The organism is Lacibacter cauensis, from assembly GCF_007830055.1.
In the GTDB taxonomy this organism is placed as follows: domain Bacteria; phylum Bacteroidota; class Bacteroidia; order Chitinophagales; family Chitinophagaceae; genus Lacibacter; species Lacibacter cauensis.
Genome location: NZ_VLLE01000005.1, coordinates 57,672 through 115,342 on the forward strand (window position 1 = coordinate 57,672; position 57,671 = coordinate 115,342).

The following is a 57,671-nucleotide window of genomic DNA, read 5'->3' on the forward strand; positions in this document are numbered from 1 at the left end:
AACTGCAAATTGTTTTTTGCCACCACACTCCAGGAAATATTTCGATAAACAAATAGCAAACACTTTTAACCACTTTAAAACAGGTAGTATGAAATTAAGATCAGTAGTTCTGTTGGCAGCAATGCTTATGGCCGGCAGTACAGGTTTTACACAAACAACCATCATCGAAGATTTTAAACCATCTCCATTTAATCAACCGTTTCAGGCATATCCGCAGGTAAACTCACAAGGTTATGCAAGATTCAGAATTTATGCACCTAATGCAGACAGTGTAAGAGTGAGTCTTGGCCTTGGTGGACAAGGAGGAACGAAATTACTAAAAGCAGATAGCGGTTATTTCATCGGCACTACTGCGGGCCCAATGGATGAAGGATTTCATTACTACCGGGTAAATGTGGACGGTGCTACATTTAATGATCCCGGTACCGGATTTTTTTATGGATCGCAACGTTGGGAAAGCGGCATTGAAATTCCTTCGAAAGATCAGGATATGTATGCATTGAAAGATGTACCACATGGCAATATGCAGCACATCATCTTCCCTTCGAAAAGTACCAACACACAAAGAGCTGCCATTGTATACACTCCTCCGGGCTATGAAAAAGGTAATACAAAATACCCGGTGCTGTACCTGCAACATGGCTGGGGCGAAAATGAAACTTCATGGGCTGTGCAGGGAAAAACTAATCTTATCATGGATAATATGATTGCATCAGGAAGAATCAAACCCTTCATTGTAGTTATGACATATGGTATGACGAATACAGGCGCACCAATTGGTCGCAGACCAGCGCCACCACCTCCAGCAGCAGGTACAAGTGCTACACCTCCGCCAGCACCACCAGCAGGTGGTGGAATGGGTGCACCAGGTGTTGTAGCTACAGGAATTACAGCAGGTGAAATTACAGGTGTAGGTGCATTTCAAACAGTATTACTCGATGAATTGATTCCTTATATCGATGCACACTTCCGTACAAAAGCCGACAGAGATAACAGAGCGATGGCTGGTTTATCGATGGGTGGGTTTGAAACACATACCATCACATTAGCAAAACCGGAAGTATTTGGTTATTGGGGATTGTTGAGCGGCGGTAATTACACACCTGCACAACTGGAAGGTAAAATGAAACCCAAATTTATTTTCATTTCATACGGAAGTAAAGAAACACGTGGTGCTGAAGGATTACCTAAAGTAGAAGCAGATTTAAAAGCTGCAGGTTATAAAGTGGCTACTTATGTTTCTCCGGGTACAGCACATGAATTTCAAAGCTGGCGCAGAAGTTTATATGAAATGGCGCCATCTCTTTTTAAATAAGATAATAAGCTTTCGGTAAATGAAGATGAATCATAGATCAAACCAATACCAACGATTCCTGCTGCTGTTATTGATAACGGCATTGGTATGCTCGTATCCACATGCAAATGCGCAGTCGAAAAAGAGTAAACAAAAAACGACAGCACCTGCGTATAAAAATGTTTTTAAAGAAGCCGGATATAAGCAGGCAGATATCGATGCGAAGATTGAAAAAGCATACCATGATCTTTTTGAAAGTCCACAGGGAATTTATTTCAATGTGGGTGATACGATGGGATATGTATCTGATTTAAAAAATCATGATGCAAGAAGTGAAGGACTTTCGTATGGCATGATGGTAGCTGTGCAGATGAACAAGAAAGATGTGTTCGACAGGATCTGGCGCTGGACCAAAAAATACACGCAGCACCAGGAAGGTCCAAGGGAAGCTTATTTTGCATGGAGCATCAATCCGCAAACTCTCAAGCGTAATTCGCAAGGCTCTGCATCGGATGGAGAATTGTATTTTGTAACAAGCCTTCTATTTGCAGCAAACAAATGGGGCAACAATACCGGTATTAATTATTATGGTGAAGCACGCCGCATATTAGATGCCATGTGGAAGAAAGATGGCACCGGAAATATTTTTCATGTCATCAACAAAGAGCACAAACAGATCAGTTTTGTTCCCGAAGGCAATGGCTATACATGGACGGATCCTTCCTATCATCTTCCTGCATTTATGGAAGTGTGGTCACTCTATGCCAAAGATGGTCACGAGGATTTTTATAAAGAATGTGCAGATACATCCAGAGCATATTTGCGCAGGGCCTGTCATCCAGTTACCGGTTTAAATCCTGATTACAGCGAGTTTAGTGGCGCACCGCATAACACCAGATGGATTCCCGTAGCATTCCGTTACGATTCGTGGCGTGTACCGATGAATATTGCCATGGATTACGTATGGTATAAGAAAGATGCAGCGTGGCAATTGGATTATGCAAAACGGATTCAAACATTCTTTCGCTCCAAAGGCATCAACAGGTTTGAAGATCAGTTCAACATGGATGGCACAAGACCCGACTCCATTTTACAGGCGGGTGGTTTTAAAAAACTGCGCCATTCACTCGGACTTGTGTCCACATTGGCAACTACAGAAATGATCTATTCAGAAAATAACCGTTACGATTTTGTACATGCATTGTGGAATGCAAAACTGGAGCTGTATGAAGATGGTTATTTCGATCCTTATTACGATGGCTTATTGTATTTATTCAGCTTGCTGCATTTGAGCGGCAAATACCAAATTATAAAACCGGTTTAATTAAAGCAGATAAATTTCGATCATGATAAAAAAAATAGTTAGTGCAGTTGTTCTCCTTTTTTCGTTATTGCAGGTGCAGTCCCAGGAAATACTGAAACAAATGCCCAAGGGGTTTGAGGAAGTGCGTACTGAAAGTGCAAAAGGAAAGATTGACACAATCACCTACAATTCAAAAACAGTAGGCGCAAACAGACGGGCACTGGTATATACTCCACCCGGCTTTTCAAAAAAGAAGAAATATCCCGTACTGTATTTATTGCATGGTATTGGTGGCGATGAAAAAGAATGGTTGAACGGAGGTAAACCACAGGTGATTCTTGATAACCTGTATGCAGAAGGCAAACTGCAACCAATGATTGTTGTAATGCCCAACGGCAGAGCCATGAAAGATGATCGTGCAACAGGCAACATCATGGCGCAAGATAAAGTGCAGGCCTTTGCAACATTTGAACAAGACTTATTGAATGATCTGATTCCATTTATTGAAAAGAAATTTCCTGTTTACAAGGATCGTGAAAACAGAGCGATTGCCGGTTTATCAATGGGCGGCGGACAATCACTGAATTTTGGATTGGGCAATCTTGACAAGTTTGCATGGGTAGGTGGTTTTTCTTCAGCACCAAATACAAAATTGCCGAATGAATTAGTGCCCGATCCTGCAAAAGCAAAACAGCAATTGAAATTGCTTTGGATCTCTTGTGGTGATGCAGATGGTTTGCTTTCGTTCAGCAAACGTACACATGATTACCTGCGTCAAAACGATGTACCGCATATTTATTATTTGGAACCAGGCGGACATGATTTTAAAGTTTGGAAGAATGGCTTGTATATGTTTTCACAATTCCTGTTCAAACCGGTTGATGCTTCACAGTTTTCGAAGTACACGGTGTTGGGCACTGCAGCTGCAACCAATATCCGTTCTGCAAAATATCCGCAGATCTTACCCGACAGTCGGGTGTTGTTTCGTATCAAAGCACCCGATGCACAAAAAGTGCAGATCGATTTAGGTAGGAAATATGATATGCAGAAAGATACCGGTGGCTACTGGATTGTTACCACCGATTCCATTAGTGAGGGTTTTCATTATTATTCACTGTTGATTGATGGTGTTGCAGTAGCTGATCCAGCCAGCGAAACATTTTATGGTATGGGACGCATGGCAAGCGGTATTGAAATTCCGTTTAAAGGCGACGGTTATTATGAACTGAAAGATGTGCCGCATGGTGATATCCGCATCAAGAAATATTTTTCTCCTGTCACACGTTCGTGGCGTCAATGTTATATCTACACACCGCCGGGTTATGATGCGAATACCACAACAAAGTATCCTGTATTGTATTTATTACATGGTGGCGGCGAAGATGAACGTGGCTGGGCGATGCAAGGCAAAACAGATATCATCCTTGACAATTTAATTACTGAGCAAAAAGCAAAACCCATGATCATTGTGATGATGGATGGCAATGTTTCAGCAGGTGGGCCCGGTGGTTTTGGCGAACAGGCCTTGCGTGCTTTTGAAAATGAATTAAAGCAAACACTCATTCCTTTCATTGAAAAAAATTACCGTGTAGCAACCGATGCCAACAGCCGGGCATTGGCCGGTTTATCAATGGGCGGATTGCAAACCTTGCATGCAGGTGTACGCAATACAAACCTGTTTGCATATCTCGGTGTGTTTAGTTCTGGTTGGTGGAGTAATCAACCGGCTCTTTCCAATCCACAGTACGAATACATGAAAGCAAATGCAAGTGCCATCAACAGTAACCTGAAACAATTCTGGATTGCCATGGGTGGTAAAGAAGATATTGCTTACAACAATTGCAAGATCATGCTTGCAAAGTTTGATGAGCTCAACATCAACTATAAGTACAGCGAATATCCCGGCGGACATACATGGCCGGTGTGGCGTAACAACCTGTACAACTTTGCACAATTGCTTTTTAAATAATCACAACATCAGAATCGTAATGAAAAAAATAATCGTAGCTGCCTTTATTCTGTTTTCTATTTCTACAACCGTTGTTGCGCAGGATCCCAACTTTTATATTTTCCTCAGCTTTGGTCAATCCAATATGGAAGGCTATGCAAAAATTGAAGCACAGGATACGGTGAATGTTGATCCTCGTTTTAAAGTTTTGGAAGCGGTCGATTGCCCTGCTATCGGCAGAGAAAAAGGGAAATGGTATACAGCTGTACCTCCTTTATGCCGTTGCAGAACGGGTTTAACACCTGTTGATTATTTCGGAAGAACATTGCTGGCAAACCTGCCTGCCAATGTAAAAATCGGTGTCATCAATGTATCGGTTGGCGGTTGTAAAATTGAATTGTTTGATAAAAGCAATTACCAAACTTATATAGCAGCAGCTCCCAACTGGATGCTCGGTATGTTAAAAGAATATGATGGCAACCCTTATGGCCGATTAGTTGAAATGGCCAAGCTGGCACAAAAAGACGGAGTAATTAAAGGAATTTTATTACATCAGGGCGAATCTAATACAGGTGATACAACATGGCCTGCGAAAGTGAGTATGGTGTATAAAAATCTGCTGGGCGATCTGCAGTTGAATGCGCAAAATGTTCCCTTGCTTGCGGGCGAAGTGGTGCATGCAGAGCAAGGCGGTGTATGTGCAGGTATGAATACAATCATTAATCAGTTGCCTGCTGTCATTCCAACTGCACATGTTATTTCATCGAAAGGTTGTACCGATTCACCGGATAATCTTCACTTCAATGCTGAGGGCTACCGTGAGTTTGGAAAACGATATGCTGAAACTATGTTGACGCTTCTCGGCTATAAACTCAGCAAATAAATACTCCCTTCAGGCTAAATCAAACAATTGAATTAAACGTAAATCGACAATGAAAAAGCTACTTACACTTGCAATAGCAGCAATGGCATCAATGACAGCCTATGCACAAAATCCCATCATCAAACATATTTTCACAGCCGATCCTTCGCCGATCGTATATAAAGACACGTTGTTTTTGTATACAGGTCATGATACGGCTTCTGTAACCGCTACCAATTATAAAATGCCCGACTGGCATGTGTTCTCCACAACTGATATGAAGAACTGGAAAGATCACGGCACCTTACTTTCGCCACATACTTTTTCTTGGGCCACAGGCGATGCGTATGCAGCACAGTGTATTGAACGCAATGGAAAGTTTTACTGGTTTGTTTCTACGTTTCATAAAAAAGACAGTATAAGTAATGGTGGTGCGGCTATTGGTGTGGCGGTATCCGACCGGCCAACAGGTCCGTTTAAAGATGCCATTGGCAAAGCACTCATCATAAATGAAATGACGACGGATAAAAAACATAGTTGGGATGATATTGATCCTACTGTAATGATTGATGATGATGGACAGGCCTACATGTACTGGGGTAATTTAAGCTGCAGGTGGGTGAAGCTTAAAAGCAATATGATTGAACTCGATGGCCCGATTAATTATATTTCGCCCAAAAATTTTATTGAAGGGCCTTGGGTTTATAAACGCAAAGGCTGGTATTACCTCGTGTATGCAAGTGCTGGTACTAAACCCGAAATGATTGAGTACTGCATGTCGAAGAGTCCAACCGGTCCATGGGAGTACAAAGGCATTATTCAGGAAAATGTGCCGAACAGTTTTACCACGCATCCCGGCATCATTGATTACAAAGGCAAGTCGTATTTCTTTTATCACAATGGTTCGCTGCCTACGGGTGGCAGTTACCGTCGTTCAGTTTGTGTAGACTACATGTATTACAACGAAGACGGAACGATTCAAAAAATTATTCAAACGACAGAAGGTGTTCAACCTGTGAAGTGATAAAAAATGCAAAATAACTTGTTATAAAAATTCGATTGAAATGATGAAGAACTATTTTGTCGCCCTTGGAATAATTGCTTGCCTAAACGTTCATGTAACTGCACAAACCAAACAGGCAATCAATCCTGTTATTTATGCTGATGTACCCGATCTGTCAATGATACGGGTTGGCAACAACTATTACATGAGCAGCACTACCATGCACATGAGTCCGGGAGTGCCGATTATGAAATCAACCGATCTCATCAACTGGAAACTTATTTGCTATGCATACGATACATTGGTGAACAATGATGAAATGAATCTTGTAAACGGAAAATCTACTTATGGCCGTGGTTCATGGGCCAGCAGTTTGCGTTATCACAAGGGCACCTATTATGTTTCAACATTTGCTGCAACAAGCGGCAATACACATATCTACAGTACAAAGAATATTGAGAAAGGTCCATGGAAAGAAATTACGTTCCGTCCCGATCTGCACGATCATTCCTTGTATTTTGATGATGACGGTAAAGTGTACATGATTTATGGCAACAAAAAATTAACGCTGGTTGAATTAAAAGACGATCTGTCGGGTATAAAAGAAAACGGCATCAAACAGGTGATCATTGAAGATGCAACACAACCCAGCCAAACAGTTGGACAAAGTGGTTTGGGCGAAGGTTCGCAACTCTTCAAAGCAAATGGCATGTACTATCTGTTCAATATCACTTGGCCGAGAGGTGGTATGCGCACAGTAGTTATTCATCGTGCAAAAAATCTTACCGGTCCATGGGAGGGTAGAGTTGCATTACAGGATCTGGGTGTTGCACAAGGCGGATTAATTGATATGCCCGATGGCAGATGGTTTTCTTACCTGTTTCGTGATAACGGAGCAGTAGGTCGCATTCCCTATCTCGTTCCCGTGAAATGGGAAGATGGCTGGCCGGTGTTAGGTGAAAATGGTAAAGTACCATTAACACTCAACTTACCTCCAAGCAAGGGATTGATTCCGGGTATTGTGGTTTCAGATGAATTCACTCGTAAAAAAGGCGATGCTGCTTTACCACTTGCATGGCAATGGAATCACAATCCTGATAATCGTTTTTGGTCGGTGACTGCACGCAAAGGTTTTCTTCGTCTTACAACCGGCAGGGTTGATACAAGTTTTCTCACTGCAAGAAATTCGTTGACACAACGCACCATTGGTCCTGTTTGTACAGGCATTACAGCGTTGGATGTATCGAACATGAAAGATGGTGATGTTGCAGGCTTTGCGTTGTTGCAGAAAAATTATGGATTGGTTGCAGTGCGTGTAACAGGTAACAGCAAAGAGCTTGTGATGATCAATGCAAGTTCCGGCAAAGCAGAAGAAGCACAACGTATTCCGCTTACGCAGTCGATGGTGTATTTCAAAGCAGAATGCAATTTTACCAACCGGAAAGATGTGGCTGATTTCTTTTACAGTGTGGATGGAACAAACTGGATAAAGTTTGGTACAACGTTAAAGATGGCCTACACGCTTCCGCACTTTATGGGTTACCGTTTTACATTGTTCAACTATGCAACAAAAGAACCAGGAGGATTTGTTGATTTTGATTATTTCAGAATCAGTGATACAATTTCAACAAAAGAATAATCGTAAGAAAATCATCATTGTCTACAATAATTAAACTGAAATGAATAAAATAATTATTGCTTGTCTGGGTTTAGTTAGTTGTGCAACCAGCTTGTTTGCACAGAACCCTTTTATAAGAGACCAGTTTACAGCAGATCCATCTGCAAGGGTTTTTGGCAACAAAGTATATGTTTTTCCTTCGCATGATATACTTGCAACAGAAGGTAAAGGTCGTGTTGGTTGGTTTTGCATGGAAGATTATCATGTGTTCTCTTCTGAAAATTTAACCGACTGGACCGATCACGGTGTGATTGTAACACAGAATAACGTACCGTGGGTTCGTCCGGACAGTTACAGCATGTGGGCACCCGATTGTATTGAACGCAACGGTAAATATTATTTCTATTTTCCAACAGCAGCAAAAGATACGGTTACGTATGGTCGTGGCTTTACCATTGGTGTTGCTGTAGCCGATAAACCTGAAGGCCCGTATACTCCTGAAGCAACACCCATAAAAGGAGTGCGTGGTATTGATCCCAACGTGTTTATTGATAAAGACGGGCAGGCGTATCTCTACTGGTCGGCGGGAAATATTTATGGAGCAAAGCTGAAAGCAAATATGCTGGAGCTGGATTCGGAAGTATTTACACTCGGCGAATTACCAACAAAAGGATTGAAAGAAGGTCCTTATGTGTTTGAACGCAATGGTATTTACTACATGACTTATCCGCATGTTGAAAATAAAACCGAACGATTGGAATATGCAATCGGTACAAGCCCGCTTGGACCATTCAAAATTGTGGGTGCAATTATGGATGAATCGGCAAGTGGTTGCTGGACCAATCATCACTCCATTGTTCAGTTTAAAAATCAGTGGTATCTGTTTTATCATGATAAAGATTATTCACCAAAGTTTGATAAAGCACGTTCGATAAGAATCGATAGTTTATCGTTTAATGCAGATGGTACCATTAAAAAAGTAATACCAACTTTAAGAGGAGTAGGTGTTACAGCTGCAACAAAGCAAATACAGATCGACCGTTATACACAGTTGAGTGAGCAAGGTGTATCGATTGCTTTTCTGGATACGCTCAATACATTCAAAGGATGGAAAACAATTTTTAATCAACAGGGTGCATGGGCGCAATACAACAGTGTAGATTTTGGAAGTAAGCAGTTAAAGACCGTCAGCATTCATGTACGGGCTGCAGATGGTGCTGTCTTGCAGATTCGCACAGATAATGTTGATGGGCCGGTGATTGCCGAAATTACAATTCCGAAAAATGCTGAATGGAAAACGATTGATGCAGCTGTACTGAAGGCCATAAAGGGTGTAAAAAATATTGTTGTTCTGGCAAAGGATACCAAAACATGTGAAGTTGATTGGGTAAGTTTCCGGTAATAGAATTGTCTTTTTAGTAATCGGGACAATGTGGGAGTTTCGCCAGGAGACGTTTGTATGAAAGCTTGCTAGTTGATTGATTTTTAGTTATTTAGCTTGTGTTCAAGTGGAGTCGTTTAATCCGCAAAAGTCCTCTCTTATTTTTGAGAGGACTTATTGTTTTAGTACAGTTCTTCTTTCTTTCAGGTCAGCTCGGCTTTTGCATTGTATATTTGAAACTCAATTTTTTTTATGGATCAACAACAGCAAAATCCCAATCAGCTTAATATTGAAATTACCGAAGAAGTGGCCGAAGGTGAATATGCCAACCTGGTAATCATCACACACAGCCACGCAGAATTTGTGGTAGACTTTGTAAATGTAATGCCCGGCACTCCAAAGAGCAAAGTAAAATCGAGAATCATCCTTACGCCGCAACATGCCAAGCGTTTTATGAACGCCCTTACCGAAAACATACAACGTTTTGAAGCTGCGAACGGCGCTATCAGAGACCTGGAAGAAATACAGATACCCATGAACTTTGGTGGCCCTACAGCACAGGCGTAAAAGAAGTGGTGAGCGAGTGTATTAACAATGAACCCTGAACTATGAACGGTGATCAACAGGCTGAGCAAGTGTTTTCTTATCAGCATTTATTTTCTTTTACAAAAAACGTTTTCCTGGCAATGGGTTGCAGCGATGAGCATGCAACCACAGCAACAACAACCTTATTGTCGGCCGATGTGCGTGGCATCGACAGCCATGGTGTGGCAAGGCTCAGCGGTTATGTGCGCCTGTGGGAAGCAAAACGCATCAACGCAAAGCCCGATATCAAAATCATTCACGAATCGCCTTCAACAGCAGTTGTGGATGGCGATAGTGGACTAGGATTAGTAGTTGCGCCATTTGCTATGCAGGTGGCTATCAACAAAGCAAAACAGGCTGGCACCGGTTGGGTAAGTGTGCAAAACAGTAACCACTTTGGTATTGCAGGTTATCATGCCATGATGGCTTTGCAGCACGATATGATTGGCATGGCGCTGACCAATGCTTCGGCACTGGTGGCACCAACTTTTTCAACCGAACGCATGCTTGGTACCAACCCCATTGCAGTTGCAGTTCCTGCTGGTTCTGAACCGCCTTTTGTAGCCGATATGGCAACTACCACGGCTGCCAATGGTAAGCTGGAAATATTACAGCGCAAAAACCTGGAAGCACCGGTTGGCTGGATACAGGATGCAGCGGGCAATTCAACTACTGATGCACATGCGTTAAAAAATAAAGGAGCCCTTCTTCCTTTGGGCAGCGATAAAGAACATGGCAGTCATAAAGGATATGCGTTAGGTTCTATCGTCGATATTTTTTCTGCTGTCTTAAGCGGAGCTAATTATGGTCCATGGGTGCCGCCATTTCCGGCTTATGTGCCCATGCCCGAAAATCAGCCGGGTAAAGGATTGGGACATTTTCTGGGAGCTATGCGTATTGATGCCTTCCGTACTGCCGATGCCTTTAAGAAAGATATGGATAACTGGATCCAACGCTTTCGCAGTGCCAAAACAATCGATGGATATGAAAAGGTGTTGATACCGGGCGATCCCGAACGTTTGTTTGAAGAACAACGTATGAAAGAGGGAATTCCGTTACTGGGAACGGTTGCGGAAGATTTGGCGAAAGTTGGGCAGAAATTCAATCTCTCTCTTTAATTTCGCATCCGCTTTAAGCACAGGTTAAGCAACTTCACTTCAGCTGTAAACGTATTGTTCAACTCTACCAACACGGAAGAAGGAAAGGATGAAGCAATTCATCTGCTGTTGCCTGCCAATGCATAATTGCAAACAGCAAACATCGATTCAAACCATACAATTCAAAACAAGAACAATGAAAGTGATGAAGTTTGGCGGTACCTCTGTAGGTAAGCCGGAAAGAATGCATGACGTAGCAACGTTGATTACCCGTGATGCGGAAGAAAAAATTGTGGTATTAAGTGCGTTGAGTGGCACTACCAATTCTCTCGTGGAAATTGGTAACGCTATGGCCAATGGCGATCGTGAAGCAGCGAAGCAGGTTATTGATAAGCTGGATGCGCATTACCAAACCTTCATCAGCAATCTGTTGGTAACAGAAGCTGCACAGCAGAAATGCCGTGCCATCATTGCAGAACATTTCGAGTTCCTGAATATCATTTTAAAAATATCGTTCAACGATGCGTTGAATAAAGATATTCTTGCACAGGGTGAGTTGATGAGTACCAAAATGTTCAGCTGTTATCTCGAGGAGAAAGGCATTGATCATATGCTGTTGCCTGCACTCGATTTTATGAGCATTGATGCCTACGATGAACCGCAGGTGGGAGCTATCAAAGCAAAACTCAGCAATATTCTTGCACAAAACAGCGATAAGAAATTATTCATCACACAAGGTTATATCTGCCGCAATGCAAAAGGCGAAGTAGATAACCTGAAACGTGGTGGTAGTGATTATTCTGCTTCATTAATTGCAGCAGCTATCCAGGCAAGTGTTTGCGAAATCTGGACAGATATTGATGGTATGCACAATAACGATCCTCGTATTGTAAAGAAAACCGTTGCTATTGAGCAGTTGAGTTTCGATGAAGCAGCCGAGCTGGCTTATTTCGGTGCAAAAATTCTGCACCCGGCTTCTATCTGGCCTGCACAACATTACAATGTACCGGTGAAGTTATTGAACACCATGGAACCCGATGCAAAAGGAACACTCATTGTTGAAAATGCAGGAAGTGTTGGTGTAAAAGCAGTGGCGGCAAAGGATGGCATTACCGCTATTAAAATCAAGAGCAGCCGCATGTTACTGGCGTATGGTTTCTTACGCAAGGTGTTTGAAGTGTTTGAAAAGTACCGTACTTCTATTGATATGATCACCACTTCCGAAGTAGCTGTATCGCTCACTATCGATAACAATACTTATCTCGATGATATCATCCGTGAGCTGGAACCATTCGGTACAGTTGAGTTAGATAAAGACCAGGCAATTGTAAGTATTGTGGGCAACGAAATTGGTAAAACAGAACATATCCTTTCGAAACTGTTCGACAGTATTGCAGATATTCCTGTACGTATGGTAAGCTACGGTGGTAGCCCGCACAACGTAACATTGCTGGTACCGGGTTCGTTTAAAACACAAACGCTCCAGGTGCTGAACAAAGGAATCTTTGGATTGGATTAACAAAATAATTTCTACTTCCATCTTTCTTATTAAGTCCGTAATTGTATCTTGAGCAAGATGCAATTACGGATTTTCTTTTTTTACTGCTTATTGTTTTTATCTGCTGCTGCGCAGGCGCAAACTGCTCTTGGCGTTTGGGAAGGCAGTTTTAATATCAGAGGCAGTAAGAAAAATAAAATGAATGTGCGGTTAGAGTTGATGCAAACCGAAGGCCAGATAGTCGGCATCATTACTACTCGTGGTTTTGATAAGAACACTGTTTACGGTTGCGATTATTTGGTTGCAGGTACTGTACAAAATAAAAAATTACGTCTTGCCCGCATAAGTGTGCGCAGGGGTGTGGCCATGAGTAAAACCGATTGTAGTTTTTTCCGGTATTTAGATTTGCAGCTCAATAAACCTGATACTGCAAAAACAATTAGTGCGGTATGGACCTGGGGTGATGAAGATAAAGATGCATTTACAGCAGTGAAAACAGAAACTGCTATTTCAGCAACGGCACAAGAGGAAATTAATGCATACGTGGAAGATTTATTTAATTCGTACGAAGAGGCGAACATCTACCTTGCACCTGCCGAACGGCTTAACCAGAAAGTAACAGAACTTACTGCCGACAGTACAGAGATATTGCTGGAGTTTTATTCGGCTGGAAAAAGCATCAACGATTCGATTTCTGTATTCCTCAACGGCCACCCGATTTCGTCGAATTGTCATCTCTTTGAAAAACCTTTGCGCATACGATTGCAGCAAATTGATACCGGTATGAACGAAATTGTAATTGTAAGCGAATCTGTCGGGAAACCCACGCTGCAACTGCGTTTCGTGATCAGACAGGGAACACAAACGAAAGAATTCAAAATAACGCCGGGCTTTATTCGAAATGCGATCGTCTTCATCAATCGAAAACAAGACTAACAACCGGTCATTTTCTGTTATCTTTGCTGCCTCAAATAGTTGACGGCATGCAGAATAATTCCAAAGTATCTTTCGAGAACACCGCAAATGCGTTTGAATACAAAAACAACGATCAGCTAAAAAAAGCACATTTCCTTTTTTCATCCATGGGTTATCAATGGCTCGTAAACATTGGTACACGCATTACTCCGTGGGCTATTAAAGCCGGTTTGCCGGTGAAAGGTCTCATCCGCTCTACTTTGTTTGAACAGTTTGTGGGTGGTGAAACACTGGAGCAAACAGCAAAAGTGGCCGATAAACTGGAAGAGTTTCATGTACAGGTGATTCTTGATTATGGTGTAGAAGGCGGCGATTATGGTGAGGAAGAGAAAGATCATTCCTGCGATCAGTTTATCAAGGTAATCAACTATGCTGCTACACAGGCCAACATACCATTTATGAGTGTGAAGGTGACGGGTATTGCCCGGTTTGCCTTGCTGGAGAAAATGGATGGTTTAATGCAGCAAGCAACCGGCACATTGGTGCGTCGTTATGAAGCAGCTCTGGAGCAGTTACGTGCTGATGAAAAAGCTGAGTGGCAACGGGTGTGTAACCGCATGGAAAAAATATGTTCTGCTGCTGCTGCAAAAAAAGTAGGTGTGTTGATTGATGCGGAAGAAACCTGGATTCAGGATCCTGTTGATGCATTAACCATGCTCATGATGGATCAATACAATAAAACTACCGCTGTATTATACAACACGGCTCAGCTTTACCGCCACGATCGTTACCAGTTTTTGTGCGATTGTTACGAAGCTGCCGAGCAACGTAACTTCATCCTCGGTATAAAAATCGTACGTGGTGCGTATATGGAAAAAGAACGCAAGCGTGCAGCCGACATGAATTATCCTTCACCTATACAACCCGATAAAGAAGCTTGCGACCGTGATTACAACCGTGCTGTTGAGTTTTGCATTGCACATGTTGACCGTATTGCTGTTATTGTAGCATCACATAACGAATACAGCAATCAGCTTGCAGCCGAACTGCTGCACAGCAAAGGCTTGCCGCATAATCATCCGCATGTGCATTTCAGCCAGCTGTATGGCATGAGCGATCATATTACGTTCAACCTTGCCAAAGAAGGCTATTCGGTAAGCAAGTACCTGCCGTTCGGTCCTATTGAAGATGTAGTACCTTATCTCATGCGCCGTGCACAGGAAAACAGTTCCGTTAGCGGACAAACAGGAAGAGAACTGCTGCTGATTAAAAAGGAACTGGCCAGAAGAGGAGTAAAGTAATTCCCTTCGATATTGTCTGTACACAATCAATCCACAGGGCACTTTGCCTGTGCCTTGTAACTTGTGCCTTTTAGTTACCTTGCAGCCATGCAACAATACCACGCTTTACTGCAGCATATATTGGATAATGGTACAGAAAAAACCGATCGTACCGGTACGGGTACAAAAAGTGTATTCGGTTACCAGATGCGTTTCAACCTCAGCGAAGGTTTTCCGTTGGTAACAACGAAAAAAGTACACCTGCGCAGCATCATTCACGAATTATTATGGTTTCTTAAAGGTGAAACCAACATTGCTTACCTGAAAGAAAACGGTGTAAGTATTTGGGATGAGTGGGCTGATGAAAATGGTGAGCTTGGTCCGGTGTATGGCAAACAGTGGCGCAGCTGGGAAGGAGCGAACGGTGTGGTGATTGACCAGGTGACAGATTTAATTGAACAGATTAAAAAGAATCCCGACAGTCGCCGTCTCATCATCAGTGCATGGAATGTAGCCGATCTGCCAAAGATGGCGTTAATGCCTTGTCATACCATTTTTCAATTTTATGTGGCCGATGGCAAACTCAGTTGCCAGTTATACCAACGCAGTGCCGATGTGTTTTTGGGTGTGCCGTTCAATATTGCATCGTATGCATTGTTAACACTAATGATTGCACAGGTATGCGATCTGCAGCCCGGCGATTTTGTGCATACGTTTGGTGATGTACATATTTACAGCAATCACATGGAGCAGGTGAAGCTGCAGTTAAGCCGCACACCGTTTCCATTGCCAACCATGAAACTGAATCCTACAGTAAAAGATATTTTTCAATTCAAGTTCGAAGATTTTACGCTGGAGAATTACCAGAGTCATCCGGCGATTAAAGCACCGGTAGCGGTGTAGTAAATGAAGAATGAAAAATGAAGATTGAGAAATGAAGAAGTAAAGCGAACTGTGAATTCAATGCTCAACCAAAAACACCGCATATGGAAAATAGTAACAAATTCGATCTGGAAGATCGCCTTGTAGATTTTGCATGTATGTGTCTGGATGTTTGCGAACTTCTTCCTGCTACCAAAGCAGGACAAAATCTCGAATATCAGTTGTCGAAAAGCGGAACAGCTCCTGCTTTAATTTATGGGGAAGCACAAGCGGCAGAATCAAGAGCCGATTTTTTGCATAAGATGAAATTGTGTTTGAAGGAAATCAAGGAGTCAAGAATCAATCTTAAAATCATCAGGCGCAAACCTGTTGTTATAGATGAGAAAGTAGAAAAAGCATTTACTGAAAGTAATGAGTTGATGGCAATCTTTCTGAAGAGTATTGAAACAGCTCAAAGAAATGACGAACGAAGAAAGAAGCAGTAAGTTGGGTGTTTTTTATTTCTCATTATTCATTTTTTATTTTTCATTCATGATCATAAGTTTAATCGTAGCTGCATCATCCAACAACGCCATTGGCAGAGATAATCAATTGTTGTGGCATCTGCCAACCGATCTGAAGTTTTTCAAAAATACCACATGGGCATTGCCCGTTATTATGGGACGAAAAACCTTTGATTCCGTTGGCGGCAAGCCATTGCAGGGAAGAACCAATATTATTATCTCCCGTCAGCAGGGGTTACAGTCCACTTATGATAATGTGTGGTTTGCATCTTCGTTGGAAGATGCAATAGCGCAGGCGAAGAAACTGGAGACGAATGAAATTTTTATTGCAGGCGGCTCGCAGATATACGAGCAGGCATTACCAATTGCCAACCGCATTTATCTTACTCGTGTGCATGCAAACATTGAAGCAGCTGATGCATTTTTTCCTGCGTTTGATGTAACCGATTGGAACCTGAGCAAGAACAGCGATTTTACTGCAGATGAAAAACATGCCTATTCATTTTCTATACAACAGTGGGACAGGGACGAAAGTAAAAAATGAAGAATGAAAAATGTATAATGAAGAAGTTAGTTGCCTTCACTTTTTAATTCCTCATTTGTAATTTTTAATTTTTCATTTCTAGATGTATTCCGTTTTTCAACTTGGTAAAAAATATTTACGCTATTACTTTACGGCAGCCAATGGCAAAGGGCATGGCGTGCATTCGCCGTTTGTGTTTAGTCTTATTACCAAGGTGCTGAACGATGCAACAAAGTATCCTGCTTACAAAGAAATAGAAACGCAACGCAACCTGTTGCTAGGTAATGAAACGATTATTACAGTAGAAGATTTTGGTGCAGGTTCAACCAAAGGATTAACCAAACAGCGTGTGGTGCAACAAATCGCTGCTACATCGTTAAAGCCAAAAAAATATGCACAATTGTTATATCGGTTGGTGAATTATTTTCAACCCAAACAAATACTGGAGTTAGGAACATCCTTAGGCATAACAACCGCATATCTGGCAAAAGCAAATCCTTCTGCAGCTGTTACAACAATGGAAGGCTCTACAGCTGTTGCAACAATAGCGCAGCAACAGTTCGATGCATTGCAGTTGAAAAACATTGCCGTTGTTACAGGGAACTTCGATGAAACCTTACAGCCGCTGATTGATAAAGCAGGACAGGCATTTGACTTTGTGTTTATCGATGGCAACCATCGCAAAGAACCGACCTTGCGTTATTTCGAACAATTGCTTGCCAAAGCAAATAATGATACAGTGTTTGTATTTGATGATATCCACTGGAGTGCAGAAATGGAAGAAGCATGGGAGCAGCTGAAACAACATCCGCAGGTAACATTAACGGTTGATTTGTTTTTTATCGGTCTTGTGTTTTTAAGAAAAGAACAGAAGGAAAGAGAGCATTTCATTATCAGATATTAAAATGGAAGTCGATGAGCTATAACATATCAGGACAATGGAAGGGTTACTTTTGGTATGGGAAAGAATACGGCGAACTGGAAGGTGAGTCTGTTGAGTTTATGATGTTTTTAGAAGAAAATGATGGAGCGGTTCGTGGAAAGTGTTTTGAAATGGGTGGGGTTGGTGTTGCCGAAGGAGCTGATTTGGCAGAGATTAATGGTTTTGTGAAGGGCACTCAAATCAGTTTTATTAAAAAATATGCAAACGCAACTTTCCTGGATGAAGATGGAAATGCATATGCCGATCCTTCTAAAGCATCGCAGGAGATACATTACGAAGGAGAGTTTGATAGAAGTAAGATGCAATTTGAAGGCAAATGGGAGATTATTGAAAAAGTTGAAGATTACGGTGATACGCTAATCGAATATATAGCTACAGGTACCTGGATGATGAAAAAAGAAAATGATTAATAATATGCATCTACCGGCTTCCTTGATGACTTCGCTCAGTAAGATCAATAGTTTTGATCGGGATGCTTTTGTGCAGGTGCATGAAAGTGGTGAACAGGTTGTGTCGGTGCGGATGAATCCATTGAAGAGGTCAATGGTGAATGGTGAATGGTCAATCGGTAACGATCAATCAGCCAAACTAAATAATCAGGAACTCATTCACCATTCACCATTCACCTTTCACGCTCCCGTTCCCTGGTCCTCCAATGGTTATTATCTCAGCGAACGTCCTTTGTTTACACTCGATCCGCTGTTGCATGCCGGTGCTTATTATGTGCAGGAAGCCAGCAGTATGTTTGTGGAAGAAGCCATAAAGCAAACCGTTGATTTGTCGCAACCATTGCTGGTACTTGATCTCTGTGCAGCACCGGGTGGCAAATCAACGTTACTGCAATCGGTGATCAGCAAGGAAAGTTTATTAGTGAGTAATGAAGTAATTCAATCACGGGTAAACATTCTCAAAGAAAACATTACCAAATGGGGAGCCGATAATGTGGTTGTAACGAACAATGATCCTTCTGCATTTTCAAAACTCAGCGGACTGTTTGATGTACTGGTGATTGATGCACCCTGCAGCGGCAGTGGTTTGTTTCGTCGAGATCCGGAAGCCATCAACGAATGGAGTGAAGCAAATGTGGAACTCTGCAGTCAGCGGCAGCAACGTATACTTGCTGATGCATGGCCTTGTTTAAAAGAAGACGGTGTGTTGATCTATAGCACCTGTTCGTATTCTGCTGAAGAAGATGAAGAGATACTTGATTGGCTTGAGGAAAGGTTTGAAGTGGAAGGTTTAAGGTTAAGGGTTAATGATGAATGGAAGATTGATGAAGTACAATCTGCTTCAGGTGCATACGGTTATCGTTTCTGGCCCAATAAGGTAAAAGGCGAAGGTTTTTTTATTGTGGCCTTTCGTAAGAAAGAAACACCGTCACCGTTGCGCATCAAAATAAAAAAGAACCAGGAGCCTGCGAAGAAAGATGCAGCGATTGCTGCGCAGTGGATGCAAATTGCCGATGCGTATAGTTTTGTAATGCAGGGACAAATCATTGCAGCTGTACCAACTGCATGGCACGATATGATTCAATTTTTAATGCAGGAATTAAAAGTGCGGTATGCAGGTATTGAGTTGGGCAGTATTGCCAAGAATGATCTGTTGCCCGAACATGCATTGGCGCTGAGTACAAATGTGAACAGCAAGGTTGTGCGTGTTGAATTAACCAAAGAACAGGCATTGGACTATTTGCGCAAGAACGATCTGCAGCTCGATCATCCGCACAAAGGCTGGGCATTGGCAACTTACAATGGACTGGGCTTAGGCTGGATGAAGTTATTGGGCAACCGCATGAATAATTATTATCCGAAAGAATGGCGGATATTGATGCGATGAGTAAACCTTATAGCTGCTCACTGCGGGTAAGGATTTCGTTAAGAAGAAAATAGCCGCTCAACTGACGTCACTTCTTGGAACGAAGCAGTCTTCTGATACGAAGTAATAAAGTAATAAGATTGCTTCGTTCCTCGCAACGACGGTTCAATTATTTAAACTTTGTATTAAACAGCAACTTGAAGCCTGTCCAAACAAGTATAGCGGCACACGAATAGAATAAAATTTTGATACCCTCACTGTTGGGTTGATAGATCATGAGCAAGGTTGCACAAATCATCAACAAGCCAAGAATAAACACATATGCAAGGCGATTGAAATTTTGCCGTAGCGCTTTATTGGTAAAACTATCTTCCCGGAAATTAATTTCGTGTTTTAATACACCTGTACGCAGATTGTTTACGATCTCTTTAATATCGGTTGGCAAGCGATCGACGATGTACAGATAATCTTCTGCAGAGTTGATGACCTTGTTGATAATGGCATCGAAGCTGAATTTTTCTTTGATCTTTTCTTTTGCATACGGCTCAATCATATTGATGATAGAAATGTCAGCTTCCAGTGCCTCTGCAAATTTTTGAATCGTACCTAACGCTTTCAACAACATGTACAAATTGGTGGGCACTTTTAAACCGTGACGGAGGATGACTTTAAACGTATCAGCCATCAGGCTCGAAATATCTACTTTATCGTATGGAATATAACTGTACTTCTGGATAAGTTCGCCAATTTCAAATTCAAGATCGGCCTGTTCTTTATAAAAATTTACATTCAGTAATGCAAGCAAAGCTTTGGTAATTCGGTGTGTATCCTGTCGTGCAAAGCCCAGCATAAAGTTGATGAGCGCCTGTATCTGTGCAGGTTTTAAACTGGCTGTCATGCCATGATCGAGCAATACCACCTGGTTGTTTTCACGAATAAGTAAATTACCTGCATGCGGGTCAGCATGGAAAAAGCCATGCTGCAGAATCATTTTTAAAATAATGTTGGTGCCGTTTACAGCTATTTGTTTTACATCGTATCCATTCGCTATCAATTCATTTTTTGCATCCGGTTCGATACCCGTAACAAATTCCATCACCAGTATTTTCTGCGTGGTGTAGTTGCTGTACACTTTTGGTATGTAACAGTAATCATCGTGTTTAAAAATTTCAGCAAAGCGCATCATGTTCGAAGCTTCATTGGTGAAATCAAGTTCTTTCTTCATGATCACACCAAAGTCTTCTACAAATTCTATCACGTTAAAGCTGGCAAGCTCAGGATAAGATTTTACCACCTGCTCTGCCAATATTTTTATCAAAACAAGATCGATGGAGATTTTTTGTTTGATATGCGGACGCTGCACTTTTACAGCAACAGTTTCGCCGTTGCGTAAAACAGCTTTGTATACCTGAGCAATGGATGCTGATGCAATGGGTGTATGATCGAGTTGTTCAAATACCTCATGTAGAGGATCGCCCAGCTCTTCTTCTATGATGCGGTAAGCGATGGCATTATCGAAAGGACGTGCAGAAGATTGCAGCTTCTTCAATTCGTTGCGCAATTGTTCCGACACCAGATCCGGACGGTCGGCAATGATCTGCCCGAACTTAATAAAGGTTGGTCCCAAGTCTTCGATCATAAAACGGATACGCTCCGATCGGGAAGTAAGATTTTTTCTTTTCGGATCGATGATGCGTCGCAGAAAACGATTACTGTAAACGCTGTTCTTCAGCAAATGCTTGGTAATGATAAACAGAATGCTGATTAAACGAAAACTGTTACGGAACAGGCGGTTTACCCGGAATATCCACATACGATAGCTGTTTACAGTGATGAATTGATTGGGCGTTTAGTTACAAACAAAAGGCTGCTCCATTGTTGTACACACAAAGTAATCATTCTGCGTTATCAACAAAAGGGTTGATTGCAAACAGTTCACTGCTCCTTTTTACTTTGTACAAACAAGACAGGAGGCAGCCTTTGTTTAGTGCGATTACATCAGGAAAGTACCTGTGCTTTCAGGTTGTTACCTGTTATTCTTGTAGATTCAAGAATTTCCAGTACACGTTTGCGGGTATCTTCTTTTAAACCGGCGATTTCCGATTTAAATACTTCTTTCAACTCTTCAATTTCCGAACTGCTGTTCTTCACTTTATACCAGCGTTCCTTAACATCTTCCAGTTTTTCACTGATTTTATTACGCATCGATGCACCTGCTTCAGGTGCTAACAGCAAACCTGCAACAGCGCCTGCTGCGGCACATGCCAACATTAATCGTAAACTCATACTGCTGTGTTTTTAAAAGGTGAATAATGTTGAAATTTTCAAGAACCTTGCCAAAAAAAAGTACGAAGCAGGAAGTACGAGGTAAGAAGTAAGAAAATCAAACGCAAATACGAAGTAGAAAAGTAGGAGATATGAACTGAAAAAGACACAAGCGGTACAAGAAAGAAGAAAATCCAAAAACCAAACGAAAGGCACAAGGAAAACAATCACATGTAACTTGTTACTGGTAACCTGCAACCAGTAACATCAAACCATAAACTATAAACTTGAACCTATTTCCTTCCAAAGTCAGCAGGATTTTCGCCCCATGCTTCGGTTTCCCATTTCAATACTTTGTTACGATAGCTGTTTTCCTGCAACCATTTTTCTGCACGATAAATAAGATCAAAGATGTGTTTTGTTTTAGCGGATTGTTCCAGATTTGTTTTACACTTTTTTGCTTTTACCCAGCCAATAGCATTGCGACTGTCGCTGTAAATGGGCATGGTAGGCAGATTGTGTTTTTTACAATAACCCAATGCATGTACAATGGCTAAAAATTCACCAATATTGTTGGTGCCGTTTGCCAATGGTCCCATATGAAAAATGCGAGTGTTGGTTTTGTAGAGAATGCCCTGGTATTCCATATCTTTTCCTACACTGTTCCAGGCTGCATCAACAATAATACTGTCGTGAATAGGTGTGCCTACTGCAGAAAGATCTTTCGGCGTACTGTCTTTCTCTTTTTTGTAAATGTGTTTGGCAAAGTTTTCTTTGTACGCCTGTTCTGCTTCCGTTTTTGAGGTAAACGATTTGTAGGCAGCACCGGTAAAACCCTCTACCTGTGCTTTACAATCGTTCCAGTTGGTATAAATGCCGGGTTCTTTTCCTTTCCAGACAACGTAGTATTTCTGCGTTACTTTGCTCATGAGGCTGCAATGTTAGCAAAAGAAACGTTAAGCTTTTCTTTGGCACAATACTTTCACGGAATTCTGCATCTTTGCAAGGAAAATAATGATCATCCCATGAAGAGAGCCTTCTCGTTTATTATGTTGCTGTTTGCTGTGGTTACTGTAATGGCCCAAACAACACCGTTACAGGTACAGTTGGATAACCAGGGTAAACCTTACCTCGTGCATAACATTGGTCCCAAGGAAAACTTTTACAGTATTGGCCGTATTTACAATATCAGTCCACGTGTGTTTGCACCATACAACGGACTGGAGTTAACTTCTCCGTTAAGTATCGGACAGCAGATACGTATTCCGTTGAACGAAGTCAACTTTTGGCAAACCGGTACACGAAAAGAAAATGAAACGGTTGTTCCTGTTTACCATACGGCGAAAGCAGGTGAAAACGTAACTAAACTCAGTCAGTTGTTTGGTACCGATAATGCTTCTATTCAATCGTGGAATAATCTTTCGGGCAATAACGTCAGCGCAGGCAGCAAAGTCATTGTTGGATTTTTGAAGATTGATAAAACCTTGTCGCCTTTGGCGTCACAAGGCATGAATGTACGCAGTGAGCCAACAGTGGTAAAGCAACAGCCCAAGCCCGAGGTAAAACAGGAAGAACCGAAGAAACAGGAAGTGGTGGTGAAGAAAGAGGAACCAAAACCAGAGCCGAAAGTAGAAACACCCAAACCTGAACCAAAGAAAGAAGAGCCGAAAGTAGCAGCCGATCCGGTAAGCTATGCCGGTAATGGATTTTTTAAAGATGAATTTAACCGCCAAACCAATAATGGTCGTCGTACCGATAGTAACAGCGGTGCCGGTTCTGTATTCAAAAGCACCAGTGGCTGGAGCGATGGGAAATATTATGTGCTGATGGATAATATTGAAAAAGGCACGATTGTGATGGTGAAAAATCCATCGAACGGAAAAGCGGTGTATGCAAAAGTGCTGGGCAGTGTGGAAGAAACAAGCCCCGGCAGTGGTTTGATGTTCCGTTTAAGCAATGCAGCAGCCGCACAACTGGGCATCAGTGCAGAAAAGTTTAATGCTGAGTTGGTGTGGGGGAAGTAAGCTAAGAGTAAAGAAGAAAAAGAGATAACAAAAGAGCGGCAACATGTAATAATGTTGCCGCTCTCTTTTTTATATTTCTTTTTTTACTCTTTTCCCTCTTTCAAACTCTTAGCTTCTGTATCCCCTTAAAAAATCTTCAATCAACATTCTTTTCTTTCCTTCCAGTTGTAATTCCAGCACATGAACAAAACCATTGCTGCAGGCAAATTTGAAATAGGTTTTGCCATCGGTAACAGGTTCTCCAATGGTCTGGTTGCTTGGAGCGGCCTGCCCTGTAACGATCTCTTTCTTTGATCGATAAATCTTCATCAGCTTTCCGTTAAACGTTGTAAACGCACCGGGGAACGGAGAGAGCCCACGAATTAAATTATGTACTTCGTCGACTGTTTTTGTAAAATCGATCTTGCAGGTTTCGGTGAAAATTTTGGGAGCGTGTTTTAATGGTGAATGGTGAGTGGTGAGTGGTGAATGAGCTGTTGATACTTCAGCGTCTCCTATTGACAATTCACTATTCACCATTGACGACTGCGGTTTCTCCTCCAGCGTTCCGTTCACCAATCCTTCCACCGTTTTTACCAGCAGTTGTGCACCAATCTCTTTCATGCGGTCGTGTACTTCGCCTGCGGTTTCATCTTCACCAACCGGAAACGATTCCTGCAACAGTATATCGCCGGTATCAATTTCATGTTTCAGTTTAAACGTGGTAACACCGGTTTCTTTTTCACCATTAATCACAGCCCAGTTAATCGGTGCAGCACCACGGTATTGCGGTAACAAACTGCCATGCACATTCACCGTACCCAGCTTCGGCATATTCCATACCACTTCAGGCAACATGCGAAACGCCACCACGATCTGCAGATCGGCACGCAGTGCAATTAACTCATTCAGAAAATCAGGATTCTTCAGTTTCTCCGGTTGCAATACATGCAAACCATTTTGCACAGCGTATTTTTTTACCGCACTTTCGGTGAGCTTCATACCTCGTCCTGCAGGCTTATCCGGCGCAGTAATGACGCCTACCACATTATAACCTGCCTGCACCAATGCATCGAGCGATGCTACTGCAAACTCAGGTGTACCCATAAACACAATGCGGGGAAATTCTCTTGTAACCATGCGGCAAATGTAAAGAGAAAGCAGATTTGTGCCACGAAGGCGCTAAGACAGAAAGATGCACGAAGAAAAAATAAAGCATCACAAAGCAATACGCTTAGCAGAAAGGTGATACTTTGTGAAGCTTTGCCTATTAGTGTCTTTATGGCAAAGATTAAGATGGTAACTCTTCCTCTTCATCCACCTCAATAATCTTGTCTTCCTGTTTAATTTTTGTGAGGTTGTTGCGTTGCAGAATTTCTTTGGCGAGGTTGAGATAGTTTACGGCGCCTTTACTTTCGCTGTCGTATAAAATAACCGGCTTACCAAAGCTCGGCGCTTCACTTAAACGAGTGTTACGGTGAATGATGCTGTCGAAGACGATGCCTTCAAAATGTCTTCTTACTTCACTCACCACCTGGTTACACAAACGCAAGCGGCCATCGTACATCGTCATCAAAATACCTTCAATCACCAATTGCGGATTTAAACGGCTCTGTACAATTTTAATGGTGTTGAGTAATTTACCCAAACCTTCCAATGCAAAGAATTCGGTTTGTACAGGAACAACTACAGCATCGGCAGCGGTTAATGCGTTCACCGTAATTAAACCAAGCGATGGAGAGCAATCAATAATGATGAAGTCGTATTCGTTTTTGAGCGGCTCCAGTAACTGCTTCAGCACCGATTCACGGTTGGGCTGATTGATCATTTCAATTTCAGCACCTACTAAATCGATATGTGAAGGAATCAAATCGAGGTTCGGAATTTCACTCTTCAACACCACATCTTTGGCATTGGCACCGTTTACAAAACAATCGTATAAACTCTGCTGAATATTGTGCAGGTCGAAACCTACACCTGTTGTACTGTTTGCCTGCGGATCGGCATCGATCAGCAATGTTTTGTATTCGAGCACGGCAAAACTTGCAGCCAGGTTAATGGCTGTTGTGGTTTTACCAACACCACCTTTTTGATTCGCTATTCCTATAATTCGACCCATAATATTCAGCTATGATAGTTTATGTTCAAAGGGTAATTGTTTCGCCAATGGCAGGTAGTTGCAGATCGAGTCCGTTGCGTTCGAAATGAGCTTTTACCTGCGCTTCGTCAATTACAATGTACGGAAAGGTATTGTAATGCACGCCGATTACTGTATGGCAGTTCATCATGTGTGCTGCTCTCGCTGCATCTTCGTAACCCATGGTAAAGTTGTCGCCAATGGGTAAAATGGAAAACGACAGCGGAGCACCTTGCGGTACCAGTTGCATCTCCAGCGTAAGCGCTGTATCGCCACTGTAATAAAAATTCTTATCGGCACAAATCACAAAACCCATCGGGTTGCCGCCGTAAGTACCGTCAGGCAACGAAGAGGAGTGTTGTGCTGTAACACATTTTACTGTTCCAAACTCAAAGGCTTTTTTACCACCCGTATTCATGGGATGAATATTTTCCACGCCCTGTTTTTGCAGCCATACATAAATTTCCCAGTTGCAGATCACCAAGGCACCGGAACGTTTGGCAATGGAAACCAGGTCGGCCACATGATCTTCATGCCCATGACTTACCAGGATATAATCGGCTTCAACCGTATCGGCACTGATATCTTTCGCCAGTTCATTCGGCGAAATAAACGGATCGAAAAGTAATTTCTTTCCTTTTACGTCTATGCTGAAACAGGAATGGCCGTAGTAAGTAAATTTCATCTTCGATTGGAACTTTGATCAAACTGATAAACAGAAGCTTGTGAGCTGTAACTCTGCCAATGCCATCCTGACAAAAATAAGGTTTCGGCCTAATATTCGGGAACAATACTTATCCCCGTGTGTTATACCCAAACAGGAAATTTTAACAACGGAATAGTGCAGTTATTCCTCAATTTTGACAACTTATGCGACGTTTAGCCGGTTCATGGATTTTTTTGATCGTTCTTCTGGTAATTGATATTTATGTATTCCAGGCATTAAAGGCCGTGGCCGATACCTGGGCTCCCCGAACCAGGTTGATTGTGTTTGCAGTTTACTGGGGTGTTAGTGTGCTTTCGTTTGCGTTGATGCTGAGCATTACGTTTACCAACTACGAAAGCTGGCACCGGCTGTTACGCACCTATGCCTTTGCAATTGTAATTGGTTTGTTCCTGGCAAAACTGCTGGCCAGTATGTTCTTTTTGGTGGATGATGTGCGCCGTGTGTTTCAATGGGCAGGCAGTTTTATTTTCCCGAGCTGGAATCCCAAAAACACAGCCGAAGCAACAGGTACAGGCATTAGCCGTTCCATGTTTTTAAGCTGGGCCGGTTTGGCTGTAGGTGGTGGTTTGTTTACTTCGCTGCTGTATGGGTTTGGCAATAAGTACAAATACAATCTGCAACGAATAGCACTCAGCTTTGCGCATTTACCCGAAGCGTTCAAAGGGTTTAAAATTATTCATGTAAGCGATATCCACAGTGGCAGCTTTACCGATAAAGAAGCGGTGATGAAGGGTATTGAAAAGATCAATGCACAAAATGCAGATGTGGTGTTGTTTACCGGCGATCTGGTAAACTATCATGCCGATGAAATGAAAGAGTACATGGATGTGTTTTCGCAGCTGAAAGCAAAACATGGCGTGTATGCAACACTGGGTAATCACGATTACGGATTTCCTACCGGTGCAACCAAAGAAGAAGTACGGGCAAAACAACTGGCCAATGCAGCAGGTGTGGTTGAAGTGCATCGCAAGCTCGGTTGGAAAACGCTGAGCAACGAACACGTGGAAATAGAACGCAACGGTGAAAAGATTGCTATCCTGGGTGTAGATAATACCAGTGGTAAAATGAATTTTCCTTCATTTGGCCGCCTGCCCGATGCACATGCAGCAGCAGCACATATTCCCTTTAAAATTTTAATGAGTCATGATCCTTCGCATTGGAATCATGAAATCACTTCGCAGTTTAAGGATATTGCTTTAACGCTGTCGGGCCATACACACGGTATGCAGTTTGGCGTAGAACTTCCGGGTTTCCGCTGGAGTCCTGTAAAGTATGTGTACAAGCAATGGGCCGGTTTGTACGAAGAAGCACAGCAGAAATTGTATGTGAATCGTGGCTTTGGTTTCATTGGTTACCCTGGCAGGGTAGGCATATTACCAGAGATTACATTGATTGAGCTCACATAATTTTTTTCGGCGCATTAAACTATCTTGTGGTGGCAATGTCTTATCCGATAACCTTCTGCCACGTATGTTGAAACCGCTTATTCTGTTTGCTCTTGTTATTTGTGTACACTTGTGCGCTTCTGCACAGGAAACAACGAAAGATTCTATTCCCGTTGCCGATACCATTCCTGTTAATACCGATTCTATTGAAAAAGAAATTAACCAGTTCCTCGCCTATTACGATTCGTTGAAAGCTCCCCGCAGCTACTGGCTTATTTCAATTGGTGGTGGTAACACACAGTTTAGTGTAAAGAACCTGGCGTTAAATGCGCAGCAGTCAACGGCCAACTTAAGTCTTACACCAACCATTGGTTATTATGCCAAGTCGGGTTTTGGTATTACGTACAATAACTTTCTGTTAACCGAGCAAGGCAAAACACAATTACTCCAACATGCACTTACACTGTCGTACGATCAGTTGCAGTTAGAAAAAATCAGCTACGGATTTTCGTACACACGCTTTTTTGGAAAGAAGGAATTTGTTAACCAGGTATCGCCTTATGATAACGATTTTCTGGCGTATATACAGTTTGGTAAAAAGAAGTTTACACCTGGTGTTATGCTTGGTTTTTCGAGTGGACGTTACCGTGAAACCATTGCTTATCTCGATTCGGCACAAACACGCATACCGTTAACCAATCAGCTTGTAACCTATTATTATTTTGTAAACGATACTTCTGATATTCGTCTGCGGGATGTTTCACTTATTCCTTACCTGCGTTACCAATGGCAGTTCGATGGTTTTGGTAAGAAGGATTATTTTACCCTGCAGCCTTCATTCCTCGCATTGGGTTCGGCCAGCAGTGTAAAGATTGATTCGAAAGGCGCATACAAACAAACAGGCCGTTTAAGCCGCAGCCGTTCTTACGAAGAAACTTATTCGCAAAAAACAAACTTCCAGTTTCAATCGCTGGGCTTTCAGTTGGATGCCAGCTGGTACATTGGAAAATTCTTCTTTAATCCGCAAGTGTACATCGATTACTATTTGCTCAGCAGTAAGTATAAATGGTCTTCTTTATTCAGCGTGCAAACAGGGTTTATGTTTTAAATCGTTGCAATACATTTCTTCTTAACATATTTTTACAGCGTAAAAAAAATGATTGGCACTTAATTAGCCGTTAAACATCTAACTAAAATCAAATCGAATGAAAAAGTTTCTTGTTATCCTCCTTGTTGCTGTTACAGCCTCATCAACTTCATTTGCACAGTTTCGTATCGGACCTAAATTAGGAGCCAACATCGGCAAGATCGATGGCAAAGGTTTCGACGAACAATACAAACTCGGTTACCATTTAGGTGTGTTTGCCGAAATTCCGTTAGGAAAGAAATTCGGTTTGCAACCGGAGATATTATGGAACCAGATTAATTCTGATACAGCTACTGGGTTTAGAGCAATCTATGATAACTTAGATGAGAATGTAAAAGACCCACAATTGAATTATCTGAGTATCCCGCTTTTGCTTTCTTACAAGCCATCAAAATTTTTATCGCTTCAGGCTGGTCCACAATACGGTATACTCCTCAATAAGAATAAAACATTCATCGATAACGGAAAAGAAGCATTCAAAAACGGAGACTTCTCTTTGCTCTTAGGTGCACAACTCAATATTTTAAGTGTGCGGGTGTATGGTCGTTATGCAATTGGCTTAAACAATATCAATGATTTGCCAAATCAAGACCAATGGAAAACAACCGGCTTCCAGTTGGGTGTTGGTATAGGACTATAAAAATTTACTTCATAATACACAGAGCCTTCCGGTACGGAGGGCTTTTTTATGCCTTTTATCAACTTTAGAATCGCTTTGAGAGAGGAGTTGCAGTTCCCTCACTATATTTAGGCTCTAAACATGCATCTATGAACCGAATACGTTTAAACCTTTCATTCATTGTTTTTTTCCTTGTTACAGTTGTTACCACATTTGCACAACAGCTGTCGGACAAGATTCCCTTCGACCCCAAAGTGAAAACGGGCAAACTCGAAAATGGTCTTACCTATTTCATCCGCCCCAATCAAAAGCCGGAGAAAAGAGTAGAGCTGCGGTTGGTGGTTAACGCAGGAGCCATTAATGAAGACGATGATCAGTTAGGGCTAGCACACATGACCGAGCACATGGCCTTTAACGGTACCAAGAATTTCAAGAAGAACGATATCGTATCGTACCTGCAGGAAATTGGTGTAGGCTTTGGTAACGATTTAAATGCTTATACCAGTTTCGATGAAACGGTATACATCTTGCCCATACCAACCGACAAAGCCGGTAATCTTGAAAAAGGTTTTCAGATAATCGAAGACTGGGCGCACAACATTTCGAATCTCGATGAAGATATCGATGGCGAACGTGCCGTTATTTTAGAAGAAAGCCGTTTGGGCAAAGGAGCCGATGAACGCATGTTCCGTAAAATATTACCGGGCTTGTTTGCGGGTTCGTTGTATGCCGATCGCTTGCCGATTGGTAAAGACAGTATCATCAAGAATTTCAAATACGATGCGATCCGTCGTTTTTATAAAGACTGGTACCGTCCCGATCTGATGGCGGTAATTGTAGTGGGCGATATTACGGTTGAACAGGCCGAAACATTGATCCGTAAACATTTTGCAGGTATTAAAAATCCCGCTGCTCCACGTGAGCGGAAATATGCAACAGTAGCACCGTATGCTGCAAACGAAGTAATGGTGCTTACCGATAAAGAAGCTTCATCTGCAGAAGTATCCATCAACTATCCTGCATTTAAAAGCGAAGCAACCACAACGGTTGCTGAGTATCGCAACAGTATCATTCGCTCATTATTTGTGCGTATGCTGAACCAGCGTTTGCAGGAGTTAACACAAAAAGAAAATCCACCGTTCAATTTTGCATCGGGTGGTTTTGGTTCGTATGCAAGAGGATACGATGCATTTTCGATTTATGCCGGTGCAGGTACAAGCGATGTAAAGAAAACATTACAGGCATTGCTGGAAGAAATTGAACGGGTAAAACGTTTTGGCTTTACTGCATCCGAACTGGAACGCAGTAAAAAAACAACCGAGAGTTATTACGAGCGAGCTTATAATAACCGTGATAAAAATGAGAGTGCCAATTTTGTGGATGAATACGTGAACTACTTCTTAAAGAACGAACCATCGCCGGGTATTGAATACGAATTTGCAAAAGTAAAAGAGCTGTTGCCCGGTATTACTATTGAAGAAGTAAACGCATTGGTGAACAAATACGTAAAAGCTGTTGACAACCGCTTCACCTACATAACACAGCCCGAACCAAAAGCAGGAGAGAAGTTGCCGGAAGTAAAAGAATTGCTTACTTATTTTACAGTTGTGGAAAAAGCAGATATTAAAGCTTACGAAGACAAAGCTGTTGCATCTGCATTAATTGAAACAAAACCAACTGCAGGTAAAGTAACAGCAACAAAAAAAGATGCAAAGCTGGGTACTACTGAATTAACGTTGAGCAATGGCATTAAAGTAACATTGAAGCCGACAGATTTTAAAGCCGATCAGATCTTGATGTCGTCTGTTCGTCCTGGTGGTAAAAATCATTACGGCGCTGCAGATAAATACAATGCGGAATATGCGGTGCAGGTGGTACAATCGATGGGTGTGGGTGCCTTTTCTCCAACCGATTTGCGGAAGGTACTTGCAGGAAAAACAGTTCAGGTAAATCCCTTTATCAACACTGTAAGCGAAGGTGTGCGGGGTAACTCTACTGTAAAAGATATGGAGACCATGTTCCAGTTAACCTGGTTGTATTTTACCAATCCACGTATTGATACCAGTTTGTTTAAATCGTTTGTACAACGGAACCGTTCGCAATACGCTATGATGAGTGCAAACCCGCAGTTTGCATTTATTGATACCTTGTACAGTGTATTGTACAATAACGATCCGCTGGCACCTGTTGCGTTGCCCAAAGCAGAAAACTTTAACAAGATCGATCTGAAGCGTGCTATTGAAATTTACAAAGAGCGTTTCAGCGATGCAGGTAGTATGCAGTTTGTGTTTGTGGGCAGTTTTAAAGAAGCAGAGATTATTCCGTTGATTGAACAATACATCGGCAGCTTGCCAACAACTGCTAAGAAATTTACGGCCGTTGATAATAAGGTGCGCACCATTAAAGGCAAAAAAGAAATGATGGTAAAGAAAGGAACCGATGAACGTAGTTTAATTGTTCAGTTCCATTCGGGTGAAGTGCCGTACAGCCAGGATCTTGAAATGAAAGCACAGGCTGCAACCGAAGTGCTCAACATCCGCATTATTGAAGAACTGCGGGAAAAGATCGGCGGTATTTATGGTGGCGGCATTTATGGTGCATTGGAACGTGAACCGTACAACAATTACTCGTTCGCAGTGCAGTTGCCTTGCGGTCCGGAGAAAGCAGATACCTTGTTGAAAGCGGTGAACAGGGAGATCAAAGACATTGCAACAAAAGGCCCCTCACAAAAAAACCTGGATAAAGTAAAACAGCAATGGCGTGAACAACACAAAATTGATCTGAAAGAAAACGAAGACTGGTTAACAGCTCTCACCGAAAGTAAATACCCCGGCAACAACATCGACTACTTCATCAACTACGAAAAGTATGTGGATAAGCTGACGGTAAAAGATGTGCAGCTGGCAGCAGCGAAACTGTTGAACGGTCCGAATGTGTTTACTGCCATTCAGATGCCGGAGAATTATGTGCCCGGCGAAGAAAAGAAAACAGGCGAGCGTAGCAACAATATTCTGCAGACGATTGAAATTGATAAGCCGGAAATTAAAATTGAATTGTTCGATAACGGTGAAATTGATGGCGACAGTGTAACCGTGTATTTCAACAGTTATCCTGTACTCAGCAAAAAACAATTAACGACAAAGCCGCTTGTGTTGAATGTAAAAGCGTTGAAAGGGCGCAAGAATACTTTGGTCATGTTTGCCGACAATCTCGGTAAAACACCGCCGAATACAGCCTTGATGCGTGTTACAGCAGGCGATAAAGTGTACAACATTACCGTAGAAAGTGATACAAAGAAAAATGGTACGATTGTGTTTAAGTGGAAGGAGTGATGAGCGATGAGTGATGCCTGCTCTCCGAAGCTTTAGCGAAGGAGAGAGTGATGAGTAATCAGAACATATATCCCCTCCCCGGAGGGGTGGCAACATCTAAAACTTTCTACATAACAGAAAGGGGGGGGTTAAATAAAAGAGGGCCGATGCGTAGCATCGGCCCTCTTTGTTATATGTACGTTTTATCGAATCTCGACTACGCTCGATTCTTCCAAACGCCCTTCGACTGCGCTCAGGGCTTCATCATTTTCTTAAATCACCTCCACATTCCGTTCAACAAACGCAGTAAGATCAGCACCTTTCAACATGCCTTGCGCCAGCAATGCTAAATCAAAAGCTTGCTTTGCAATGGCTGTTTGCTGTGCTTCATCGGCTGCAAGTAATTTGCTGATGATTTTATGGTTGGCATTCACCGCCACTTTGTAGTTGTCGGGCATGCTGCCATAAAAGCCCATCATACCGCCGCCGCCCATCTTGCTCATTTCTTTCATGCGGCGCATCCATTCTTCCATGGTAATGGTTACAGGCATTGCTTCTGCAGGTAAACTTTCAATCTCTACTTTCATTGCAGGATTGTTGATGGCTTTTTCAAACACTGCTTTCAGTTTTGTTTGCTCATCTTCTGTTAACTGATGTTTTTCTGTATCTGCCTTTTCAATCAGCTTATCCAGTACATCGGCATCCACACGCTTCATGCGTGTTTTGTTGAGTTTCATTTCGAGGTGCTGAATAAAGTGTGTATCGATAGGCGAGTTCATCAGCAACACATCGTAATTCTTTTTAGTAGCTGCCTGTACAAAGCTGTGATGATGCTCTGCATCTGCTGTATAGAGGTATACAAGATTGCCGTCTTTGTCTGTTTGAAAATCTTTCACCTTGGCATTGTATTCCTCAATGGTATAATGTTCGTTGTTGGTATTGGTGAGTAATAAAAAGTCTTTTGCTTTATCGTAAAACTTTTCATCAGAAATGGCACCATACTTTACAAACAAACCAATGTCGCTCCATTTCTCTTCGTAACCTTTGCGGTCTTTCTTAAACAGTTCACTGAGTTTGTCAGCAACCTTGCGGCTGATGTAACTGTTGATCTTCTTCACATTGCTGTCTGCCTGTAAAAACGAACGGCTAACGTTCAACGGAATATCCGGTGAATCGATTACACCATGCAGCAACAATAAAAATTCAGGAACAATATCTTTTACTTCATCGGTAATAAATACCTGGCGACTGAACAGTTTGATTTTGTTTTTCTGAACTTCAAAATCATTTTTCAGTTTCGGAAAGTAGAGAACACCGGTAAGGTTGAACGGATAATCCACATTCAGGTGAATCCAGAACAAAGGCTCTTCGCTGAAGGGATACAGCTCACGATAGAAGTCAAGATAATCTTCATCTTTCAGATCGCCGGGCGCTTTGGTCCAGATAGGATTGGTATTATTGATGATGTTATCAACCGTAACGGTTTTATACTTGGTTTTACCTTCTTCATCCACACCATCTTCCACACTTTCTTCTTTCGTACCAAACTGCACAGATACCGGTAAGAATTTTGCATACTTATCGAGGATGCTGCTGATGCGGCTCTCTTCTAAAAACTCTTCCGATTCGCTGTTGATGTACAGGATCACATCCGTACCACGTTCAGTGCGGCTGCCTTCGCTTATTTCAAATTCGGTACTGCCGTCGCAGGTCCATTTTGCAGGTGCAGCTCCGTCCTGGTAAGAGAGTGTTTGAATTTCTACTTTCTCTGCCACCATAAATGCCGAATAGAAACCCAAACCAAAGCGACCAATGATTTCATTGGCATCTTTCGCTTCTTTAAATTTCTCCATGAACTCGGTAGCACCGGAGAAAGCCACCTGGTTGATGTACTTTTTAATTTCATCTGCCGTCATACCTATACCATTATCCGAAATGGTAAGTGTTTTGGCAGCAGCATCAACCGATACTTTTACTTTCAGATCGCCGGTTTCTTTCGCATAATGGCCAAGACTTGCCAAACGTTTTAATTTTTGCGAAGCATCCACTGCGTTGCTCACTAATTCACGCAGAAAAATTTCATGGTCGGAGTATAAAAACTTTTTAATAATCGGGAAGATATTCTCCGTGTTAATCGAGATGGTTCCTTTTTCCTGTATCATATACGTTGTAGTAAGGTTTTTTTACTGGCAATCTCTTCTCAATTGCTGTTCCAAATAAGGTCTGTTTGCCAGATTGACAGCGCCCTGCAGCCAGATCGTTGGTATCGAAAATCATTTTTGGCACTGACTTTGAAAACACAAAGCTTTAAAATGGTTTTTATGCGAAAACTGATCATGGCTGTTCTGTTCTTATGCGGAACAGTTACAGCAGAAAAAACAACAGCACAGGTGAATATCAACATCGGTCTGCAGCCCGCCTGGGGACCGGCAGGGTATGATTATGTAGAATACTACTATCTGCCCGATATTGAAACCTATTACTATGTGCCAAGGCGCCAGTTCATTTATTTGAATAACGGGCGCTGGATCTATTCGGCAGGCTTGCCAAGCCGTTACCGTACATACAACCTGTACAATGGCTATAAAGTGGTTGTAAATGCGCCTAAACCGTATCTGCGCCACGCCAGCTACAAAGTGAAGTATGCAAAATATAAAGGCAATAACGGTAAGCAATTAGCCTTAGGTAAAAGCAAAGTGAAAACAATGGCCTATGCCCCCGGTGCAGGAAAAGTAAAAGCGGGTAAAGCTGGCGGCGGAGTTGCCGTTAAAGGAAAAGGTAAAAACAAACATTTATAGGTTTACAGATGGTTCAACAGTTGGTGGTTTAAAAACAAAGCCTTCCCTTTCGGGAGGGCTTTTTGTTTGTAAGGTTTTGTAGGTTTGATGTATGAATGCCGAAACAGGAAAATGGATCATTGTTGCAGGAGTATTGTTGCTGTTGATTGGCGTTGTGGTTTTTTTCTTTCACGATAAACTGCATTGGCTCGGTCGCCTGCCCGGCGATATACGGATTGAAAAAGAAAACTTTCGTTTTTACTTTCCGCTTACAACCATGCTCCTTGCAAGCGTGCTGCTCAATGTGATCATCCGTATTGTAAAACGCTTTCTTGAATGATGCAGATTGTACAAGAGATTGTTGCTGCCTGTAAGCTGCCTGCTATGCATGCGCAACGGGTTGCAGGTGGCGATATCAACGAGGCATACTTGCTGTATAATTCTACACAACGTTATTTCTTAAAAATAAATGATGCGCAGTTATACCCCGGAATGTTTGCTGCAGAAGCAGATGGATTGAATGCCTTGCGCAGCAACAGTCATTTTTGTGTGCCGCAGGTCATACAAACCGGTATTGTACAAACAACACAATACCTGTTGCTGGAATGGATTGAACGTACAACACCCGACGAACACTATTGGGAAAACATGGGCAAACAATTAGCGGCAATGCATGCACAGCCGCAACCAACTGCTGGCTGGAAAACCAATAACTACATTGGCAGTATACCGCAAAGCAACAAGGAAACCCAAAGCTGGACTGGGTTCTATGCTGAACAACGTTTACTGCCTTTAATAAATCGGTTATTGCAGGCGGGTAAGTTTACCAATAGAGAAATGCAATATGCCGAAGCTGTATGCTTGAGGATGTCTTCTCTTTTTCCCAATGAACCGCATGCATTGCTGCACGGCGATCTATGGAGCGGTAATCATTTCCCCAATGAAAGAGGGCTTCCGGCGCTCATTGATCCTGCTGTTTACTGCGGTCATAGGGAAATGGATATTGGTATGACCTGTTTGTTTGGAGGTTTTTATCAACGTTTTTACGAAGCATATCAGTACCATTATCCGCTTGAAACCCTTTGGCAGCAAAGGTTACAGCTTACGCAGCTGTATCCGTTACTGGTGCATGCCGTATTGTTTGGCGGCAATTATGTACAGCAATCGGCAGCCATTTTAGCCCGTTTTGGAGGATAAAACAGACGATGAAAAAACAACGATTTCCCCAATGAAAACACAGCTTATGCACATTCTGAAAAACCTTTTTTTGAGAATGATTGCGGAATATAAAATTTGTCCTAAATTCATTCTGTTAACAATTACTATTACCCATTTTTATTCTAAAATCTAAAACAAATGGCAACAAAAAAAGCAAAGAAAGCCGCACCTAAAAAGGCTGCAAAAAAAGCTGCTCCTAAGAAAGCTGCTCCTAAAAAAGCTGCAAAGAAAGCCGCTCCTAAGAAAGCTGCTGCTCCTAAAAAAGCTGCGAAGAAAGCTGCTCCTAAAAAGAAAGCAGCCCGTAAGCCAAATGCTGCATTTATGAAAGCGCTTACACCAAGTGCTGATCTCGCTGCAGTAATCGGTAACAAGCCTGTACCACGTACAGAAGCTGTAAAGAAAATCTGGGCTTACATCAAAGCAAACAAACTGCAGGATGCGAAGAACAAACGTATGATCAATGCTGATGCAAAACTGAAACCTGTTTTCGGTGGCAAAGCACAGGCATCTATGTTTGATATGGCGAAATTCCTGAACAAGCATTTAAGCTAATTACAACCGTACAAATAATAAAAAGGGCATCCATTGGATGCCCTTTTTTTACGCCCTTATTTCTTCTTTATTTTGCGGCATGAATGAATGGCTGCTTTATGTTCTTGTATGTACCGGTGCGCTGTTTGCAGGTTTTATTGATGCAGTGGTAGGAGGTGGCGGATTGATACAGGTACCCTTGTTGCTGATTTTGTTTCCCGAACTTTCGCATGTACAGGTAATTGCCAGCAACCGTTTTGCATCGGTGGCCGGCACTTCTGTAGCAGCTTATCAATACATCACAAAAATAGGTGTGGATACAACGGTGGTGTTGGTAACAGGATCAATGGCTGCTGTTGCATCCTTCAGCGGAACATTTGTAATGGAGCTGATTAAACCCGAAGTGTTTAAGCCCTTGCTGCTAGCTGTTATTGTTGTATTGGCGGTGTACACATTTGTAAAGAAAGATCTGGGAACGGTACACGCTGTGAAATACAGCGGCAAACGGTTTTTGTTGGTATGTGCAGGTATTGGTGCTGTTATTGGTTTTTACAATGGCTTTATTGGTCCGGGTACAGGTAGTTTGCTGGTGTTTGCTTTTGTAAGTGTTGCCGGGTTGAATTTCCTGCATGCGTCTGCTTCATCCAAAATAGTAAATGCAATTGCCGATATAGCATCGCTGGTTGGCTTTTTAATGAATGGCGCAGTTGTGTTTAAAATTGCATTACCCATGATGGGCTGTAATATGCTGGGTGCTTACGTTGGAAGTAAAGCAGCAATCCTCAAAGGAAATGTATTTATCCGTTATGTGTTTCTGTTGGTGATTGGTATTCTCATCATCAGGTTAAGTAAAGATGTTTTCTTTTAAAGAACAAAGCAGTCTCATCCAGCGAAGCAATAAAAAAAGTTCCTGCTATCTAACAACAGGAACTTTTTCGTTTTAATCAAGCTTGTATTATGCTTTGGGAAAATCGGCACCTTCACTCGTATCTGCCCATGTTTCAATATCGTGTTTTAATTCTTCCACTTTTGCACGTGCGCCTTTCAACGCAGCAGCACCCAACAGTAAACGCAGCGGCGGATGTGCTGTTTCTGTAATCATCACCATCGCTTTGGCAGCACGTACCGGATCGCCGGGCTGGTTACCACTGTAACCACGGATATCGCCTTTGTTTTTACCGGCAGTGGTTGCATAGTCTGCAATAACCGTTGCACTGTCTTTCGCACTGCGGCCCGCCCAATCGGTACGGAAACCACTGGGTGCAATGATGGTTACCTTAATGCCCAACGGAGCCACTTCTTTGCTTAATGCTTCGCTGAAACCATCAACGGCGTACTTGGTGGCATTGTAAAAGCCAACGCCGGGAAACGAACGTAAACCGCCAATAGAAGAGATGTTGAGAATATGTCCGCTCTTACGGGCACGCATATGCGGCAATACTTCCTGCGTCATCTTTGCCAAACCAAATACGTTGATCTCGAACATGCGGCGCACTTCTGCCTCTTCGCTTTCTTCAATGGCGCCGAAATAACCAATGCCGGCGTTGTTCACCAACACATCTATTTGTCCGAACTTTTCAATAGCAGCTGCAACAGCCGTTTTTATTTGTGCTGCATCCGTTACATCCAACGCAAGTGCAATGGATGTATCCGGATAAGCTGCAACAATATCCTGCACATCGGCAGGTTTGCGTGCTGTTACCACAACCTTATAGCCCTGCTCCAATGCTTCTTTTGCCAGGTAACGGCCAAAGCCGGTAGAGCATCCTGTAATAAACCAAACTTTATTCATCTTGTTTTTTTTAGTAATCATCTGTTGTCGAAATCTTATCAGCAATTGCTGCCATCAACGGCACAGGCAGCAGTGTCTGTTGCGAGCACGGTAACCGGTTGCTCTTCTTCCCACACTTTTTGCAACACCTCAGTAAACACAGTTGTTGCCTGCGCACCCGATACAGCGTATTTGTTATTGAACACAAAGAAAGGTACACCCCGCACGCCAATTTGTTGTGCCCGCTGCTGATCGGCATACACATCTGTTGCATAATCGTTGCTGTTGAGTAATGCATTTGCTTGAGCGGCATCAATGCCGGCAGCTGTTGCAACAGCAAGCAATACGTTTGTATCGTTGATGTTTTTTCCTTCGGTGAAATACGCTTTCAGCAACAATTCCTTTACTGCATTTTGTACCCCTTGTTCTTTTGCCAAATGAAGCAGGCGGTGTGCGTTGAATGTATTGCCGATGATGGCTTTCTCTAATTGAAAATCGAGACCAGCAGCGGCGGCAGTGTTAGTAACATAGTCATTCATTTGTTTTGCTTCTTCAAGGCTCACGCCTTTTCGTTCGGCTAAATATTGGTTAAGGCCAGTACCCTGTGCCGGTTGTCCATCAGGATCAAGTTAAAAACTGCGCCATACAATTTCCACGTTTTCTTTTTGCTGAAAGTCCTTCAATGCTTCTTCAAAACGTCGTTTGCCGATATAACAAAACGGACAAACCACATCACTCCAGATTTCTACGGTCATACGCTTTTTAAAATTTGGTGCAAGTTACGGGCAGTTGCCGGATGCAAATGAAAAGCAGGCAGGGAAATAACAAAGTGGTGACAAAAGCCAGCAGCTTGCGAAGCAGTTTTGCAAATAGCATTTACTTATCATTCGTTACAATTATGAAATACTCCAAAGTAGGTATAGGTCGTACTAGTTTATATTGTTTATTTTAAAATTCAGATTCTGATGCTGTGGCTCAAGGGCTTTAATACATTGCAACTCAGGGTCGATTACACCAGACCCCGAGTCAGGGGATAATGGCTTTGCGTAGTAGTTCTTCTTTATCTTCACCATCACAAAACCAATTGTATGCGTTTTTTATTTGCTGTATCCCTGTTGTTAGTGTTTGCATCTGCCTCTGCACAAACCTTTATTGCCAAACAGAATTTGTCGATGGCGAATTACCAGGAATTGTTCAATGAACTTACGCCGAAAGGCTACAAACCCGTCTCCATCAATTTTATTGCAGTAGATGGTGTGCAGCAGTTTAATCCCGTGTGGCATCTGCAGCCGGGAACGGTATGGGAAACACGCAGCAACCTTACAGCTGCGCAGTACCAGGATTATTTTAATAAACTCACGCCGATGGGTTATATGCCAACCGATGTATCGGTGTACAATGTAAGCGGCAAACTGGTGTTTTCTGCTATTTGGGAAAAACGGCCAACAGCAGTATGGGAAGCAAGACATAATTTAACCGCCAGTCAATACCAAACCTATTTTAATAAACTCACGCCGCAAGGATATATGCCCATGCATGTATCTGCTTATACCGGTGAAAACGGCGAAACGCTTTTTGCAGCAGTGTGGGAAAAACGACCTGCAGTTGCATGGGAAGCAAGACACAATTTAACGGCAACAGAATTTCAGAGTTATTTTGATAAGCTAACACCACAAGGCTATGTCCCTAAAGAGTTGTTTGCGTATTACGATGCAGGCGTATTAAAGTATGGCTGCATCTGGCAAAAAATTCCGGGTATTATGTGGGAAGCACGGTACGGACTTACCTATGTAGCTCTACAATCAAAATCAAAAGAATTGGAAGCAAAGGGATATGAACCTTACCTGGTTTCTGCCTATGTAGCCAACGGGCAGGTGTATTATATTGGTGCCTGGCAAAAGATTACTGCAGGCAAATAAGTAACAAACAGGCATGGTTGTAAAAATGTAGTAACAGGAAAACGTTAGCTTTTTTTTCTCTTCGTGCCATTCGTACAATGACTTTCATCGTTTGAACGAACTAGGCTAATTCGTGGTTTTGTAGCTGTTTGAGATATCGTTGTGCAGTCGCCTTATAGTTGAGCAGATAGCAACAGATACCTAAATGTCTGACGGCTATCGCTGTCCTGATGAATACTTCGTCCCAACGATCTTTCCTTCAACCTTCGTACTTTGCAGTGCACATGCAGCAACTCTTTCAATACTTTAAACAATTCAGTCCGTTAACAGCGGAAGCAATGGATGCCATTGCCGACATCTGCAAACTGCTGCATGTAGCAAAGCATACCGATCTGCAACCCATTGGGCATACCTGCAAAACCATTTACTTTTTAAACAAGGGCATAGCCCGTATTTATTACTACAAAGATGGTATTGATATAACCGAAAGCTTTGCGTTTGAAAATGATATCCTGGTGCGTGTAGAAAGTTTGTTTACAGGTAGGCCCAGCCGCAAAGCCATACAGGTGCTGGAAGATGCTGAGCTTGTTGCCATTGATGCCAATCAACTCTTTCAGCTGTACGATCGCTATCCCGAAATTGAACGCCTCTTCCGCAAAATATTTGAAGCTGCACATGTAGAAACCGTCAACCGTATTGAAGCCTTGCAGTTTCATACTGCCGAAGAGCGGTACAAAGCGTTGCTCAACGAAGAACCCAACATCATTCAACGGGTACCGTTGAAATACATTGCATCGTACCTCGGTATTACACAGGTAAGTCTCAGCCGCATCCGCTCACAACGCTGATTATTTATCATATGTTAAAGGAATAGCCGTTGCATCGTTTCAACTTTGTTGTGTAAACAAACACATGCAACAGATTCAACTCGGCTTAAAAGAAAACTGGAAACAGTTTACACTGCTCGTGATCATCAATGGTTTTGTAGGTGGTATGGTGGGGCTCGAACGTTCTATTTTACCACAAATAGCCGAACAGGAATTTGCTATTGCTGCTAAAACAGCCATTCTTTCGTTCATTATTGTGTTTGGTATTGTAAAGGCCATTACCAACTATTATACGGGAACATTGGCCAATAAATTCGGCAGAAAAAATTTATTGATTGCAGGATGGGTTATTGGGTTGCCCGTTCCCTTCATGCTCATGTTTGCACCAACCTGGGGTTGGGTTATTGCAGCCAATGTATTGCTGGGCATCAATCAAGGTCTTGCATGGAGCAGCACGGTGGTGATGAAGATTGATCTTGTTGGCGAAAAGCAACGTGGCTTTGCTATGGGGTTGAACGAATTTGCAGGTTATATTGCTGTTGCACTGGTTGCTTTTCTTACAGGATGGATTGCGGGTGAATATGGCATACGTCCTTATCCGTTTTATACGGGTATTGTGTTGGCTGTGCTGGGTTTATTGAGTAGTATATTTTTAATCAGGGACACCCGTCATCATGTTACCCAAGAAGCAGCAACAAATAACATCCCCCGTTTAAAAAATATATTTTGGGATACAACATGGAAAAATAAAAATCTTGGTTCAGTAACACAGGCAGGGCTTATCAATAACCTCAACGATGGTATGGCTTGGGGCATTTTTCCAATTGTGCTTGCAGGTAAAGGATTTAGTATAGCAGAGATTGGTATTGTTACAGCCGTATATCCTGCTGTGTGGGGATTGGGGCAATTGGTAACCGGTGCCATGGCCGATAAATTTTGTAAGAAGGATATGTTGTACACCGGTATGTTGCTGCAGGCCATTGCATTGGTCTTGCTTATTTGGGCATCTACGATGTTGCAGTATGTGTTACTCTCTGCAATACTGGGCTGGGGTACAGCCATGGTGTACCCAACATTCCTGGCTACGGTTGCAGAAAATACACATCCGCAAGACAGGGCAAAGAGCATCGGCATCTTTCGCTTGTGGCGTGATTTAGGTTATGCCGTTGGTGCAATACTTACCGGTATTATTGCCGATCTGTTGAATGTGGAAACAGCAATTGGTTTTATTGGTATACTCACATTTATTTCTGCAATAATTATTCGCTACCGCATGCATTGTGTGAATGGTGGTGGATTGAAGATAAGAACATGGTTGAAGAAGAGTGTTACTAATCGCAATGTAATTGTTGGTAAGGTGAATAGTTGTACAAGTTTTGTATTGAAGTAATTGCGCTCACAGTTTCACATATTCATGTGGTGAATTCATTGCACGAAAGCCTGCAACTTTGCAGCTGATTTTCATCATTAAAACCTTATCATCATGAGCCTGAAAAACATCGGCGCAGCGATTGCGTTATTGTTCGTTTTATTCTTAACAGCATGCCGCAAAGAAGGCATGCAGATTACCACCCGTACCCTTACCGTACAGGATTTTAATAAAGTAGAGTTTGGTGGCGAATTTGAAGTATTGGTAAAATACTCGCCCAATTACAGTGTAACCTTAACAGGACAGGAGAGAGACCTGGCCGACATCCACACACGTTTGATCGACGGAAAGTTGATTATTGATTTTACCCGTTACCGATCGTTTCGTAAAAAAGTACAGGTAACTGTTACGTTGCCTTCGCTCAAAGAAGTACTGCTCACCGGTGTAACCACTGGTCGTGTAGAAGGCTTTAACGAACCCGATGCGTTCCGTGCCGAAGTAAGTGGAGAAAGTACCATGCAGCTGGATGTAAATGCCCCTTTTCTGCAACTCTTTGCTTCTGGTATTTCTTTCATTACGGCACAAGGTACCAGCGACAGAATAGAAGCAGAAGCATCCGGACGTTCAGGAATTGATGCTTACGCTGTACCGGTTACAAAAGCTACTGTGGAAGCAAGTGGTGAGTCGGTTGCAAAAGTGCAGGTTGTGCATTGGATTATTGCAGATGCAAGCGGTAAAAGTATCATCTATTACAAAGGGAATCCACCACAGGAAAATTTGTTTGTAAGCGGCGACAGCAGAATTATTAAACAATAAATGCAGTACCAGAAAGAAAAGGTTCTTTGTCAGCCGGGTATTAACCGGCTGAAAGGCATCAACAGGTAGCAATAAAAAAGCATCGAACGATTTAGTGCTAAACCGTTCGATGCTTTTTCGTTTGTTGCTTACAAACGTCTGATCCAGATATTACGGAACTGCGTTTTACAACTGTGATCCTGCAGCGAAATCACATCTTCACCATGTGCAGCAGGGTAGTTGTGCAGACCGATATACAGCGTTAATCCGGCAATGGTTGCATTGTTTTGCACCACTACACCATTGTGCAATACAGTAATTCTTGCCGGTGCATCCAGGTCGCCGTTTGCTTTAAAACGGGGAGCAGTATAAATCACATCGTAGGTATTCCATTCAAGCGGTGTACGCATCGCATTGACCAATGGAGCCTGGTCTTTGTACACACTGCCTGCCTGTCCGTTACGGTAGGTTCTGTTGTTATAGGAATCGAGCACCTGGAGTTCATAGCGGTTTTGAAAAAAGATACCACTGTTGCCACGGTTTTGTCCGCCTGCTTCTACCGTATCGGGTGCACTCCATTCAATATGCAACTGGCAATCGCCAAACGATAGTTTGGTTTCAATACCACCGCTGCCGGGTACAACTTCCATGTATTCGTTGTTCACTATTTTCCACGGTGCCGGTTTGTTTTTGTCTCTCTGGCTTACCCATTGATCAAGGTTTTTACCATCAAACAAAACGATTGCATCCGATGGTGCTTCGCTGTCTTTTTTACCCGGGGTAATGGTTTTAACTTCTGGGTTCCAGATCTCGGTCATTTCGGGTTTCATCGCCATCGGCGATGTTGCGGGAGGAGTACTTACGTAAGGTTTTTGTTGCGCCATTACTGCCGATGCAGTAAATAAAAGTGCTGTTAATACATTCAGTTTGATTGTTGCTGGTTTCATGTACAATAGTTGAACTGTTTAAAACAAAAAAATGCAGACCGTTAATTGCTGCATTTAAAAGTATTGAAATCCTCACGAATTGACATGATTGTTTACGGTTCTTTTTAAAACATCGTCATGGTATCTTCCTGCCTGCGTAGTACGATTAGCGGTAGCTATCAGTATAAACATCTATTCCTTCGAGAAATAGTTGGGGAGACGGCAGAGCCGTTTGCAGATGCCGTATTTTTGTTGTTAGTTAAATCCAGTATCCAAACTTCAATTTCTCTGATTATGAAAGGTGCTTCATCTTACAACGATGTTGCCAAGCACAGCGTTCTAACGGGCTTTAACCGTTTTGTTTATTTGGCATTGATTGCCATTGGTATAAATATTGTCGATAGCGTCCTTTCCGGCTACGGTGAATACTATGATGTGTATGTGCTGAGTGTTGCATCTCTTTTGCTGATCGGCTCCCTGATTCTGCATAGCAGGGGTTTTACTTTGCTGGCAAAGGCTATTTCGTTAATGACGTTCAATAGTGCGTTTCTTCTTATTTCGCTTAAACTGGGAATCAGGAGTGCAACCTATCTGTATTATTTTCCACTGATACTCGTTTATATCTACCTGTTCAGGAGCGAAGGAAGTAAAAAGTATGTATTGCTGTTTTCCGGCGTTACCATCCTATTTCTGCTGTTATCACTGATTTTGGCAGATGATCATTTTCAGTATCCTGCTGATCAATTGATCGAAGCGAAACGAACGTTTTACCTCTCGTTCTTCCTTTCCTTTTCTTTAACCGTTTATTATTTCATTCTTATTTACAACTACCAGGAAAAACTGTACAGCCGTATTCTTGTGCTGGAAAACAGGCGACGTAAAAAGGAGTTGCGGTCGGTAATTGAAAAGCAGGAAACCGATAACCAGAATATTGTGTACGCATTGCGTGATAATATCAACCAAACGCTCGCTGCAGTAAAAATGTACCAGGGCGAAGCGATGCAGCAACAGCACAACAAAACATTACTGGAAAAAAGTTACATGCTTACCGATGAGGCAATGCGTGATGTGTCGAAACTGTGTATGCAGCTTCACCCGGCAGTTATTGCCGATATTGGTTTAATAGAGGGCATGAAGGATTACGTGGCTTCTCTACAAAGTTTGTACAAAGTGAAGATCGACTTCATATGCAAGGAATCTCTGATTGAACAGTACCCTTTGCAGGATAAGCTTTCTGTGTTCAGGATTGTACAGGATTACCTCGATATTACGCTGCATCACTCTGCAGCTTCAACCATAAAGGTTGAGCTGTTGTATAAACCGGAAAAAATTGCCATTCGTTTAAGCCAGAACGATCTGCAGTTTCGTTTTCTGCAGCAGCTGAAGGCAACTGCACAAAACAGCATCAACAACCGCATCACCTATTACAATGGCAATATTGAACAATTGGTAAAAGGTGATATGGAAACAATCATCATTCACCTGCGGCTTTCCTGAACAGGTTCAAGAGTTGCGTGTTCGCTATTACTTCGCTTCGTCTTTAAAAAAGGTTTCGCCCTTTATCAGCCAGGAGTAACCAAATGCAAGCAGTGCAACTGTTTCAAGGCTGTAGATTGGTTTCAAATGTTTCAATGCTTTGTACCATGCAGGTACAACAGCTATTACTGCAATGCCGGTAATGCTTACAATAATGATGATGAAGTCAAACAATTTGTTTTGATAAGTGAAATGGATAAAACAAGGAAATAACTTTGTACGGTTAAAGGGTTTACCGCCATCGATTTACATATTGGGGAAGAATGTAAACGGGGTATTTGTCTGCTGTAACTCATACGTGGTAAGGAACGCTGCAGCATTAAACAGGTGAAGCATTCAAGCAGATTCATTTCATAAAACAAAGGGCTGTCTCTTTATAGACAGCCCTTTGTTGTTTATTCGTTGTATAGCTTATTGCACAATAATTTTAGTTTGGTATTGCATATCTTTTCCAGTGAGTTGTAAGAGATAGAACCCTTTTTGCAAATTTGCAGGAACAGGTAATGTAATACTTCCCGTGCCGGAAATATTAACTGAATATACCTGCATCTCAATACCTGTTGCAGAAAGCAGGCGCAGTTTATACACACCTTTATTTACAGCACTGTATTGCAAAGTAGCAGATTGTCCTCCGTTTAAAAGTGTTGGAAAAACGTGTAGTGCTGCAGCTAATGAACGATAAACAACTACCACATTGGTTTGACTTGTAGCGCCGTTAAAATCTACTGCTTTAATTCTGTAGAAACTTTTACCTGTAAATGGTTGTACATCTATCCATTGATACTCTTGGGTTCCTGTTGCGGTTACAATTCCTGCAACGGAAAACATGACACCGTCAGCTGAACGTTGTACTTCATATTGTTTTACCTGGTATTCGTTTGCAGTTTTCCAGTTTACCTTGTTTTTTGTATCAATTGCAGAAGCATTAACAGATGTAATTGATACCGGCAGAGTTGCTGATGGTGTCTCTAATGCAATTCCATACAGAGAACTTTCTGAAACGAAATTGGTGGTAAGTGCTCCACCCGATGTAGAAATACTCCTAATAAAACCATATCGGTTTGAAGAAACCGGCGCATCTGTTATGTACAGTTTGGCATTAGGTTCATCCAAATAAAGATCATTCCAATATCTGTTACTCATCGTTGCTATAGTAGTTGCAGAGCCTCCGGTTAATGGAATTGATTTAAGATAACTTACGGATGATGCATCAATTTCGGTAAAATAAACTGCGGTGCTTCCAACAGCCAATCCGTAGATTCTGTTTAAAGTGCTATACAGATCGGTTGTAGCTGTGCCATCTGTGTTAGTCGATCGAATATAGAATGCAGTTCCATATGCACCGGGCTGATTAACATAGTAGAGTTTGTTATTAAAAAACTCTATATCACCCGTTTCGTTTAAATCGTTTACCTGCCCTGCGCCGCCTGTAATGTTTACGCTACCGGTTCCATCGAGATTTGTGCTGAAAATACCGGTTCCATAATCAAGAATGTAAAGTTTGTTATTGCCAAGTGCCAAACCGGTAGGATATGCAAAGTTGGTAAGGTTTGTAACAGCAGTGCCGTCTAAATTGCTGCTCATTAAAGACAAATAGGAATCGCCGGCAATCCAAAAAAGTTTATTGCTTGTTGCATCAACAACAATATCATATCCTGCTCCGGCAAGGTTGTCTGTAGTAATTTCTTTAACATTCGTAAAAACGGCCGAGGATCTGTTGAGTTTGCCTTTTATCAGATTGAAGCGATTGAATTCATTACCATAACTTGGTGCGTAAAAATTAATATCTGTGCCGATTGAACTTGCAGAAACCACATCCATAGTAGCGGTTACTGTTCCCGTGCTGAAAGCAGTAGAACCTCCGGTAGCAGTAATGTTATGGTATGATCCGTTTGTACTTACTGATCGATCCCAGGTTCTGAATGTAAGGCTGGGTGTTCCTGCACCCGTAGGAACAAACCGAATTCGGGTTTCTGTATCATTTTTTGAAAATAATAGTAAAGCATTCGATTCGCTTACTGCGCCGATAGAAGTCCAGCTGCCGGATGGTATTTTGTATTCCCAAATGCCGTTTGTAGCACTTGTTCCTGTAATAGCAATACCTAAATACTGATCGCAGGCATCTGCATCACTAACAATAGCGGTTGTGGGTTCTAAAGAATAAATAACCTGTCCGATTAACATGCCTTCCGATGCTGTTTCTGTTTCAGAAATGCGGTTAAGTATAGGGGTGGCTAAGTTGTTAATGGTAGGAGCTGTATTGGCTGGTATTGTAAGAGTATAATCTTCTACTTCTCCTGTAAACGTTCCGCAGGCAGTTGCGTAGGAGCCCGCTTTCACGGTAATACGAACACGCAAACTACTTAAATCAAGCACTGGCGGCATGTTGATTGATAATCCGGTTCCCAGACTGCTGCCGGTAGCTAAGTTGTTATAAACACTGGACCCTGCTTCTTCTCCGGGATCCGCAAAGTCCAGGTCTCCGTTAAAGTCGCAAAAAACTTTTATATAAACATTTTGAGTGCTCCCGGTTTGGTTTTGAACACCAAACCAAAGAGATCCCGTACAATTTCTTTTGATCGTGCCTGCAGACCCTCCTGTAACAGTGTATCCATTAGAAGCAGTTAAGTATACCTGGCCACCTGTAATGCCTTGCGCACTCGGTGCATAGTCGAAACTGACATAGCTAAAATAAAGACCACCAGTGCTTACTGATGGAGTACAATATTGAGCCTCTGTACTAAAATTTATAAAGATTGTAAGGGAAAGAATAAGCGTGTAAAATTTATACATAAACCTTTTTGCGCAAAATTATCTCAATAACAAGGCGCATGCTAGCATTATAACTCATATATATTAGAAATAATTATAAAACAAGTGTATGAGTTTATTGCCACTAAGGATTTACCGCTCCATCATACAAATGGTACTCTCTATTTCATTTTACTATTGAAGAGTGAAGGTTGCTGTAATTAATTCCACACAAATACTTTCATGCAACATCAATCAGCTCATAACATCTTTTTTGCGGGTTAGTTTGTATGCGAAATGATTTTGGTGAAAGGAGTTGTGTTAATGATTATTTGTTATTAAGCACTGCAAAAAGCAATTTCTTATTCACAAGAAGGAGTTGCAAATAATCTGTGTGATCAGCTTATTTGGCCTCGTCTTTAAAAAAGGTTTCGCCTTTTATCAGCCATGAATAACCAAATGCAATTAAGGCCACCGTTTCTAACGAGTAGATGGGTTTCAAATGTTTCAATGCTTTGTACCATGCAGGTACAACACCTATTACTGCAATGCCTGCAATACTTACAATGATAATGATGCCGCAGGTAATGTAAATTCTGTTACGGATGAGTTTATTGCCTTTTACTTCACCCGACTGACTTGTTTTGGTAAACAGAAAAAAACAGAAATAAGCAAAGGTTAAAAACAGCAATACCGATGCTCCGTAGTGCATGGCATTGGCAAAAGCATTTTCCACTTTTGCCATGCGGGAACAATCAACCGGTGCATAGCTGTTATAATTGGTTGGAAACATGGCTACGCAGGTAGCAAAAAGACCAGCAAGCTTTGCAGCCCATTTGTCTTTGTTATCGTAACCGTTGTATGCAAACAGGAACAACGCAACAGCACACAATACACCTACAAACACATTCCCCATTTTGGTATAAAAGAAGTGACTGATGCTTGGCGGAAATTTGCAGTTACCATCAATCACAAAAAAGCCCAGCATTAATACAAAGGGCAAAGCCATGCCCATAATGCCAACGGCTTTTCGTAAGGTTAAAAAGGAAATGAGATAGCGATCGTTGGGGTTGGTGGTGCTCATATAATGCAGTATTTATATATCAAGATAGGGTATTCCTGCAAAACAGTTATGAGTTATGGGTTAAATGTTACGGGTAGGGGAAACTCAAACATCAAGACACAAACAAAAAATATAAATTCCTGTAAGGTAGTAGTTCGTTACGGGAGTTTATACACGTAACCCATAACCTTTAACCCATAACAGCGAAAACTACACATTCACAATCAATACAGGTATATCTAATTCGTGCCGCACCGTTTCAATGGTTTCGCCAAAAACATAATCTTTTAAACCTTTGTGCCGGTGTGCACCCATAATGAGCATATCGGCTTGCGTATCTTTTACAAGGCGTACAATTTCCCGTGTGCGGTTGTTATAACCTAATGCAGCTGTAACAGTATAACCTTGTTGTTGTAGGGTGGCTGCATATAGTTCCAGTCGTTGCCTGTCGTTACGGGTTTCTTCATCGTCGGTTGCTTCGCCGAGTAAACGGGAGGGTGCTGTTTCAACCACATGCACCAAAATATAATCAGTATCTTTTTTGCCCTGGTGCAAGGCATAGGCAATTAATTTTTCATCGTTCACCGAAAAATCGAGTGCAACAGCAATGCGTTTAATATCGGGCACATGCAGGTTGTTCAGTTCGGGTACAGGACTGTGCATTTTCGATGTTTCTTTCCGCATTTGCTTTTTGATAAGCGGCAGGAATGTCATCATGATAAACAACCAAACAAACAGCAAAGCCACAACGGGAATCAGGAATTTCCAGAAGAGATGACCGGGTTCATCATACACCGCTAATATTTCCTGCAAAACCAAACGCACATTCAGGAACACCAGGATACCTGCAATGCACCAGGCTGCAATTTTCATCCACAAGCCAATGGCAAATTCACCCATGGTTTGTTTATCGCTTACAAAATGAATCAACGGAATAACAGCAAATCCTAACTGCAGACTCAACACCACCTGGCTGAACACCAGCAGTGCATCTACTTTTTCTTCGCCATAAACAAGTATCACCACAATAGCCGGTATAATGGCAATTAAACGTGTAAGCAAACGACGCAATAATGGATTGATGCGCAGATGCAGGTAACCTTCCATTACAATTTGCCCGGCAAGTGTACCTGTGATGGTACTGCTTTGTCCCGCTGCAATTAAGGCTACTGCAAAAAGTATCGGCGCAAGTTTAGTACCCAGCAAAGGCGAAAGCAACTGGTGTGCATCTTCAATTTTTGCAACCTGTGTGTTCCCTGTTTTAAAAAATACCGTTGCAGCTAATACAAGGATTGCTGCATTAACAAAGAAAGCTGCATTCAATGCAATGGTACTATCAATGAAATTAAACTTCAATGCACGCCGTATACTTGCTTTATCGGTGCCGATTTTTCTTGTTTGTACCAATGCGGAGTGCAGGTATAAGTTATGCGGCATTACCGTAGCACCAATAATACCAACAGCAATGTACAAGGCCTCGTTGCTTAATGCAGTGGGTATAAAGCCCTGTGCCATTTCCGGTATAGAAGGTTTGGCTAAAATAATCTCTACTAAAAAAGAAGCACCAATGACAGCAACTAATGAAATAATGAACGCTTCCAGTTTGCGGATGCCGTAGTTCTGCAACCACAACAACAACAGTGTATCAAGCACAGTAATACCTACACCATAGATCAACGGTAAACCTGTTAAGAGATAAATACCCAATGCCATACCCAGCACTTCTGCAAGATCGCAGGCTGCAATGGCAATTTCGGCCAACACATACAAACAGAAATTGACCAATGGGGGATAGGTTTCCCTGTTGGCCTGTGCAAGATCTCTGCGGCGTACAATGCCTAAACGGGCACTTAAACTTTGCAGCAGCAATGCCATCAGGTTACTCATCAGCAACACCCATATCAGCTGGTAGCCGAATTTTGCACCACCTTGTAAATCGGTGGCCCAGTTACCCGGATCCATATAACCAACACTTACGAGGTAAGCAGGTCCTGCATACGCTAAAATCCTGCGCCATCCTTTTACGGGAACAGTCGTGTCTACCGATGCATGTACTTCGCTCAACGATGTTTCTGTATGCTGCACTTTCATAATTCTGATCTGTTTAAACCGTCTTTACCAAAATGGTTTTTGCCAGTTGTTCGCTTAATGTAATAATGGGTTGATTGCGGAGTTTGATTTCAACCGAACCATCAAATGCATGGCGCTGTTTCAGTTCGAGCTTAGTGCCGATGCCGATATTTTTCTGACTGAGCAATTCCAGCAAACTGCTGCTTTGATCGCCAACGCCGGTAACCACTGCTGTTGCACCAACTTCCAGTTGCTGTAAGCTGAGGTTACTGGTAATGGTCATTCGGCCCTTACTGTCGGGTATCGGATCGCCATGCGGATCGGCTTTCGGATAACCGAGAAATGCATCGAGCCGTTCAATTAATTCGGGACTGCTTACATGTTCCAGCTCTTCTGCAATGTCGTGCACTGCATCCCAGTTAAACTGTAATTTTTCTACCAAAAAATATTCCCACAACCTGTGCTTACGGATAATGTTTAAGGCCAGCTTCTTTCCATCGGCTGTAAGTTTTACACCATAGTAGGGCGCATAGTGAAGCATTTTCTTTTCGCTCAGGCGTTTGAGCATATCCGTTACCGATGCCGGTTTGGTTTGCAGTTCGGCCGATAGCTCATTGGTGGTTACATTGGCATCGCTCTGCTGCAACCGCCAGATGGCTTTGATGTAGTTTTCTTCTGCTGTCGAAAAATTCATTCCGTATGAAATTAAAATTTAGACAAATCTAAAAAATAAATACCGAATCTGTCGGAAAAATATTTATGAACGGTTCTGTGTACCGAAATACCTGTTGTACTGCAATCAGCAGAAAGCCTTACTGCTGTGCTGCTCTTTTTCAATTCCAAAACAAATCCACTATCTTCAACTTTCATATTTCGCATAACTACATGAACCGTTATTTTTCACTTGTGCTGCTGTTGCTGCTTGCGGTGGTTTCCTGTAAAGACAAGAAGCCCAAAGAAATTACCGATGCCGACTTAACAGCAGCTGATTTTATTACGCTTGCAGCTGAGCTTTCTTACCCCGTACTTGTAAACGATAGTGTAATTAACCGAAAGGAAAAAGATTCGCTGCTCATTAACCAGGAAACGTATAAAACATTTTTGCCCGATTCTGTATATCAGCAATTCTATCCAAAAACAAAAGGATTGAAATTGTACCTGCTGGGAAAAATAAAAGATGGCGACAAGGGGAATTATGTGCTGGTAAAATCGGTACTGGGAAAAACAAAAGCTGTTCAGTTATTGTACTTCGATAAAAAAGCTGCTTATCTCGGTTCGATGAATGTAACGGGTTTGTTGCCCAAGGGGACCGGTGTTCGTTATTGCCGTATTGATAATAAAAATAACATCAGTTTCATACAGGAACGCAAAACACCAACCGGAGAAATCTGGACGAATGAAACCATTTACTTCATGGATGAGAAGGGCAGGTTTATTGTGGCTATGACGAATAGTACTGAAGATCTCAGTGATCTCATCATGGGCAACCCGATTGACAGTATGCCCCGTACACAAAAATATTCGGCTGATTATTCCATCGATAAAAAGAACCTTGTTTCCATCCGTGATGGTAAAACGGAAAAAGAGTTTGAATTCTTCATTCACTTCAGCAAACAAAACGGGGAGTGTGTAGGAGAAGTAAAAGGTACAGGCGAATGGATTGCAAAGAACAAAGGCATTTTCCGTGATGCATCGAGCGATTGTATTTTAACGTTCGATTTCGGCACTTCCTCTGTTCGCATATCCGAACAGAATTGCGGTTTGTACAGAGGCATCACCTGTTTCTTCGAAGGCAGCTATCCAAGGAAGGCAGAGCCGAAGAAGAAAAAGAAGAAGTGAGTGGTGGTCTGTTGTCCATTGTCTGTCGTCTAAAAAAAACATTATCATCAACTATGCATCATCGAAAAAATATCAGCTCCGGTTCGCCATGGGAAGATGTGGTGGGCTATTCAAGAGCTGTTCGTATCGGCAACGTTATTGAAGTAGCAGGCACTACAGCCATGGATGGCGATGTGCTTATTGGCGAAGGCGACGTTTACGCCCAAACAAAATTTATTCTGCAGAAAATAGAGCGTGCATTAACCGAAGCAGGTAGTAGTTTGTCTGATGTAGTACGCACACGCATGTTCATCACCGATATTTCGCTTTGGGAGGAGGCGGGCAGGGCACATGGCGAGTTTTTTAAAGCCATTAAACCGGCCTCCACGATGGTAGAGGTATCGGCGCTTATTGATAACCGTTTACTGATTGAAATTGAGGCTACAGCTGTATTGCCTAACGTTTGATGTTGATAAGACAGTACCCTAAAAAGGGGCTGTTTGCGTTTTTCAGGTTATATTGCGGCCCCTAAGCAAAGAACTATCCTTTTATGACCTTTACTCACTACAATGTTCCTTATGCGACTGATAATGCATACGCAAAAAGAGTCGCTTATTTTTCAATGGAATTTGCCGTACACCAACCGCTTAAAATTTACAGCGGAGGTTTGGGCTTTTTGGCAGGTTCGCACATGCGCAGCGCTTACGAGTTAAAGCAAAACCTTATTGGTATTGGTATTTTGTGGAAGTTTGGTTACTACGACCAGGCACGCAACCAGGACCAGACACTGCAGGTGCAGTGGAACGAAAAAATCTACAACTTTTTAGAAGATACAGGTATCAAATTCCAGATCAATATTCACGATCACCCGGTATGGGTAAAAGCGTGGTATCTGAATCCGGAAACATTCAAGAGTGCTCCCATGTTTTTATTGAGCACCGATTTGCCGGAGAACGATTATGTATCACAAACCATTTGTCATCGCTTATACGATGCCAATGTTGCAACAAAAGTTGCCCAGTTTATTTTGCTGGGTGTTGGTGGTGCAAAGTTGATTGATGAATTAGGATTTAAACCCGATGTGTATCATTTGAATGAAGCACATGGTATTTCGTCTGCATTTTATCTCTACAATAAATTCGGCAATATCGATGAGGTGAAAAAGCGGTTGGTATTTACCACGCATACACCCGAAGAAGCAGGTAACGAAAAGCACGATATGTATCTGTGCGAAAAGATGAGTTACTTCTGCGGACTTCCGTTGGATGAAGTGCGCAAGCTCACCGGTATTTATGATGATCAGTTCAATCACTCACTGGCAGCATTGCGTTTTGCACGAAATGCAAACGGTGTAAGTGCCTTGCATGGTGAAGTGAGCAGGAAGATGTGGAGCCACTACGAAGGTATTGCTCCCATTACGCATGTTACCAATGCACAGAACTGGCGCTACTGGGCCGATAAGCAATTGTATTTCTCGATGGATGAGAGCAACGAAGAGCGTTTTGATGATCGTAAGAATTACCTGAAGCGTCGTGCGTTTGATCTTGTTGCTGACCAGACAGGAAAATTATTCGATCCCAATGTATTGACGATTGTTTGGGCTCGTCGATTTGCTGGTTACAAACGTGCAGAACTGATTACCCGTGATCTTGAACGTTTCAATGCATTACTCAGCAATAAAAAATATCCTGTACAGATTATCTGGGCAGGTAAACCTTACCCGGTTGATTATCCTGCTATCAGCGATTTCAATAACCTTGTTCACCTGAGCAAGAACTATAAAAACGTTGCTGTGTGTACCGGTTACGAACTGGCTTTAAGTAAGCGGTTGAAACAGGCTGCTGATGTTTGGCTAAACAACCCACGTGTACCACGTGAAGCCAGCGGCACCAGCGGTATGACGGCAGCTATGAATGGCGCTGTTAACTTCAGTACATTCGACGGATGGATCTGCGAATTTGCCAACCATGGTAACAACAGCTTTATTGTTCCGCCGGTTGATTACAGTGCTATGCATGTACAGGAGCAGGATCAATACGATCTGGATCAGATGTATGAAATTCTCGAACGCCAGATTTTACCATTGTACTACGACAACTTTGGGGTGTGGCGCCAGATTGTACAGAACGGTATGCGTGATGTACGCTTCCAGTTCGACAGTAACCGTATGGCACATGAGTACTACGAGTTAATGTACAACAAGCAATAAGCTTTTTAAATGAAGTATACGATCCCCCTGCATTGCAGGGGGATTTTTTATTACTGTTGTTTTTACTGCACATCCAGGTTGTTGATCTGTTCTTTATAATCGGAAGGAAGTAAAATGCTTTTCAGCAGCCAGTCCATTTTCATTAACCTGCTGATTTTATACAAAGGTACAACCGGCGTAAGCAAAGAAAAATCGCTGAAATGCAGCAGTTGTTTTACACGCTCAGGTACAACTAATTTCTGCCCTTCGATCAATACTTTAAAACGCATGCTGCCAAGATGCTTTTTATACTGTTGAAAAAGATCCTGTGTGTAATTGCTCGTCTGCAGATCGTTGTGTAAATGTGTTTCCCTAACAGGAAGCCATTCGTTATACGTGGATGGCAGCTCTTGTAAACCCATGCGCATACCAACACGGTAAAACACATTGTATACTTCTTCTTTTTCTTCATTACTTAAATTCCGTTCAAGTAATTCGTACGAAGCAATGGAGTAGTAGATGAGCATGAACAACACATCACGGTAAGCCCAATCGGGAATATTATAGCCTCTCTTATTTTCTACTGCAGCATGAATGTGTCGCATAGTGTCGATGGCTTTGTTGGCATCTTCGGTTGATGTGAACACGATCCTGCGTGCATAATCTACCGTAGAAAATAATCGGCCCAACGGATCGGAAGGAAGTTTACCCGTGAAGTATAGCCAGTCAACAGCTTTGTTGAGTGCAAATTCGGCAGAAGCGCCGGCAAAAATAAACAGCACTGTATCGCTCTTGCCCCAGATTTGCCGAACAATGGAATCTTCTTGTACAAACAATGACATAAGGGTGGTTTTTTGTTCAGGTTATTTATTATGAAAGATGAACTACGAGTTACGAAGTGTAAGATGTTGCCACTATACTCACTCATGTTTTACGATAATCCGAATTCCAAATCCCCAATTCCCAATTCCAATATTCTATTCACTGTATTCACTCAACTCCAGCCAACGCATTTCTTTTTCATCGAGCAGGGTGGTTACTTCGCCAATGCGGTTGCTCAGTTGCTGCAACTCATCGAACGGAAGATTA

Annotated in this window: 53 protein-coding genes and 1 pseudogene (2 of these 54 cut by a window edge); 37 read left to right on the top strand and 17 right to left on the bottom strand. The window is 42.2% G+C overall.

From position 1 onward, the window contains the following. The 19 genes from IQ13_RS13895 to IQ13_RS13985 form a co-directional block, all read left to right on the top strand. On the top strand, positions 1-48 hold the 3' portion of the coding sequence (locus IQ13_RS13895; protein WP_144887000.1) for an esterase. Its footprint begins 1,029 nt before the window's first position; the window shows 48 of its 1,077 coding nt (coding positions 1,030-1,077); its start codon lies off the left edge, out of view; the stop codon is at positions 46-48. 40 nt (positions 49-88) lie between these two features. Next, positions 89-1,315 carry an alpha/beta hydrolase-fold protein gene (locus IQ13_RS21610; protein WP_242009554.1) on the top strand — a complete coding sequence of 409 codons (1,227 nt, stop codon included), beginning with the start codon at positions 89-91 and terminating at the stop codon, positions 1,313-1,315. Positions 1,316-1,340: 25 nt separating this feature from the next. Continuing rightward, positions 1,341-2,618 carry a family 8 glycosyl hydrolase gene (locus IQ13_RS13905; protein WP_199758271.1) on the top strand — a complete coding sequence of 426 codons (1,278 nt, stop codon included), beginning with the start codon at positions 1,341-1,343 and terminating at the stop codon, positions 2,616-2,618. A 22-nt stretch (positions 2,619-2,640) separates the two neighbouring features. Further along, complete coding sequence (locus IQ13_RS13910; protein WP_144887002.1) at positions 2,641-4,566, top strand: alpha/beta hydrolase-fold protein; 1,926 nt, start codon at positions 2,641-2,643, stop codon at positions 4,564-4,566. Between the two features lie 19 nt (positions 4,567-4,585). Next, on the top strand, positions 4,586-5,428 hold the full coding sequence (locus IQ13_RS13915) for a sialate O-acetylesterase (protein ID WP_144887003.1): 843 nt from the start codon (positions 4,586-4,588) through the stop codon (positions 5,426-5,428). A 49-nt stretch (positions 5,429-5,477) separates the two neighbouring features. Continuing rightward, positions 5,478-6,431 (top strand): glycoside hydrolase family 43 protein, encoded by a 954-nt coding sequence (locus IQ13_RS13920; RefSeq protein WP_144887004.1) that lies wholly within the window; start codon positions 5,478-5,480, stop codon positions 6,429-6,431. Positions 6,432-6,471: 40 nt separating this feature from the next. Continuing rightward, positions 6,472-8,049: a glycoside hydrolase family 43 protein gene (locus IQ13_RS13925; protein WP_199758272.1), complete on the top strand. Its 1,578-nt coding sequence runs from the start codon at positions 6,472-6,474 to the stop codon at positions 8,047-8,049. Positions 8,050-8,089: 40 nt separating this feature from the next. Next, positions 8,090-9,430 (top strand): family 43 glycosylhydrolase, encoded by a 1,341-nt coding sequence (locus IQ13_RS13930; protein WP_144887005.1) that lies wholly within the window; start codon positions 8,090-8,092, stop codon positions 9,428-9,430. A gap of 231 nt (positions 9,431-9,661) precedes the next feature. Further along, the gene (locus IQ13_RS13935) at positions 9,662-9,976 is read left to right on the top strand and encodes a DUF3467 domain-containing protein (RefSeq protein ID WP_144887006.1); all 315 of its coding nucleotides are present in this window, start codon (positions 9,662-9,664) and stop codon (positions 9,974-9,976) included. A 41-nt stretch (positions 9,977-10,017) separates the two neighbouring features. Next, positions 10,018-11,112 carry an Ldh family oxidoreductase gene (locus IQ13_RS13940; protein WP_144887007.1) on the top strand — a complete coding sequence of 365 codons (1,095 nt, stop codon included), beginning with the start codon at positions 10,018-10,020 and terminating at the stop codon, positions 11,110-11,112. Between the two features lie 175 nt (positions 11,113-11,287). Then, on the top strand, positions 11,288-12,610 hold the full coding sequence (locus tag IQ13_RS13945) for an aspartate kinase (RefSeq protein ID WP_144887008.1): 1,323 nt from the start codon (positions 11,288-11,290) through the stop codon (positions 12,608-12,610). Between the two features lie 57 nt (positions 12,611-12,667). After that, a complete protein-coding gene (locus IQ13_RS13950) occupies positions 12,668-13,525 on the top strand; it encodes a hypothetical protein (RefSeq protein WP_144887009.1) in 858 nt (285 codons plus the stop codon). 47 nt (positions 13,526-13,572) lie between these two features. Further along, complete coding sequence (locus IQ13_RS13955; protein WP_144887010.1) at positions 13,573-14,805, top strand: proline dehydrogenase family protein; 1,233 nt, start codon at positions 13,573-13,575, stop codon at positions 14,803-14,805. Positions 14,806-14,892: 87 nt separating this feature from the next. Continuing rightward, the gene (locus IQ13_RS13960) at positions 14,893-15,687 is read left to right on the top strand and encodes a thymidylate synthase (protein ID WP_144887011.1); all 795 of its coding nucleotides are present in this window, start codon (positions 14,893-14,895) and stop codon (positions 15,685-15,687) included. Positions 15,688-15,770: 83 nt separating this feature from the next. Continuing rightward, a complete protein-coding gene (locus IQ13_RS13965; RefSeq protein ID WP_144887012.1) occupies positions 15,771-16,151 on the top strand; it encodes a four helix bundle protein in 381 nt (126 codons plus the stop codon). Beyond that, entirely contained in the window at positions 16,126-16,713 is a 588-nt protein-coding gene (locus IQ13_RS13970) for a dihydrofolate reductase (protein ID WP_242009555.1), read from the top strand. The genes IQ13_RS13965 and IQ13_RS13970 overlap by 26 nt, the downstream gene beginning before the upstream one ends. A gap of 82 nt (positions 16,714-16,795) precedes the next feature. Continuing rightward, the gene (locus IQ13_RS13975) at positions 16,796-17,596 is read left to right on the top strand and encodes an O-methyltransferase (protein WP_144887013.1); all 801 of its coding nucleotides are present in this window, start codon (positions 16,796-16,798) and stop codon (positions 17,594-17,596) included. An 11-nt stretch (positions 17,597-17,607) separates the two neighbouring features. Further along, the gene (locus IQ13_RS13980; RefSeq protein ID WP_144887014.1) at positions 17,608-18,045 is read left to right on the top strand and encodes a hypothetical protein; all 438 of its coding nucleotides are present in this window, start codon (positions 17,608-17,610) and stop codon (positions 18,043-18,045) included. Continuing rightward, a complete protein-coding gene (locus IQ13_RS13985) occupies positions 18,038-19,471 on the top strand; it encodes a methyltransferase RsmF C-terminal domain-like protein (RefSeq protein WP_242009556.1) in 1,434 nt (477 codons plus the stop codon). Before IQ13_RS13980 ends, IQ13_RS13985 begins: the two co-directional genes overlap by 8 nt. Before the next feature lie 148 nt (positions 19,472-19,619). On the opposite strand, the gene IQ13_RS13990 is transcribed toward IQ13_RS13985, so the two are convergent. The 3 genes from IQ13_RS13990 to IQ13_RS14000 form a co-directional block, all read right to left on the bottom strand. After that, positions 19,620-21,263, bottom strand: coding sequence for an ABC1 kinase family protein (locus IQ13_RS13990; RefSeq protein WP_144887015.1), 1,644 nt, complete (start codon positions 21,261-21,263; stop codon positions 19,620-19,622). A gap of 185 nt (positions 21,264-21,448) precedes the next feature. Beyond that, positions 21,449-21,736 (bottom strand): YtxH domain-containing protein, encoded by a 288-nt coding sequence (locus IQ13_RS13995; protein ID WP_144887016.1) that lies wholly within the window; start codon positions 21,734-21,736, stop codon positions 21,449-21,451. A gap of 272 nt (positions 21,737-22,008) precedes the next feature. Then, entirely contained in the window at positions 22,009-22,644 is a 636-nt protein-coding gene (locus IQ13_RS14000; protein ID WP_144887017.1) for a ribonuclease H1 domain-containing protein, read from the bottom strand. A 96-nt stretch (positions 22,645-22,740) separates the two neighbouring features. Here IQ13_RS14000 and IQ13_RS14005 point away from each other — a divergent pair, with 96 nt between their 5' ends. Then, positions 22,741-23,739 (top strand): LysM peptidoglycan-binding domain-containing protein, encoded by a 999-nt coding sequence (locus tag IQ13_RS14005; protein WP_158637402.1) that lies wholly within the window; start codon positions 22,741-22,743, stop codon positions 23,737-23,739. A 108-nt stretch (positions 23,740-23,847) separates the two neighbouring features. Here IQ13_RS14005 and IQ13_RS14010 read toward each other — a convergent pair whose 3' ends face one another. The 3 genes from IQ13_RS14010 to IQ13_RS14020 form a co-directional block, all read right to left on the bottom strand. Continuing rightward, a complete protein-coding gene (locus tag IQ13_RS14010; protein WP_242009557.1) occupies positions 23,848-24,858 on the bottom strand; it encodes a methionyl-tRNA formyltransferase in 1,011 nt (336 codons plus the stop codon). Between the two features lie 151 nt (positions 24,859-25,009). Continuing rightward, positions 25,010-25,837, bottom strand: a complete 828-nt coding sequence (locus tag IQ13_RS14015) for a ParA family protein (RefSeq protein WP_144887019.1) — start codon at positions 25,835-25,837, stop codon at positions 25,010-25,012. A 25-nt stretch (positions 25,838-25,862) separates the two neighbouring features. Continuing rightward, positions 25,863-26,540: a metal-dependent hydrolase gene (locus IQ13_RS14020; protein WP_144887020.1), complete on the bottom strand. Its 678-nt coding sequence runs from the start codon at positions 26,538-26,540 to the stop codon at positions 25,863-25,865. Positions 26,541-26,725: 185 nt separating this feature from the next. Between IQ13_RS14020 and IQ13_RS14025 the strand changes: the two genes are divergently transcribed. The 4 genes from IQ13_RS14025 to IQ13_RS14040 all read left to right on the top strand — a co-directional run bounded on the left by IQ13_RS14025 (position 26,726) and on the right by IQ13_RS14040 (position 33,065). Beyond that, the gene (locus IQ13_RS14025) at positions 26,726-27,988 is read left to right on the top strand and encodes a metallophosphoesterase (protein ID WP_144887021.1); all 1,263 of its coding nucleotides are present in this window, start codon (positions 26,726-26,728) and stop codon (positions 27,986-27,988) included. A 64-nt stretch (positions 27,989-28,052) separates the two neighbouring features. Continuing rightward, positions 28,053-29,075 carry a hypothetical protein gene (locus tag IQ13_RS14030; protein WP_144887022.1) on the top strand — a complete coding sequence of 341 codons (1,023 nt, stop codon included), beginning with the start codon at positions 28,053-28,055 and terminating at the stop codon, positions 29,073-29,075. Between the two features lie 97 nt (positions 29,076-29,172). Next, positions 29,173-29,754 carry a porin family protein gene (locus IQ13_RS14035; protein WP_144887023.1) on the top strand — a complete coding sequence of 194 codons (582 nt, stop codon included), beginning with the start codon at positions 29,173-29,175 and terminating at the stop codon, positions 29,752-29,754. A gap of 128 nt (positions 29,755-29,882) precedes the next feature. Next, positions 29,883-33,065, top strand: coding sequence for a M16 family metallopeptidase (locus IQ13_RS14040; protein ID WP_144887024.1), 3,183 nt, complete (start codon positions 29,883-29,885; stop codon positions 33,063-33,065). Positions 33,066-33,316: 251 nt separating this feature from the next. Here the strand turns inward: IQ13_RS14040 and htpG are convergent, their stop codons facing one another. After that, positions 33,317-35,206 (bottom strand): molecular chaperone HtpG, encoded by a 1,890-nt coding sequence (gene htpG / locus IQ13_RS14045; RefSeq protein ID WP_199758273.1) that lies wholly within the window; start codon positions 35,204-35,206, stop codon positions 33,317-33,319. A gap of 159 nt (positions 35,207-35,365) precedes the next feature. Here htpG and IQ13_RS14050 point away from each other — a divergent pair, with 159 nt between their 5' ends. The 5 genes from IQ13_RS14050 (at position 35,366) to IQ13_RS14070 (ending at position 38,438) form a co-directional block, all read left to right on the top strand. Then, positions 35,366-35,842 carry a hypothetical protein gene (locus tag IQ13_RS14050; RefSeq protein WP_144887025.1) on the top strand — a complete coding sequence of 159 codons (477 nt, stop codon included), beginning with the start codon at positions 35,366-35,368 and terminating at the stop codon, positions 35,840-35,842. Positions 35,843-35,933: 91 nt separating this feature from the next. After that, a complete protein-coding gene (locus IQ13_RS14055; RefSeq protein WP_144887026.1) occupies positions 35,934-36,161 on the top strand; it encodes a DUF2905 domain-containing protein in 228 nt (75 codons plus the stop codon). Next, positions 36,158-37,018, top strand: coding sequence for a fructosamine kinase family protein (locus IQ13_RS14060; RefSeq protein WP_144887027.1), 861 nt, complete (start codon positions 36,158-36,160; stop codon positions 37,016-37,018). Before IQ13_RS14055 ends, IQ13_RS14060 begins: the two co-directional genes overlap by 4 nt. A 159-nt stretch (positions 37,019-37,177) precedes the next feature. After that, the gene (locus IQ13_RS14065) at positions 37,178-37,591 is read left to right on the top strand and encodes an SWIB/MDM2 domain-containing protein (RefSeq protein WP_144887028.1); all 414 of its coding nucleotides are present in this window, start codon (positions 37,178-37,180) and stop codon (positions 37,589-37,591) included. A 79-nt stretch (positions 37,592-37,670) separates the two neighbouring features. Continuing rightward, complete coding sequence (locus tag IQ13_RS14070) at positions 37,671-38,438, top strand: sulfite exporter TauE/SafE family protein (RefSeq protein ID WP_144887029.1); 768 nt, start codon at positions 37,671-37,673, stop codon at positions 38,436-38,438. Positions 38,439-38,525: 87 nt separating this feature from the next. Here IQ13_RS14070 and IQ13_RS14075 read toward each other — a convergent pair whose 3' ends face one another. Then, the gene (locus IQ13_RS14075; protein WP_144887030.1) at positions 38,526-39,362 is read right to left on the bottom strand and encodes an oxidoreductase; all 837 of its coding nucleotides are present in this window, start codon (positions 39,360-39,362) and stop codon (positions 38,526-38,528) included. Between the two features lie 38 nt (positions 39,363-39,400). Beyond that, positions 39,401-40,096 (bottom strand): annotated as a pseudogene (locus IQ13_RS14080) (DsbA family oxidoreductase). A gap of 333 nt (positions 40,097-40,429) precedes the next feature. Here IQ13_RS14080 and IQ13_RS14085 point away from each other — a divergent pair. From IQ13_RS14085 to IQ13_RS14100, 4 genes are all read left to right on the top strand, one after another. Continuing rightward, entirely contained in the window at positions 40,430-41,260 is an 831-nt protein-coding gene (locus tag IQ13_RS14085) for a hypothetical protein (protein WP_144887031.1), read from the top strand. Positions 41,261-41,523: 263 nt separating this feature from the next. Next, positions 41,524-42,087, top strand: a complete 564-nt coding sequence (locus IQ13_RS14090) for a Crp/Fnr family transcriptional regulator (protein WP_144887032.1) — start codon at positions 41,524-41,526, stop codon at positions 42,085-42,087. A gap of 64 nt (positions 42,088-42,151) precedes the next feature. Further along, complete coding sequence (locus IQ13_RS14095; RefSeq protein WP_144887033.1) at positions 42,152-43,456, top strand: MFS transporter; 1,305 nt, start codon at positions 42,152-42,154, stop codon at positions 43,454-43,456. A 93-nt stretch (positions 43,457-43,549) separates the two neighbouring features. Next, positions 43,550-44,251 carry a head GIN domain-containing protein gene (locus tag IQ13_RS14100; protein ID WP_144887034.1) on the top strand — a complete coding sequence of 234 codons (702 nt, stop codon included), beginning with the start codon at positions 43,550-43,552 and terminating at the stop codon, positions 44,249-44,251. Between the two features lie 128 nt (positions 44,252-44,379). On the opposite strand, the gene IQ13_RS14105 is transcribed toward IQ13_RS14100, so the two are convergent. Continuing rightward, positions 44,380-45,177, bottom strand: a complete 798-nt coding sequence (locus IQ13_RS14105) for a 3-keto-disaccharide hydrolase (RefSeq protein ID WP_144887035.1) — start codon at positions 45,175-45,177, stop codon at positions 44,380-44,382. Positions 45,178-45,450: 273 nt separating this feature from the next. Between IQ13_RS14105 and IQ13_RS14110 the strand changes: the two genes are divergently transcribed. Continuing rightward, positions 45,451-46,653, top strand: a complete 1,203-nt coding sequence (locus IQ13_RS14110; protein WP_144887036.1) for a hypothetical protein — start codon at positions 45,451-45,453, stop codon at positions 46,651-46,653. A gap of 27 nt (positions 46,654-46,680) precedes the next feature. Here the strand turns inward: IQ13_RS14110 and IQ13_RS14115 are convergent, their stop codons facing one another. From IQ13_RS14115 to IQ13_RS14135, 5 genes are all read right to left on the bottom strand, one after another. Next, on the bottom strand, positions 46,681-46,866 hold the full coding sequence (locus tag IQ13_RS14115) for a hypothetical protein (protein WP_144887037.1): 186 nt from the start codon (positions 46,864-46,866) through the stop codon (positions 46,681-46,683). 237 nt (positions 46,867-47,103) lie between these two features. Then, a complete protein-coding gene (locus tag IQ13_RS14120; protein WP_242009575.1) occupies positions 47,104-49,200 on the bottom strand; it encodes a GEVED domain-containing protein in 2,097 nt (698 codons plus the stop codon). Positions 49,201-49,846: 646 nt separating this feature from the next. Continuing rightward, positions 49,847-50,527 (bottom strand): hypothetical protein, encoded by a 681-nt coding sequence (locus tag IQ13_RS14125; protein ID WP_144887039.1) that lies wholly within the window; start codon positions 50,525-50,527, stop codon positions 49,847-49,849. A 189-nt stretch (positions 50,528-50,716) separates the two neighbouring features. Then, a complete protein-coding gene (locus IQ13_RS14130; protein ID WP_144887040.1) occupies positions 50,717-52,597 on the bottom strand; it encodes an Nramp family divalent metal transporter in 1,881 nt (626 codons plus the stop codon). Positions 52,598-52,610: 13 nt separating this feature from the next. Further along, positions 52,611-53,270, bottom strand: coding sequence for a metal-dependent transcriptional regulator (locus tag IQ13_RS14135; RefSeq protein WP_144887041.1), 660 nt, complete (start codon positions 53,268-53,270; stop codon positions 52,611-52,613). A 191-nt stretch (positions 53,271-53,461) separates the two neighbouring features. Here IQ13_RS14135 and IQ13_RS14140 point away from each other — a divergent pair, with 191 nt between their 5' ends. The 3 genes from IQ13_RS14140 to glgP all read left to right on the top strand — a co-directional run bounded on the left by IQ13_RS14140 (position 53,462) and on the right by glgP (position 56,603). After that, positions 53,462-54,415, top strand: a complete 954-nt coding sequence (locus IQ13_RS14140; protein ID WP_144887042.1) for a hypothetical protein — start codon at positions 53,462-53,464, stop codon at positions 54,413-54,415. A 53-nt stretch (positions 54,416-54,468) separates the two neighbouring features. Beyond that, positions 54,469-54,861, top strand: a complete 393-nt coding sequence (locus IQ13_RS14145) for a RidA family protein (RefSeq protein ID WP_144887043.1) — start codon at positions 54,469-54,471, stop codon at positions 54,859-54,861. 83 nt (positions 54,862-54,944) lie between these two features. Beyond that, positions 54,945-56,603, top strand: a complete 1,659-nt coding sequence (gene glgP, locus IQ13_RS14150) for an alpha-glucan family phosphorylase (protein WP_144887044.1) — start codon at positions 54,945-54,947, stop codon at positions 56,601-56,603. 62 nt (positions 56,604-56,665) lie between these two features. Here glgP and IQ13_RS14155 read toward each other — a convergent pair whose 3' ends face one another. Continuing rightward, the gene (locus IQ13_RS14155; RefSeq protein ID WP_144887045.1) at positions 56,666-57,424 is read right to left on the bottom strand and encodes an oxygenase MpaB family protein; all 759 of its coding nucleotides are present in this window, start codon (positions 57,422-57,424) and stop codon (positions 56,666-56,668) included. Positions 57,425-57,559: 135 nt separating this feature from the next. Then, on the bottom strand, positions 57,560-57,671 hold the 3' end of the coding sequence (locus tag IQ13_RS14160; RefSeq protein WP_144887046.1) for an ABC-F family ATP-binding cassette domain-containing protein. 1,802 nt of this gene lie beyond the right edge of the window; only the last 112 of its 1,914 coding nucleotides appear in the window; the start codon falls outside the window, past its right edge — the gene reads right to left on this strand; the stop codon is at positions 57,560-57,562.

Bases quoted from the DNA above. Each gene is read 5' to 3' on its own strand.
- IQ13_RS21610 (WP_242009554.1), top strand. From the start codon at position 89: ATGAAATTAAGATCAGTAGTTCTGTTGGCAGCAATGCTTATGGCCGGC.
- IQ13_RS13905 (WP_199758271.1), top strand. From the start codon at position 1,341: ATGAATCATAGATCAAACCAATACCAACGATTCCTGCTGCTGTTATTG.
- IQ13_RS13910 (WP_144887002.1), top strand. From the start codon at position 2,641: ATGATAAAAAAAATAGTTAGTGCAGTTGTTCTCCTTTTTTCGTTATTG.
- IQ13_RS13915 (WP_144887003.1), top strand. From the start codon at position 4,586: ATGAAAAAAATAATCGTAGCTGCCTTTATTCTGTTTTCTATTTCTACA.
- IQ13_RS13920 (WP_144887004.1), top strand. From the start codon at position 5,478: ATGAAAAAGCTACTTACACTTGCAATAGCAGCAATGGCATCAATGACA.
- IQ13_RS13925 (WP_199758272.1), top strand. From the start codon at position 6,472: ATGATGAAGAACTATTTTGTCGCCCTTGGAATAATTGCTTGCCTAAAC.
- IQ13_RS13930 (WP_144887005.1), top strand. From the start codon at position 8,090: ATGAATAAAATAATTATTGCTTGTCTGGGTTTAGTTAGTTGTGCAACC.
- IQ13_RS13935 (WP_144887006.1), top strand. From the start codon at position 9,662: ATGGATCAACAACAGCAAAATCCCAATCAGCTTAATATTGAAATTACC.
- IQ13_RS13940 (WP_144887007.1), top strand. From the start codon at position 10,018: ATGAACGGTGATCAACAGGCTGAGCAAGTGTTTTCTTATCAGCATTTA.
- IQ13_RS13945 (WP_144887008.1), top strand. From the start codon at position 11,288: ATGAAAGTGATGAAGTTTGGCGGTACCTCTGTAGGTAAGCCGGAAAGA.
- IQ13_RS13950 (WP_144887009.1), top strand. From the start codon at position 12,668: ATGCAATTACGGATTTTCTTTTTTTACTGCTTATTGTTTTTATCTGCT.
- IQ13_RS13955 (WP_144887010.1), top strand. From the start codon at position 13,573: ATGCAGAATAATTCCAAAGTATCTTTCGAGAACACCGCAAATGCGTTT.
- IQ13_RS13960 (WP_144887011.1), top strand. From the start codon at position 14,893: ATGCAACAATACCACGCTTTACTGCAGCATATATTGGATAATGGTACA.
- IQ13_RS13965 (WP_144887012.1), top strand. From the start codon at position 15,771: ATGGAAAATAGTAACAAATTCGATCTGGAAGATCGCCTTGTAGATTTT.
- IQ13_RS13970 (WP_242009555.1), top strand. From the start codon at position 16,126: ATGACGAACGAAGAAAGAAGCAGTAAGTTGGGTGTTTTTTATTTCTCA.
- IQ13_RS13975 (WP_144887013.1), top strand. From the start codon at position 16,796: ATGTATTCCGTTTTTCAACTTGGTAAAAAATATTTACGCTATTACTTT.
- IQ13_RS13980 (WP_144887014.1), top strand. From the start codon at position 17,608: ATGAGCTATAACATATCAGGACAATGGAAGGGTTACTTTTGGTATGGG.
- IQ13_RS13985 (WP_242009556.1), top strand. From the start codon at position 18,038: ATGATTAATAATATGCATCTACCGGCTTCCTTGATGACTTCGCTCAGT.
- IQ13_RS13990 (WP_144887015.1), bottom strand. From the start codon at position 21,263: ATGTGGATATTCCGGGTAAACCGCCTGTTCCGTAACAGTTTTCGTTTA.
- IQ13_RS13995 (WP_144887016.1), bottom strand. From the start codon at position 21,736: ATGAGTTTACGATTAATGTTGGCATGTGCCGCAGCAGGCGCTGTTGCA.
- IQ13_RS14000 (WP_144887017.1), bottom strand. From the start codon at position 22,644: ATGAGCAAAGTAACGCAGAAATACTACGTTGTCTGGAAAGGAAAAGAA.
- IQ13_RS14005 (WP_158637402.1), top strand. From the start codon at position 22,741: ATGAAGAGAGCCTTCTCGTTTATTATGTTGCTGTTTGCTGTGGTTACT.
- IQ13_RS14010 (WP_242009557.1), bottom strand. From the start codon at position 24,858: ATGGTTACAAGAGAATTTCCCCGCATTGTGTTTATGGGTACACCTGAG.
- IQ13_RS14015 (WP_144887019.1), bottom strand. From the start codon at position 25,837: ATGGGTCGAATTATAGGAATAGCGAATCAAAAAGGTGGTGTTGGTAAA.
- IQ13_RS14020 (WP_144887020.1), bottom strand. From the start codon at position 26,540: ATGAAATTTACTTACTACGGCCATTCCTGTTTCAGCATAGACGTAAAA.
- IQ13_RS14025 (WP_144887021.1), top strand. From the start codon at position 26,726: ATGCGACGTTTAGCCGGTTCATGGATTTTTTTGATCGTTCTTCTGGTA.
- IQ13_RS14030 (WP_144887022.1), top strand. From the start codon at position 28,053: ATGTTGAAACCGCTTATTCTGTTTGCTCTTGTTATTTGTGTACACTTG.
- IQ13_RS14035 (WP_144887023.1), top strand. From the start codon at position 29,173: ATGAAAAAGTTTCTTGTTATCCTCCTTGTTGCTGTTACAGCCTCATCA.
- IQ13_RS14040 (WP_144887024.1), top strand. From the start codon at position 29,883: ATGAACCGAATACGTTTAAACCTTTCATTCATTGTTTTTTTCCTTGTT.
- htpG (WP_199758273.1), bottom strand. From the start codon at position 35,206: ATGATACAGGAAAAAGGAACCATCTCGATTAACACGGAGAATATCTTC.
- IQ13_RS14050 (WP_144887025.1), top strand. From the start codon at position 35,366: ATGCGAAAACTGATCATGGCTGTTCTGTTCTTATGCGGAACAGTTACA.
- IQ13_RS14055 (WP_144887026.1), top strand. From the start codon at position 35,934: ATGAATGCCGAAACAGGAAAATGGATCATTGTTGCAGGAGTATTGTTG.
- IQ13_RS14060 (WP_144887027.1), top strand. From the start codon at position 36,158: ATGATGCAGATTGTACAAGAGATTGTTGCTGCCTGTAAGCTGCCTGCT.
- IQ13_RS14065 (WP_144887028.1), top strand. From the start codon at position 37,178: ATGGCAACAAAAAAAGCAAAGAAAGCCGCACCTAAAAAGGCTGCAAAA.
- IQ13_RS14070 (WP_144887029.1), top strand. From the start codon at position 37,671: ATGAATGAATGGCTGCTTTATGTTCTTGTATGTACCGGTGCGCTGTTT.
- IQ13_RS14075 (WP_144887030.1), bottom strand. From the start codon at position 39,362: ATGAATAAAGTTTGGTTTATTACAGGATGCTCTACCGGCTTTGGCCGT.
- IQ13_RS14085 (WP_144887031.1), top strand. From the start codon at position 40,430: ATGCGTTTTTTATTTGCTGTATCCCTGTTGTTAGTGTTTGCATCTGCC.
- IQ13_RS14090 (WP_144887032.1), top strand. From the start codon at position 41,524: ATGCAGCAACTCTTTCAATACTTTAAACAATTCAGTCCGTTAACAGCG.
- IQ13_RS14095 (WP_144887033.1), top strand. From the start codon at position 42,152: ATGCAACAGATTCAACTCGGCTTAAAAGAAAACTGGAAACAGTTTACA.
- IQ13_RS14100 (WP_144887034.1), top strand. From the start codon at position 43,550: ATGAGCCTGAAAAACATCGGCGCAGCGATTGCGTTATTGTTCGTTTTA.
- IQ13_RS14105 (WP_144887035.1), bottom strand. From the start codon at position 45,177: ATGAAACCAGCAACAATCAAACTGAATGTATTAACAGCACTTTTATTT.
- IQ13_RS14110 (WP_144887036.1), top strand. From the start codon at position 45,451: ATGAAAGGTGCTTCATCTTACAACGATGTTGCCAAGCACAGCGTTCTA.
- IQ13_RS14125 (WP_144887039.1), bottom strand. From the start codon at position 50,527: ATGAGCACCACCAACCCCAACGATCGCTATCTCATTTCCTTTTTAACC.
- IQ13_RS14130 (WP_144887040.1), bottom strand. From the start codon at position 52,597: ATGAAAGTGCAGCATACAGAAACATCGTTGAGCGAAGTACATGCATCG.
- IQ13_RS14135 (WP_144887041.1), bottom strand. From the start codon at position 53,270: ATGAATTTTTCGACAGCAGAAGAAAACTACATCAAAGCCATCTGGCGG.
- IQ13_RS14140 (WP_144887042.1), top strand. From the start codon at position 53,462: ATGAACCGTTATTTTTCACTTGTGCTGCTGTTGCTGCTTGCGGTGGTT.
- IQ13_RS14145 (WP_144887043.1), top strand. From the start codon at position 54,469: ATGCATCATCGAAAAAATATCAGCTCCGGTTCGCCATGGGAAGATGTG.
- glgP (WP_144887044.1), top strand. From the start codon at position 54,945: ATGACCTTTACTCACTACAATGTTCCTTATGCGACTGATAATGCATAC.
- IQ13_RS14155 (WP_144887045.1), bottom strand. From the start codon at position 57,424: ATGTCATTGTTTGTACAAGAAGATTCCATTGTTCGGCAAATCTGGGGC.